General features: G+C 63.6%; 42 protein-coding genes (2 of these 42 only partly in view). 28 read left to right on the forward strand and 14 right to left on the reverse strand.

Annotated elements, in window-relative coordinates; all coding sequences use genetic code 11:
- Window positions 1–6,016 carry the 3' portion of a calcium-binding protein gene (locus ACP92_RS08985; RefSeq protein WP_013233810.1) on the forward strand. It extends 1,955 nt beyond the left edge of the window, so only the last 6,016 of its 7,971 coding nucleotides appear in the window; its start codon lies off the left edge, out of view; it ends in the stop codon at window positions 6,014–6,016.
- A 29-nt stretch (window positions 6,017–6,045) separates the two neighbouring features.
- Here the strand turns inward: ACP92_RS08985 and ACP92_RS08990 are convergent, their stop codons facing one another.
- The gene (locus ACP92_RS08990) at window positions 6,046–7,548 is read right to left on the reverse strand and encodes an aminotransferase-like domain-containing protein (protein ID WP_013233811.1); all 1,503 of its coding nucleotides are present in this window, start codon (window positions 7,546–7,548) and stop codon (window positions 6,046–6,048) included.
- 161 nt (window positions 7,549–7,709) lie between these two features.
- Here ACP92_RS08990 and ACP92_RS08995 point away from each other — a divergent pair, with 161 nt between their 5' ends.
- The 6 genes from ACP92_RS08995 (at window position 7,710) to ACP92_RS09020 (ending at window position 12,592) form a co-directional block, all read left to right on the forward strand.
- Entirely contained in the window at window positions 7,710–8,765 is a 1,056-nt protein-coding gene (locus tag ACP92_RS08995) for a threonine dehydratase (protein WP_013233812.1), read from the forward strand.
- Window positions 8,762–9,361 carry a LysE family translocator gene (locus tag ACP92_RS09000; RefSeq protein WP_013233813.1) on the forward strand — a complete coding sequence of 200 codons (600 nt, stop codon included), beginning with the start codon at window positions 8,762–8,764 and terminating at the stop codon, window positions 9,359–9,361. The genes ACP92_RS08995 and ACP92_RS09000 overlap by 4 nt, the downstream gene beginning before the upstream one ends.
- A 41-nt stretch (window positions 9,362–9,402) precedes the next feature.
- Window positions 9,403–10,323 (forward strand): DMT family transporter, encoded by a 921-nt coding sequence (locus ACP92_RS09005; RefSeq protein ID WP_013233814.1) that lies wholly within the window; start codon window positions 9,403–9,405, stop codon window positions 10,321–10,323.
- Window positions 10,324–10,495: 172 nt separating this feature from the next.
- Complete coding sequence (locus tag ACP92_RS09010) at window positions 10,496–10,954, forward strand: RidA family protein (RefSeq protein ID WP_013233815.1); 459 nt, start codon at window positions 10,496–10,498, stop codon at window positions 10,952–10,954.
- A 90-nt stretch (window positions 10,955–11,044) separates the two neighbouring features.
- Window positions 11,045–12,241: an aminotransferase-like domain-containing protein gene (locus tag ACP92_RS09015; RefSeq protein ID WP_013233816.1), complete on the forward strand. Its 1,197-nt coding sequence runs from the start codon at window positions 11,045–11,047 to the stop codon at window positions 12,239–12,241.
- Between the two features lie 21 nt (window positions 12,242–12,262).
- Window positions 12,263–12,592, forward strand: coding sequence for a DHCW motif cupin fold protein (locus tag ACP92_RS09020; protein ID WP_013233817.1), 330 nt, complete (start codon window positions 12,263–12,265; stop codon window positions 12,590–12,592).
- Window positions 12,593–12,708: 116 nt separating this feature from the next.
- Here the strand turns inward: ACP92_RS09020 and ACP92_RS09025 are convergent, their stop codons facing one another.
- The 4 genes from ACP92_RS09025 to ACP92_RS09040 form a co-directional block, all read right to left on the reverse strand.
- Entirely contained in the window at window positions 12,709–13,206 is a 498-nt protein-coding gene (locus ACP92_RS09025; RefSeq protein ID WP_013233818.1) for a GNAT family N-acetyltransferase, read from the reverse strand.
- Complete coding sequence (locus tag ACP92_RS09030) at window positions 13,157–13,477, reverse strand: type II toxin-antitoxin system TacA family antitoxin (protein WP_013233819.1); 321 nt, start codon at window positions 13,475–13,477, stop codon at window positions 13,157–13,159. Before ACP92_RS09030 ends, ACP92_RS09025 begins: the two co-directional genes overlap by 50 nt.
- A gap of 210 nt (window positions 13,478–13,687) precedes the next feature.
- On the reverse strand, window positions 13,688–14,752 hold the full coding sequence (locus ACP92_RS09035) for an MBL fold metallo-hydrolase (protein ID WP_013233820.1): 1,065 nt from the start codon (window positions 14,750–14,752) through the stop codon (window positions 13,688–13,690).
- 155 nt (window positions 14,753–14,907) lie between these two features.
- Window positions 14,908–15,291, reverse strand: coding sequence for a tautomerase family protein (locus ACP92_RS09040; protein ID WP_013233821.1), 384 nt, complete (start codon window positions 15,289–15,291; stop codon window positions 14,908–14,910).
- A gap of 157 nt (window positions 15,292–15,448) precedes the next feature.
- Between ACP92_RS09040 and ACP92_RS09045 the strand changes: the two genes are divergently transcribed.
- Window positions 15,449–16,294, forward strand: a complete 846-nt coding sequence (locus ACP92_RS09045) for a LysR family transcriptional regulator (protein WP_013233822.1) — start codon at window positions 15,449–15,451, stop codon at window positions 16,292–16,294.
- A 20-nt stretch (window positions 16,295–16,314) separates the two neighbouring features.
- Here ACP92_RS09045 and ACP92_RS09050 read toward each other — a convergent pair whose 3' ends face one another.
- Both ACP92_RS09050 and ACP92_RS09055 read right to left on the reverse strand, forming a co-directional pair.
- Window positions 16,315–16,836 carry a hypothetical protein gene (locus tag ACP92_RS09050; RefSeq protein WP_013233823.1) on the reverse strand — a complete coding sequence of 174 codons (522 nt, stop codon included), beginning with the start codon at window positions 16,834–16,836 and terminating at the stop codon, window positions 16,315–16,317.
- A 5-nt stretch (window positions 16,837–16,841) separates the two neighbouring features.
- Window positions 16,842–17,429, reverse strand: a complete 588-nt coding sequence (locus ACP92_RS09055; protein WP_081441896.1) for a hypothetical protein — start codon at window positions 17,427–17,429, stop codon at window positions 16,842–16,844.
- 953 nt (window positions 17,430–18,382) lie between these two features.
- Between ACP92_RS09055 and ACP92_RS09060 the strand changes: the two genes are divergently transcribed.
- The 10 genes from ACP92_RS09060 to ACP92_RS24550 all read left to right on the forward strand — a co-directional run bounded on the left by ACP92_RS09060 (window position 18,383) and on the right by ACP92_RS24550 (window position 36,374).
- On the forward strand, window positions 18,383–18,835 hold the full coding sequence (locus tag ACP92_RS09060; protein WP_013233827.1) for an Hsp20 family protein: 453 nt from the start codon (window positions 18,383–18,385) through the stop codon (window positions 18,833–18,835).
- A gap of 247 nt (window positions 18,836–19,082) precedes the next feature.
- Window positions 19,083–19,451: an Hpt domain-containing protein gene (locus ACP92_RS09065; RefSeq protein WP_013233828.1), complete on the forward strand. Its 369-nt coding sequence runs from the start codon at window positions 19,083–19,085 to the stop codon at window positions 19,449–19,451.
- Between the two features lie 587 nt (window positions 19,452–20,038).
- Window positions 20,039–28,750, forward strand: coding sequence for a hypothetical protein (locus ACP92_RS09070; protein WP_048348525.1), 8,712 nt, complete (start codon window positions 20,039–20,041; stop codon window positions 28,748–28,750).
- A 4-nt stretch (window positions 28,751–28,754) separates the two neighbouring features.
- Window positions 28,755–29,240: a toxin-activating lysine-acyltransferase gene (locus tag ACP92_RS09075; RefSeq protein ID WP_041310506.1), complete on the forward strand. Its 486-nt coding sequence runs from the start codon at window positions 28,755–28,757 to the stop codon at window positions 29,238–29,240.
- A gap of 1 nt (window position 29,241) precedes the next feature.
- The gene (locus tag ACP92_RS09080) at window positions 29,242–29,523 is read left to right on the forward strand and encodes a phosphopantetheine-binding protein (protein WP_041310508.1); all 282 of its coding nucleotides are present in this window, start codon (window positions 29,242–29,244) and stop codon (window positions 29,521–29,523) included.
- Between the two features lie 174 nt (window positions 29,524–29,697).
- The gene (locus ACP92_RS09085) at window positions 29,698–31,173 is read left to right on the forward strand and encodes an efflux transporter outer membrane subunit (RefSeq protein WP_013233832.1); all 1,476 of its coding nucleotides are present in this window, start codon (window positions 29,698–29,700) and stop codon (window positions 31,171–31,173) included.
- 2 nt (window positions 31,174–31,175) lie between these two features.
- Complete coding sequence (locus ACP92_RS09090; RefSeq protein WP_041310510.1) at window positions 31,176–32,252, forward strand: HlyD family secretion protein; 1,077 nt, start codon at window positions 31,176–31,178, stop codon at window positions 32,250–32,252.
- Window positions 32,249–35,020, forward strand: coding sequence for a ribosome-associated ATPase/putative transporter RbbA (gene rbbA, locus ACP92_RS09095; protein ID WP_013233834.1), 2,772 nt, complete (start codon window positions 32,249–32,251; stop codon window positions 35,018–35,020). The genes ACP92_RS09090 and rbbA overlap by 4 nt, the downstream gene beginning before the upstream one ends.
- 1 nt (window position 35,021) lies before the next feature.
- Window positions 35,022–36,149: an ABC transporter permease gene (locus ACP92_RS09100; protein WP_013233835.1), complete on the forward strand. Its 1,128-nt coding sequence runs from the start codon at window positions 35,022–35,024 to the stop codon at window positions 36,147–36,149.
- Between the two features lie 57 nt (window positions 36,150–36,206).
- Entirely contained in the window at window positions 36,207–36,374 is a 168-nt protein-coding gene (locus tag ACP92_RS24550) for a hypothetical protein (RefSeq protein WP_156181768.1), read from the forward strand.
- 72 nt (window positions 36,375–36,446) lie between these two features.
- Here ACP92_RS24550 and parC read toward each other — a convergent pair whose 3' ends face one another.
- From parC to ACP92_RS09135, 7 genes are all read right to left on the reverse strand, one after another.
- Complete coding sequence (gene parC / locus ACP92_RS09105; protein ID WP_013233836.1) at window positions 36,447–38,762, reverse strand: DNA topoisomerase IV subunit A; 2,316 nt, start codon at window positions 38,760–38,762, stop codon at window positions 36,447–36,449.
- A 35-nt stretch (window positions 38,763–38,797) separates the two neighbouring features.
- The gene (locus tag ACP92_RS09110; RefSeq protein ID WP_041310512.1) at window positions 38,798–39,682 is read right to left on the reverse strand and encodes a lytic transglycosylase domain-containing protein; all 885 of its coding nucleotides are present in this window, start codon (window positions 39,680–39,682) and stop codon (window positions 38,798–38,800) included.
- Between the two features lies 1 nt (window position 39,683).
- Window positions 39,684–41,672, reverse strand: a complete 1,989-nt coding sequence (locus ACP92_RS09115) for a DNA topoisomerase IV subunit B (RefSeq protein ID WP_013233838.1) — start codon at window positions 41,670–41,672, stop codon at window positions 39,684–39,686.
- A gap of 253 nt (window positions 41,673–41,925) precedes the next feature.
- Complete coding sequence (locus ACP92_RS09120; protein WP_013233839.1) at window positions 41,926–43,278, reverse strand: amidase; 1,353 nt, start codon at window positions 43,276–43,278, stop codon at window positions 41,926–41,928.
- A 118-nt stretch (window positions 43,279–43,396) separates the two neighbouring features.
- Window positions 43,397–44,074 (reverse strand): DUF2848 domain-containing protein, encoded by a 678-nt coding sequence (locus ACP92_RS09125; protein WP_013233840.1) that lies wholly within the window; start codon window positions 44,072–44,074, stop codon window positions 43,397–43,399.
- Window positions 44,075–44,270: 196 nt separating this feature from the next.
- Window positions 44,271–45,584, reverse strand: a complete 1,314-nt coding sequence (locus tag ACP92_RS09130; protein ID WP_013233841.1) for an MFS transporter — start codon at window positions 45,582–45,584, stop codon at window positions 44,271–44,273.
- 302 nt (window positions 45,585–45,886) lie between these two features.
- A complete protein-coding gene (locus ACP92_RS09135; protein ID WP_013233842.1) occupies window positions 45,887–46,822 on the reverse strand; it encodes a LysR family transcriptional regulator in 936 nt (311 codons plus the stop codon).
- Window positions 46,823–47,215: 393 nt separating this feature from the next.
- On the opposite strand from ACP92_RS09135, the gene ACP92_RS09140 reads away from it, so the two are divergent.
- From ACP92_RS09140 to ACP92_RS09185, 10 genes are all read left to right on the forward strand, one after another.
- On the forward strand, window positions 47,216–48,199 hold the full coding sequence (locus ACP92_RS09140; RefSeq protein WP_013233843.1) for a MurR/RpiR family transcriptional regulator: 984 nt from the start codon (window positions 47,216–47,218) through the stop codon (window positions 48,197–48,199).
- A complete protein-coding gene (locus ACP92_RS09145; protein WP_013233844.1) occupies window positions 48,196–49,182 on the forward strand; it encodes an isoaspartyl peptidase/L-asparaginase family protein in 987 nt (328 codons plus the stop codon). The genes ACP92_RS09140 and ACP92_RS09145 overlap by 4 nt, the downstream gene beginning before the upstream one ends.
- 25 nt (window positions 49,183–49,207) lie before the next feature.
- Window positions 49,208–51,061 (forward strand): dipeptide ABC transporter ATP-binding protein, encoded by a 1,854-nt coding sequence (locus ACP92_RS09150; RefSeq protein ID WP_013233845.1) that lies wholly within the window; start codon window positions 49,208–49,210, stop codon window positions 51,059–51,061.
- A 125-nt stretch (window positions 51,062–51,186) separates the two neighbouring features.
- On the forward strand, window positions 51,187–52,758 hold the full coding sequence (gene gsiB / locus ACP92_RS09155; protein WP_013233846.1) for a glutathione ABC transporter substrate-binding protein GsiB: 1,572 nt from the start codon (window positions 51,187–51,189) through the stop codon (window positions 52,756–52,758).
- 144 nt (window positions 52,759–52,902) lie between these two features.
- Complete coding sequence (gene gsiC / locus ACP92_RS09160; RefSeq protein WP_013233847.1) at window positions 52,903–53,823, forward strand: glutathione ABC transporter permease GsiC; 921 nt, start codon at window positions 52,903–52,905, stop codon at window positions 53,821–53,823.
- Window positions 53,824–53,831: 8 nt separating this feature from the next.
- Complete coding sequence (gene gsiD / locus ACP92_RS09165) at window positions 53,832–54,764, forward strand: glutathione ABC transporter permease GsiD (protein ID WP_013233848.1); 933 nt, start codon at window positions 53,832–53,834, stop codon at window positions 54,762–54,764.
- 4 nt (window positions 54,765–54,768) lie between these two features.
- Window positions 54,769–55,794 (forward strand): DmpA family aminopeptidase, encoded by a 1,026-nt coding sequence (locus ACP92_RS09170; protein WP_013233849.1) that lies wholly within the window; start codon window positions 54,769–54,771, stop codon window positions 55,792–55,794.
- Window positions 55,795–55,818: 24 nt separating this feature from the next.
- Window positions 55,819–56,661 carry a M55 family metallopeptidase gene (locus ACP92_RS09175; protein ID WP_013233850.1) on the forward strand — a complete coding sequence of 281 codons (843 nt, stop codon included), beginning with the start codon at window positions 55,819–55,821 and terminating at the stop codon, window positions 56,659–56,661.
- A 101-nt stretch (window positions 56,662–56,762) separates the two neighbouring features.
- Window positions 56,763–57,230, forward strand: a complete 468-nt coding sequence (gene parS / locus ACP92_RS09180; protein ID WP_013233851.1) for a type II RES/Xre toxin-antitoxin system antitoxin — start codon at window positions 56,763–56,765, stop codon at window positions 57,228–57,230.
- Window positions 57,227–57,671, forward strand: partial view of an RES family NAD+ phosphorylase gene (locus ACP92_RS09185; RefSeq protein ID WP_013233852.1) — the 5' portion only. It continues 26 nt past the right edge of the window; only the first 445 of its 471 coding nucleotides appear in the window; the start codon lies at window positions 57,227–57,229; its stop codon lies beyond the right edge, outside the window. The genes parS and ACP92_RS09185 overlap by 4 nt, the downstream gene beginning before the upstream one ends.

Genomic DNA, 57,671 nt, shown 5'->3' on the forward strand with positions numbered 1-57,671 from the left:
CGGCGGCAATGACACCGTCAGCTATGCCGGATCGGCGCAGGGCGTGTCGGTGAACTTCATCTCCGGTCGCGGCACCGGCGGCAATGCCGAGGGCGATACCTACAACCACATCCAGAACGCCATCGGTTCGGCCTTTGACGATGTCTTCTTTGCCGGCGTGGATAGCCGCCACTTCGATGGCGGCAGCGGGGGTTCCGATACCGTCAACTACGGCGGTTCCACTGGCGCGGTCACGGTGGACATGATCAACCTGGTCGGCAGCGGCGGTTACGCCCAGAACAACAGCTACACCCATATCCAGAACATCGTCGGCAGTTCCTATTCCGACACCTTCATCGCCAGCCTGGCCGCCAATAATTTCAACGGCGGCCTGGGGGGCTCGGATACCGTCAGCTACGCTTTCTCCAATGCCGCTGTCACGGTCGACCTGTTCCATGGCACCGGCAGCGGCGGCTACGCGCAGGGCGACGTGCTGGCGCATATCCAGAACGTCATCGGCAGCAACTATGACGACACCTTCATCGCCAGCGCCGACGTCAATAATTTCGATGGCCGCGGTGGCTCCAATACGGTCAGCTATTTCTATTCGACCGGTGGCGTGACGGTCGATCTCACCAATACCATCGGCACCGGTACCGGCGGCTACTATGCAGCCGGCGATTCGTTCAGCAATATCCAGAACCTGATCGGCAGCGTCTACGACGATACCTTCGTCGCCAGCGCCGACGCCAACAGCTTCGATGGCGGTACCGGCTCGCTGCACAATCGCGTCAGCTATGCGGCCTCTACCGCCGGCGTCACGGTGGACCTGAACTACAGCAATGGCACCGGCACGTCGGGGGGCTATGCGCAGGGTGACAAGCTTGCCAACATCCAGGACCTCACCGGCGGCGCCGGCAACGATACCTTCGTCGCCAGCCTGGCCGAAAACAACTTCGATGGCGGGGCCGGTTCCAACCGCGTGAGCTATGCCGCCTCGACCTCGGCGGTGACGGTGGACCTGGTGCTGGGCGTGGGTACGGGCGGCTATGCCAACAACGATACCTACGCCAACATCCAGAACGTCACCGGCAGCGGCTTCGACGATACCTTCATCGCCAGCCTGGCAGCCAATGCCTTTGACGGCGGCGCCGGCAACAACACGGTGAGCTATGCCAAGGCCGGCGATGGCAACGGCGTGACCGTGGACCTGTTCAATGGCCGGGGCAGCAACGGCTTTGCCGCCGGCGATACCTATGCCAACATCCAGAACGTGATCGGCTCGGCCTACGACGACACCTTCGTGGCCGACAACAACCACAACGTCTTCGATGGCCGCCAGGGTTCCAACACCGTCAGCTACGCCAACTCGACGGCAGCGGTGACGGTGAACCTGGTCACTGGCACCGGCACGGGCGGCTTTGCCGATGGCGATACCTTCACCAACATCCAGAACGTGGTGGGCTCCGCCCAGGACGACCTGATCATCGCCAGCAGCGACGCCAACACCATCGATGGTGGCCTCAGCGCGACCGGCGCGCACAACCGCGTGAGCTACGCCAATTCCGGCGCCGGCGTGACGGTGGACCTGACCTATACCGATGGCACCGGCACCTCCGGCGGCTATGCGACTGGCGACAAGCTATCCAACATCCAGGACCTCACCGGCAGCCAGTTCGACGATACCTTCGTGGCCAGCCTGGCCGCCAACAATTTCGACGGCGGCACCGGCAGCCTGCATAACCGCGTCAGCTACGCCCACTCCAGCGCCAGCGAAACCATCGACCTCTTCAATGGCAGTGGCACAGGCACCTACGCCCAGGGCGACCGCTACACCAACATCCAGGACGTCACCGGCGGTAGCGCCGATGACCTGATCATCGCCAATGCGGCGGCCAACAACATCGATGGCGGTGGCGGCTCGCTGCACAACCGGGTCAGTTACCAGAACTCCACCGTCTCGGAAACCGTCGACCTGTTCAACAATGTCGGCAGCGGCGGCGTGGGCAGCCTGGCCAATGGCGATACCTATGCCAATATCCAGGACGTCACCGGCGGCAGCGCCGATGACCTCTTCGTGGCCAGCGCTGCGGCCAATGCCTTCGATGGCGGCGGCGGCAGCCATAACCGGGTGAGCTACGCCAACTCCACCGTCGACGAAACCGTCAACCTGGTCAGCGGCCAGGGCAGTGGCGGCATCGGCAGCCTGGCCAATGGCGACACCTATGCCAACATCCAGGACGCCACCGGGGGCAGCGGCAACGACACCTTCTACGGCAACACGGCGGCCAACCGTTTCGATGGCGGCGGCGGCAGCCACAACCGGGTCAACTACAGCGGCTCCACCGTCGCCGAGACGGTGGACCTGTTCAACAACGTCGGCAGCGGTGGTGCAGGCAGCCTGGCCAATGGCGACACCTACGCCAACATCCAGGATGTCACCGGCGGCACGGCCGATGATGTCTTCATCGCCAGCGCAGCGGCCAATGCCTTCGATGGCGGCGGCGGCTCGCTGCACAATCGCGTGAGCTACGCCAATTCCAGCGCCGATGAGACCGTCAACCTGGTCACCGGCCAGGGCAGTGGCGGCACGGGCAGCCTGGCCAACGGCGACACCTACATCAACATCCAGGATGTGACCGGCGGCAGCGGCAACGACACCTTCTACGGCAACACCGCCGCCAACAATTTCGACGGCGGCGGCGGCACGCACAACCGGGTCAACTACAGCAGCTCCACCGTGGCCGAGACGATCGACTTGCTCAACGGCCAGGGCAGCGGCGGGGCGGGCAGCCTGGCCAATGGCGACCGTTACACCAATATCCAGGACGCCACCGGCGGCAGCGCCGACGATGTCTTCATCGCCAGCGCGGCAGCCAACCGCTTCGACGGTGGCGGCGGCTCGCTGCACAACCGCGTCAGCTATGCCAGCTCGACCGCCGATGAAACCATCGACCTGTACAACGGCACCGGTTCGGGCGGCCTGAACAGCCTGGCCAATGGCGACACCTATGCCAACATCCAGGATGTCACCGGCGGCGCCGGCAACGACACCTTCGTGGCGACCGTGGCCGCCAACACCTTCGATGGCGGCGGCGGCACCCACAACCGGGTCAGCTACGCCAATTCCACCGTGGCCGAGACGGTCGACCTGATCGCCGGCCTGGGCAGTGGCGGGGCGGGCAGCTTTGCTGCGGGCGACGTCTACACCAACATCCAGGACGTGACCGGCGGCAGTGCCAATGACACCTTCATCGCCAGCGCGGCGGCCAACCGCTTCGATGGCGGCGGCGGCAGCCATAACCGCGTGAGCTATGCCAGTTCCACCGTTTCCGAAACGGTCGACCTGTTCAACGGCAATGGCACTGGCGGCGCAGGCAGCCTGGCCAATGGCGATACCTACACCAACATCCAGGACGTCACCGGCGGCACCGCCGATGATGTCTTCATCGCCAGCGCAGCGGCCAATGCCTTCGATGGCGGCGGCGGCACCCACAACCGGGTGAGCTACGCCAACTCCAACGCGGCCGAGACGATCAACCTGGTCAGCGGGCAGGGCAGCGGCACCCTGGCCGCGGGCGACACCTATCTCAACATCCAGGACGTCACGGGCGGCGGCGGCAACGACACCTTCTACGGCAACACGGCGGCCAATACCTTCGATGGTGGTGGCGGCACCCACAACCGCGTCAGCTACGCCACCTCCACTGTGGCCGAGACGGTGGACCTGTTCCTCGGCCAGGGCAGCGGCGGCGCTGGCAGCCTGGCCAATGGCGATACCTACACCAACATCCAGGACGCCACCGGCGGCAGCGCCAACGACACGTTCGTGGCCAGCGCGGCAGCCAATGCCTTCGATGGCGGCGGCGGCAGCCACAACCGCGTCAGCTATGCCAACTCCACCGTCGACGAGACCATCAACCTGGTCAGCAACACCGGCACCGGCGGCGCGGGCAGCCTGGCCAATGGCGATACCTACGCCAACATCCAGGACGTTACCGGCGGCAGCGGCAACGACACCATCGTCGCCAGCGCCGCCGCCAACTTCCTCGATGGCGGCACGGGTTCCAATACGGTCAGCTATGCCGGCTCCACCAGCAGCAATGGCAGCACTGGCGTGACCGTGGACCTGTCGGCGGGGACCGGCAGCGGCAACTACGCCCAGGGCGATACCTATGCCAATATCCAGAATGTCATCGGCAGCGACTTCGCCGATACCCTGACCGGCTTTGCCACCGTCGGCGTGACCTCGGTGCTGACCGGCGGCAAGGGCGCCGACAAGCTCACCGCCATCGATGCCAACCGCGCCTACACCTACGCCTCCTACGCCGGCTCGGCCAATGGCGTGAGCATCAACCTGCAGACCGGCGTGGGCAGCAACGGCGACGCCCAGGGCGATACGCTCTTCAACATCGACAACCTGATCGGCAGCAGCCAGAACGACACCTTCTACGCCAGCGCCAATGCCAACAAGCTCGATGGCGGGGCCGGCTCGGATACGGTGAACTATTCGCTCTCCACCAGCAGCGATGGCGTCAATGGCGTCACGGTCGATCTCTCCGCCGGCAGCGGCAGCGGCAACTATGCCGATGGCGACACCTACACCAACATCGAAAATGCCGTGGGCAGCGCCTACCAGGACCGCCTCACCGGGTTTGCCACCGTGGGCGTGCGCTCGGTGCTGGAAGGCGGCGCCGGGGCTGACGTCATCACGGCCGTGGCGGCCAATCGCGCCAACACCTATGCGTCCTATGCCGGATCGTCCTCGGCCGTGACGGTGGATCTGAAGAACGCCACCGGCAGCGGCGGCGATGCCCAGGGCGATACCCTGGTCAACATCGACAATGTCATTGGCAGCGCCTATTCCGATACCTTCGTGGCCAGCACCCAGGCCAACAACTTCGACGGTGGCAGCGGCGGTTCCGATACGGTGAGCTACGCCAACGACACCGGCGGCGTGACGGTGGACCTGACCAACACCCTGGCGGCCAGCGGTGCGTATGCGGTGGGCGACAAGTTCACCAATATCGCCAACCTCATCGGCGGCTCCGGCAATGACACCTTCTATGCCAGCAGCGCGGCCAATGCCTTCGAGGGTGGGGCGGGCGTCAATACCGTCAACTATGCCCGTTCCGGATCGGCGGGCGTGGTGGTGGACCTGTTCCATGGCACCGGCAGCGCCCCCAGCGGTGTGGCCAACAGCTATGCCGCAGGCGACACCTACTCCCACATCCAGAATGTCGTGGGCAGCGCCGGCAATGACACTTTCTACGCCAGTGGCGACGCCAATGCCTTCACGGGGGGCGGCGGCAGCGATACGGTCAGCTACTACTACTCGACCAGCGGCGACATCACGGTGAGCCTGGCCACCGGGTCCGTCGGCAGTGGCGGCGACGCCAGCGGCGATACCTACTCCGGCATCGCCAACCTGGAGGGCAGCGCCAACGTCAACAGTTCACTGACCGGCAATGCCAGCGCCAACACACTCACCGCGCGCGGCGACAGCACCACCAACTCGCTCAGCGGCGGCGGGGCCAGTTCCGGCACGGACATCTACAACGTGGTCGAAGGCGGACACAACACGGTGACCGTGGGCAGCGGCAACAACCTGATCAATGTCAGCGCCGGTTCGCACAGCTCACTGGGCGCGCAGAGCGACATGGTGAACCAGAATACCGGTCAATCCAACATCAACTCCATTTCCGGCGGCGCCGGCGTGACCACCTTGCACTTCGCCGACCTGGGCAACTCGCTGAACCTGAGCAACTTCTCGAGCAAGGTCAGCGGCATCACCACGCTGGACGTCAGTGCAGGGGGCAGCACCAACATCCTCATCACGGCGCAGGACGTGATCCGCATGGGCATGCCCAGCGGCTCGACGTCCACCATCCTGACCGTGAAGATGAGCGCCGGTGAGAGCTTGCAGATCGCGGCCAATGGTTCGGATCATTACGTCTACTTCCCCGGCACCACCGACTATGCCTTCTACAACAGCAGCAACACGGAGGTGGCGCGCATCCACCTGGTGACCGCCTGAGTAGCGGATGCACCCGCAGGCGCCGGCGTTCAGCGCTCCATCGCCTGGGCGAGGAAGCGCCAGATGCCGGGGTCGGCCATGCTGGCCACGTTGATGCGCATGTAGGTGGAGGGCAGTTGGGCCGGGGAGAACAGGCTGCCCGGCGCGAGCAGGAAGCCTTCCTGCATGGCCGCTTCGGTCATCACATTGGTGTCGCGCCCGGTATCGACCCACAGGAACATGCCGCAGGGCGGCGCTTCCACCACGTCCATGCCGAGCCGTTCGAGCTGACGCATCACCTTGTCGCGCGCGCCGTTCAGGCGTGCGCGCACGCGCTCGGCATGCTTGCGGTAATGGCCCTCGGAGAGCACCTTGTAGGCCACCCGCTCGCCGATCTCGCCGGTAGTCAGGGTCGAGAGCAGCTTGCGATCGGCCAGGCTGCGCGCCAGTTCGGCCGAGGTGGCGATATAGCCCACCCGCAGGTTGGCTGACAGCGTCTTGGAAAAGCCGCCCAGATAGATCACCCGCTGCAACTGGTCCAGCGCCGCAATGCGGGTGGCCGGCTGCACGGCGGAACCGGGATGCATGTCGCAATAGATGTCGTCCTCGACGATGACGAAATCGTGCTCCTCGGCGATGCGCAGCACCTGGAAGGCCTTGGCCGCCGACAGCGACGTCGAGGTCGGGTTGTGCAGCACCGAGTTGATCACGTACAGCTTGGGCTTGTGCACCGCCGCCAGCTCGCGCAGGCGGGCGATGTCCGGGCCATCGCCCAGGCGCGGGATGCCCACCACCTTGGCGCCCAGCGCGGCGAAGGAGCCGAACATCAGGAACCAGGCCGGATCATCCACGAAGATCACGTCGCCGGGGCGCAGGAAGTGCCGCGCCACCGTATCCAGCCCTTGGGTGACCCCCGTGGTCAGCACGATCTGCTCGGGCGCGGCGGCAATCTCCAGCTCGGCCAGCTTCAACTGCAATTGCTGGCGCAGCGGCAGGAATCCCTGCGGCGTGCCATAACCCAGCAGCAGCTGCGGATTGTCGCGGCTGACCGCACGCAGGGCATTGGCGATCAGTTCGCCATCGAGCCAGTCCGGCGGCAGCAAGCCGCCCCCGGGCATCTTGGCCGGCGGCATCTGGCGGAACATGTTGCGCACCAGCCAGACCACATCCAGGCCGCGTCCCGGTTCGGTGTCCAGCTCGGCCTGGGCTGCGCCGTAGCTGCCGCCCAGCGGCGCGCGCTCCTTCACATAGAAGCCCGACCCCCGACGCGACTCCAGATAGCCCTGGGCCACCAGCCGGTCGTAAGCCTCCACCACCGTGAAGCGGGAAATCTGATTGGTATCGGCAAACTGACGGATCGAAGGCATGCGCATGCCGCTGCGCAAGAGCTTGTCATCGATACGGGCGCGGATACCCCGCACGATCTGTTCCACCAGGGAGTCGCCGCTTTCGCGCAGCAACAGCGGCCAGCCTGGCTGGCCGCTGTCGGGACCCGTACCACGGGGGTGGGGCTCGTTCTGTCTGGTGGGGTGCTGACTGGCTGTATTGGTCATATCGCCGTGACACTATGGAAATTATTCGGAAAACTGTACAGGTACTGTATCGGTATTGTCGGCTACGATGACTTTCATTACAAGCGCAGACACATTTTTGCCAGGCCCCCTAGAGGCCGCTTGCCGCCTGCCTGAACCATCATCGTCCGAGGAGATTCCCCATGTCGCACGCCGCCCGTACCCTGTTGCCCAGCCTGACCGACATCGAGCAGGCCGCCGGCATTGTCTACGCTGGCATGGCACCGACGGCGCAACTGTGCTGGCCGCTGCTGAACCAGGCCCTGGGCGCGGAAGTCTGGGTCAAGCACGAGAACCATGCACCCACTGGCGCCTTCAAGGTGCGCGGCGGCATGGTCTACCTGCATCACCTGGCGCGCCAGCAGCCGCAACTCTCCGGCGTCGTCTCGGCCACCCGCGGCAACCACGGCCAGTCCGTCGGCCTGGCGGCGCGGCGCCTGGGCATCTCTGCGACCATCGTGGTCCCGCAGGGCAACAGCCGGGAGAAGAATGCCGCCATGCGCGCCCTGGGTGTGGAATTGATCGAACATGGCAGCGAATTCCAGGAAAGCCGCGAGTACGCCCAGCAGCTCGCCGCCCAGCAGCAACTGCACATGATTCCCTCCTTGCACCGCGATCTGGTGGCCGGCGTGGCCAGCTACTGGATGGAACTGTTCGCGGCCCAGCCGGGGCTGGATGTGGTGCTGGTTCCCATCGGCCAGGGCTCGGGCATGTGCGGCGCAGTCGCTGCGCGCAATGCGCTGGGCCTGTCGACCCGCATCATCGGCGTGGTCTCGGCGCATGCGCTGGCCTACAAGCTGTCCTTCGAGGCGGGGCGCAAGATCGAATCGCCGGTCAGCACCTGCATCGCCGACGGCGTGGCCTGCCGGGTGCCGGACCAGGCTTCGCTGGAGGTGCTGTTCTCCGAGGTCGATGAGGTCGTGGCCGTGACTGATGACGAAGTGATGGACGCCATGAAGCTGGCCTACATCGCCACCCACAACGTGGCCGAAGGAGCGGGCGCCTGTGCGCTGGCGGCGGCCTGGCAATTGCGTGCGCGGCTGCGCGGCCTGAAGGTCGGCGTCACGCTCTCGGGCGGCAATGTCGATCACGATGTGCTGGCCCGGGTACTGGCGCGTGCGGCGGCGCCCGCTGACATGTTGCTGGCGCCGGCGCAGGTGTTGCCGCTGACTTCCTTGCCCCAGCGGAGGTCCGCATGATCGAGACCTTGCTGCCGCTGATGTCCTTTGCCTTCGTCTCTTCGATCACGCCCGGGCCCAACAACATCATGCTGACCTCTTCGGGCATCTGGTTCGGCTTTCGCCGCTCGCTGCCGCACATGCTGGGTATCACCTTCGGCTTTGGCGTACTGCTGGCCTTATGCGCCTTTGGTATAGGCGAGCTGGTCATCGCCGTGCCGCAACTGGTGTTGCTGCTCAAGGCCATGGGGTGCGCCTACCTGCTGTACCTGGCCTGGCAATTGCGCCGCATGGGCGTGGCCGGTGCGGGCGAGCGGGCGGCCCAGCCGATGTCCTTCGGTGCGGCGGCCCTGTTCCAGTTCGCCAATCCCAAGGCCTGGGTGATGGCCGTGACCGGCGCTTCGGCCTTCATGCCGATGCTGCATAAGCTGCCCGGCGCACTGGCAATCCTGGTCTACTGCCTGGTGTTCTGCGCCATCAACCTGCCTTGCGTATCCGTCTGGGCGGGCGCGGGGGCGGTGCTGCGCCGTTACCTGGAGCGCCCGCTGTGGCGCATGGCCTTTGCGGCGGTCATGGTGCTGCTGACGCTCTATTCGGCATTGGCCATCTGGTTCTGAGCTGGCTCAATTTGCATCGATTCGATCACAGGGGAGTTCTCATGCAGGCAAGCAGCAAACCAGTCGTCACTGCCACAGCCGAAGGCAATGTGGCGCGCAATGAAAGCCGGGGCATGTGGCTGGGGCTCATCGGCGTGGCCGTCTTCAGTCTCACCTTGCCCTTTACCCGCATCGCCGTGGCTGAACTCAGCCCCGCCTTCGTCGCCTTCGGCCGCGCCGTGGTGGCGGGCCTGTGCTCGCTGGCGCTGTTGGCATGGATGCGGGCGCCTCGTCCGAACGCGCAGCAATTGCGTGGCCTGGTCATCACCGCCCTCGGCGTGGTGGTGGGCTTTCCACTGTTTTCATCGATTGCCATGCGCTACGTGCCGGCGGCCCACGGCGCCGTGGTGGTCGGCCTGCTGCCGCTGGCCACCGCCTTGTTTGGCGCGCTGCGCTTCGGTGAACGTCCTTCTGCCGGTTTCTGGTTGTCCGCGCTGGCCGGCTCGGCCATCGTCATTGCCTTTGCATTGCGCGCGGGTGGGGGCAGTTTCCATGCGGCCGACTTCGCGCTCTTCGCCGCCGTCATCACGGCCGCCATGGGCTATGCCGAGGGCGGACGGCTGGCCCAGAGCATGGGCGGGCAGAACGTGATTGCCTGGGCGCTGGTGGTGGCCTTGCCGGTCATGCTGCCGGTCTCGCTGTGGCTGGGCTGGCAGGACGGACTGAGCGCTTCCGCGCCGGCCTGGCTGGCCTTTGGCTACGTGTCGCTGTTTTCCATGTTCATCGGCTTCTTCTTCTGGTACAAGGGCCTGGCCCTGGGCGGCATTGCCCGTGTTGGCCAGGTGCAATTGTTGCAACCTTTCATGAGCCTGCTGGGCGCGGCCGTCATCGCCGGCGAGGCGCTGGATGCGAGCAATATGCTCTTCGCCCTGGCCGTGATCGTGGTCGTGGCCATTGGCCGGCGCATGGCGGTACGCCGCTGATGCAGGCCCGGCGGGGCTGCTGACCCGGATCTGAACGGCATTGCGAGCCGAAATAGTTCGGCCGGAGCCGACCAAAAGTCCGGATATTTGAGATAATCGTCCACTTATTTTTCTTAACGCGCAGTGCCCGCGGCTGCCAGCCGCAGGGGCGCTGTCCAACAGGGAGTACCGCATGTCCGTCTATGAAAAGCTGAAAGCACTGAACATCGAACTGCCCGCCGTGGCCACCCCGGCAGCAGCCTATGTGATGTATGCGCAAACCGGCAATACCGTCTTCCTCTCCGGCCACCTGGCCAAGAAGGATGGCAAGGTATGGGTCGGTCAGCTGGGACGCGATATCGGCACCGACGACGCCAAGCTGGCCGCGCGCGCCGTGGCCGTGGACCTGATCGCCACCTTGCAGGCTGCCTGCGGCGGCGACCTCACCCGCGTCAAGCGCATCGTCAAGCTGATGAGCCTGGTCAACTCGACCGGCGAATTCACCGAGCACCACCTGGTCACCAACGGCGCCTCCGAGCTGATCGGCGAAGTCTTCGGCGAAGCCGGCAAGCACGCCCGTTCCGCCTTTGGCGTGGCGCAGCTGCCCATGGGCGCCTGCGTGGAAATCGAAATGATCGCCGAGATCGCCTGATCCATCGCCATATCGGCTGCTGCGGCCACAGAAGCCGCACGGCCACCTGCACCATCTCACACAGAACACAGAACAGATTGAACGACCCGTATGAAACTCGAAAATCCCGCACCGCTGCAGTGGCAGTTCTCCCAGCGCGCTGACGCCATGAAGAGCTCGGCCATCCGTGAAATCCTGAAGGTGACGATGCGTCCCGACATCACCTCCTTCGCCGGTGGCCTGCCTTCGCCGCTGACCTTCCCGGTCGAGCACATGAAGACCGCCTTCGACCGCGTGCTGAGCCAGCAAGGCAAGATGGCCCTGCAATACGGCCCCACCGATGGCTATCTGCCGCTGCGTGAATGGATCGCCGCATCGCTGTCGACCAATGGCGCGCAGATCAGCGCCGAACAGGTGCTGATGGTGTCCGGTTCCCAGCAGGGCCTGGACCTGCTGGGCAAGGTCCTGATCGATGAAGGCAGCAAGGTGCTGGTCGAGACCCCCAGCTACCTGGGCGCGCTGCAAGCCTTTGCGCTCTACGGCGCCAAGTTCGAATCGGTGCCCAGCGACGAATTCGGTCTGCAACCCGAGACCATCGAAGCCATCGCCGGTGGCGCGCGCATGCTGTATTCGCTGCCCAACTTCCAGAACCCGACCGGCCGCACCCTGCCCACCGAGCGCCGTTTCAAGCTGGTGGAAACCTGTGCCCGCCTGGGTCTGCCGCTGATCGAAGATGATCCGTACGGCGCCCTGAGCTACCAGAACGCGCCGCTGCCCAAGATGCTGTCGATGAATCCCTCGGGCGTGATCTACATGGGTTCCTTCTCCAAGGTGCTGACCCCGGGCATCCGCCTGGGTTACGTGGTCGCGCCGCGTCCGCTGATCCTGAAGATGGAACAGGCCAAGCAAGCCACCGACCTGCACACCGCCCAGTTGACCCAGATGGTGGTGTACGAGGCCATCAAGGACGGCTTCCTGGACCAGCACGTGCCGACCATCCGCAAGCTCTATGGCGACCAGTGCCAGGCCATGCTGGATGCGCTGCAACAGTACTTCCCGGCCAGCTGCAGCTGGAGCAAGCCGGAAGGCGGCATGTTCATCTGGGTGACCCTGCCCGAGCACATCGACGCTGGCGCGCTGTTGAACGAAGCCGTGGAGCAGGAAAAGGTCGCCTTCGTCCCCGGCGCCCCGTTCTATGCCAACGTGGCGCAGAAGAACACGCTGCGCCTGTCCTTCGTGACCGTGCCGCCGGAACAGATCCGCGCCGGCGTGGAACGCCTGGGCAAGCTGATCGCCTCCAAGCTGTAATCAGGCCGGATCGGTCCACGGATGAAGATCACCCATCTGCCCTTCGGCACCACCGACTGGAGCCAGGTCCCCGCCACCGAGCATCCCGGCGTGACCGGCACGGCCTGGTGGCGCACCTGCCAGTTTGGCGAGCTGCGCGTGCGCATGGTCGAATACACGCCCGGCTACCTGGCCGATTACTGGTGTGTGAAGGGCCATGTGCTGCTGTGCCTGGAAGGGGAGCTGCATACCGAGCTGGAGGATGGCCGCAGTTTCGTCCTCAAACCGGGCATGAGCTATCAGGTGGCCGATGGGGCTGAGCCGCACCGCTCGTCTACGGCGGTGGGGGCGAAGTTGTTTATCGTGGATTGAATGACCTGGGCGTGACGGACAAGCATGTTCCCACGTTCAATGAAACGTTCAATGAAGAGGCTGGCATCTGTGATAAAGATCCAGCCTCTTTTTTCATGGATCAGGAAAGCCGATCATCAAGTAATTTTTGACAGGGCGATGGCCAGCGTCAACGGTGATTCTGGCATCGGCTTGAATCCATATTGCGCATAGAAACTGGCAGCCTGAGCCTCCTTGGCATCGACGAAAAGCAGGGCTCCGCCGACCTGATTGCTGGCTTCCTTGGCGCGCCACAGGGCGTCGTAGAGGAGAAACTCGCCGAGTCCCCGTCCTTGCAAGGTCCGGCAAATGGCCAGTCGCGCCAGGGTCAGGGCGGGGACTTCACGCGGCAGACGCTTCGAAAATTCTATAGGCAGGGTGGCTGTGGCGATCATCTGGCGGATGGCCAATGCGTAGTAGCCGCGGATAACCTGGGGGGTATCGTCGCAGGCAAGCACGAAAGTACGGGAAATTCCCTTGTCCTGATGTTGGCCTGCCGTGTTGCGCAACCATTGGTTCAACGCTGGGGTAGCACAATCGAAGTGCTCAGTCTGATGCTGCGTCTTGTTCAGTGGTGCTACGAAGTACTCGTTCATGTCGGGCCCGATGATAACGCTCGCGCGCGCGCATCAGCTTGGCGTTGGCAGGCGATGGGTCGTCAAGCAGGTTCAACAAAAAGTCAGCATCCCTCGGCGTGACTGCGATGAAGCGTTCGCGGTCGATCACTTCATTGGCCTTTTCCAGCGCGGCTTGTACCAGGAACTGGTTCATCGTCGCGCCGACCAGGTCGGCAGCTTCCCTCAGCCTTGCTTCGACGGCTAGTGGTACGCGGGCCGTGATCCGGCCCCTTTCAACGATATCGGTCATGGTGATCTTCGCTTTCCTGCGGAGAGTATCCCGGGCAGTTTCCCTTACGTGAACGGGAATGTAAATCGACGCCGCTTTCTCGAAACAAAGCAGAAATCCGGGCGAACTGCATCATAGCACATGGTGCCAAAATGGCTCTCACTTGGTGTCAATTTGACGCCACGTTGCCCGTTGCTGAGGTGATGGTATCCGGACAGCAAGCGTCATCTCTTACCGATCCAGCTTGAGCGTCTCCCCATGCTTGAGCGTGACGAACTGCTCCTGCGGTAATCCAGCCGCTTGCATGGCCTTGGCCAGCTCCTTGGGAGGCTCGTCGAGCGCGTCATCAGCCAGTTCGAAGGTCCCCCAATGGATGGCGACCGAGCGCCGGGCGTGCACATCCTGGTGGATCAGCACCGCCTGCGCCGGATCGACATGCTGGTTCTGCATGAACCAGCGCGGCGCATAGGCCCCGATGGGGATGAGCGCCAGGTCGAAGTGGCCGAAGCGCTCGCCGATGTCGCGGAAATCCTGCGAGTAACCGGTGTCACCGGCGAAGTAGACCGAGAAGGGCGCCACCGGCGACTGCCGCGTCGTATCGGCCTTGCCCGGGCAGTCCATGGCTTGCAGCACCCAGCCGCCCCACAGCGTTTCGGAGCGGTCGAACAGGCCGCGCGCCGACCAGTGCGTGGCAGGGACGAAATGGATGTCGAGCTGGTCCAGCGAGGTCTTGTCCCACCAGTCCATCTCCTGGACGTTGGTGATGCCCAGCGCCTGGAACCAGTCGCGCAGTCCCAGCGGCACCAGGAACAGCGGCGGGCCGCCCGGCTGCAGGTTCAATTGCTCCACACTGGCGCGGTCCAGATGGTCGTAGTGGTTGTGCGAAATCACCACCACGTCGATGTGCGGCAGCTCGCTGATCTGCACCGGCAGCGGCACCTTGCGCGCGGGACCGATGAAAGAGAAGGGCGAGGCGCGCTGCGAGAACATGGGATCGGTCAGCACATTCTTGCCGCCCAGTTGCACCAGTGCCGTGGCATGGCCTATCCAGGTCACGCTGGGGTGGCGATCATTGTCCTTGAGCCAGGCCAGGTCCGGCTTGAGTACGGGGAACTGGTAATGGTTTTCCGGCGGCTTGGGCAGGCCCTGGGTCAGGCGCTCCCATTGCCACTTCCAGAAGGAGCCGCGCTCGGGTTGCGCATAGTTGTTGCGAAAACCGCTGTCGGTGCGATTCGATTTGCTGGGGTCGGCATACTTGCCGGACGAAGAGCAGGCGCCCAGGCTGGTCGCCAGCATCAGGACGCCAGCCGTGGCGAGAACACGCCGCAGTCGCGGCCAGGAACGGGATGTCGCAGGGGGCATGGCAAAGGCGCAGCCGGGCGCAGTCAATGGAATGAGCGACATCCTAGCAGGTGGTGGCAAGGCATGCAGGAGGCCGCCACCGGGCCGGCTCACATCACGTATTGCGCCAGTCCTTGTCCGAAGGACCAGTTACCCTTGTCGCCCTCGACCAGGCTGATCATGACGTCATCGGGCGCGATGCCAGGGTCCTGCTGCAGGCGCTCCACGATGCGCGCATAGAGGGCATTCTTCTGCGCCTGCGTGCGGGTATTGCTGACCGTCAGCTGGATCAGCACGAAGTCGTCCGTGCGCGCCATGCCCATGTAGCTGCGGCTGAAGATGAGCTCTTCCGGATCATGCTCGGTGATGACCATGAAGCGGTCATCCTCGGGCACGTTGAAACGCTCGCGCAGGGCCTGGTAGACGTTCTCGGCGATGGCGTTGCGGTAGGCGCGGGACTTGCCGCGCAACAGGGAAATGCGGACCAGGGGCATGTTGTTCTCCTTGTGAGGTGGAAGTGGAAAGGGGCAGGGCGCTAAGCCCATGCCCTGCATGCTATGCTGGCGCAATGATTTGAAAAACCACTGATTCATGATTTCAATGATTTGAATTCATCATCATTGGATAGCCCTCCCCAAGGGAGCCCAAGCCATGGAAAAACCTCTGGACCTGGACGCCGTCCAGGCCTTCGTCCTGGCGGCCGATCTGCACAGTTTCACGCGCGCGGCCGAAGCGCTCGAGAGCACGCAGTCGGCCGTCAGCCTCAAGCTCAAGAAGCTGGAGCAGCGCCTGGGCCGCCGCCTGCTGGAGCGCACGCCACGCCAGGTGCGGCTGTCGGCCGAGGGCCAGCAGTTCCTGCCGGCGGCGCGGGAATTGCTGGCCGCGCATGAGCGCGCGCTCGAGCAACTCGATCAGGGACCGGTCCGATTTTCGGTGGGCATCAGCGATCACGTCGCCGGCGCCAGCCTGCCGCGTGCACTGGCGCAGGTGCATGCGCTTGATCCCGGTGTGGTGGTGGAAGTGCGGGTCGCTTCCTCGCATGACCTCATGCCACTCTACGAGCGCGGTGAGCTCGATGCCGTGATCGTGCGCCGCGAGCCGCAGGATCGGGGCGGCAAGCTGGTCATGGAAGAACGCATCGGCTGGTTCGCCCATCCCGATGCCCAATGCTGGGCTGGCGGGGCCTTGCGCGTGGCGACGTTTTCCCAGGCCTGCCGCATCCGTGAGCTGTCACTGCGCCGCCTGGACGCGGCGGGCATTGCCTGGGTGGAAGTGTTCGTGGGCGGCGGCATCCTGGCCGTGGGCGCGGCCGTGAGCGCGGGACTGGCGGTGTCGGCGCTGCTGTACCGCAGCGCCCCGCCCGGCGCCGTGGACGTAGGAGAACGCCTGGGCCTGCCGCGCCTGCCGCTGGCGCAGGTGAGGCTGCATTCACGGCTCAAGGAAGCGCGCTTGCAGGGGGCGTTGCGGGGCTTGGTGGCGGCGTTGAAGGCAGCGTGAGTCACAACAGGCCGCCTCCGTTACAGGGGGCGCTTGTCGGAGGGGGATGCGCTATCGCAAGTCGGAGTGATGTCGTAGCCGAGGTAGAAATACAGGTTGCGCAGCTTGTGCGGCCCATCATACAGATCGAGGTTGATCCCTTCGGAACCTGTGCAAGTCGTGATCTTGTAGCGCCTGCGCTGGGCAAGCACCGAGAAGGCATTCGCTGTTTGCGTTACCTGTTGGGCGTTGATGATCGCTATGCCTTGTTCCGTTTTTGCATGAGGCAGGATGCGTTTGCTGATGCGGTAATGCCTCACTCTCTGCTCCGCCATCACGAAATCGACTTCTGCGGCTTGCGTGAAATCGTAAGGTTTCAGCGTGTGGCAAGCTGATTGGCCATCAGAGGGGTCGGTGCAGAACATCACCGTGTGAATCGTGTTCAACGGGGCCGTCGTGTACAGGCTCAGACCATTTCTTTCTTGCCGGTAGAAGCCGATATCGATTTGCGCTTGCGCGAGAGGAGCGAGGGGCGCCAAGCAGATGAGCAGTGCTAGTTTCATCGTTTTCAGGTTCCGTTATCGGACCAGTGGGGCGGATCGGAAATCAGCTTATGGCAACCGTAGGATGCGCCAATCCGATAGAGAACTGCATTGTCGGTGACTTCAACGGCCGCTGCAGATGCGTCAAGCATCGTCTTTCCAATGATCCCCGTGATCGTCATGTCGATGGCCGCACGCTCCGTATGTCGAGAAATCAAGGCGGGCGGATGAACGATGGTGTAGCTTCTGGCCATTTGCGCCGCTGCGTTTTTGGAGCTGCGATCGTCCCCATGATCCCACTCTATTTCCACTCCATTCATTGTTGGAACCCTATCGGGTGAAATCAGACCCTTCGCTACCTTGACGCAATAATGCATCAGGTAGGCGCGTTCACGTGGTCGATACGTTGCAGAAATTCGCACGTTCGCTCCCGCGGTTGTCAACGCCGAGATGAAGCTTTCAATTGCTTGACGAAAGCTACTGTTCAGATCGCTTATACGATTGCTCCCGGGAAATCGTGTCACCCATTGCGGGCCACTCAATTCCGGCAGCGTATTAACAACGACAGGCGTCTGATTCGACGCAGGCGTTAGTAGGGTGTGGGTTGTCGTCATAAAAAGGGACCTCAATCTTGACTTTTTGCGCAGTGTCGGATGACACGGTTTCGGTCAGGCCGTGTTCATCTGTCAGACCAATGCAGGTTTTTCCGTCCGCCAGCGTAATGCGGTACTTGACGTTTGCCATGGGCTTGCCGCTTCGAGCATGTCGAACCGCAAAGCGCTGATCGTAGAGAGGGGCGGGGGAAAGGTAATTTCGCTGAGTGTCTTGACGGGACGTGGGTGCGTGGCGATGCTCGTCCTCGAATCCCATCCGGACATCGCTATGCAAGGCTTTTAACTTGGGCGGTTTCGGGCATTTGCAAAGGCATAGGTCGCCATCGAGATTGACTTACCGTCCATCGGGGCCTCTATGGGGACGAAATGGTTGAATGCATTGGGTGATTCCCCAGCTCTTGCACGAATTGCAGTAGACAGGGTCACCTTCGAAGCAAGCCAACTTGCCGCTATATCGAACAAGGGGGCTTTGTGCGCGTGGCTGAACTAGGCCGCCGCCAGGAGTAACCGTGTCTCCTTCTCGGATGAAGGCGCGCCAGAACATGCTTAGGATCCTGATGCCGGCGTACCATCCAATGGCGCCGTTCGGGTTGCGATGGACAGCTGCGGTTCAAGTTGGCGTGCGACTTCTGCTGGCAGCATGCCTCCCGAAAACAGCTTTCGTTCTGATAATGTCGTGTAGCTCATCTGTTAGTCTCCTTGGGACATTTCATGAAGATGAAAGAGCAGCAAGCATGCCAAACAACTTGGCTGATAAAACGTTGTCCGCCCGAATAGGCGGAGAAGCCCAAAGATGCTCTGACTTTTCCTAGGAGAAAATCGAGATGGAAAAGCTTGTAATTTTTTCGAAAAAATCTCTTGAAAACCCAAAAACGCATCCCTAGATCGGTACCAGCAGATGCTTGATGTTGAGGTCTGCGACGAAAACATCGCTTAACTGAAAGGATATTTTTATGCGTACTTTTGATCTCTCCCCCCTGTACCGTACTGCGATCGGCTTCGATCGCCTGGCCCAGATGTTCGACAACGCCCAGCGTGCTGATCAGCCCAGCTACCCGCCGTACAACATCGAACTGGTGGCCGAGGACAAATACCGGATCACCATGGCCGTCGCCGGTTTCGCCCGCAGCGAGATCGACATCGAGACCGAGAATGAAACCCTGAAGATCACGGGCCGCAAGCAGAAGGAAGACAAGCAGGTCAACTTCCTGCATCGCGGCATCGCTGCCCGCGATTTCGAACAGCGCTTCCAGCTGGCCAACCATATCAAGGTGGTCGGCGCCAACCTGGAAAACGGCCTGCTCAACATCGAGCTGGTCCGTGAGATTCCGGAAGCGCTCAAGCCGCGCAAGATCGAGATCGGCAGCCAGGACGACAACGTCCAGCGCCTCGAACGCGCCGCCTGATCGTCACCGTCCTGTCCGGCAGGAACAAGCAGCCAACCGCCCGTCTCACCGGGCGGTTTTTTGCATGGACGGCGGCAGTATTGATTGACGGCGCTTACGTGCTTGGTTACGTTATGGTTCTACTTTGTGTTTCGGCTCACGAACCGGGGCAAGTTGATCAGACCGCCTCGGAAGCTGCTCAAGAAAAGTTGGCATAATTGCAATATTCTGCGTATATTGTGATTGTGTCTGCCAAAGGGAGAAAAGCGTGAACGACCACCACTATCAGCACATCAATCCTGAACCCTTGCTAGAGGCCATGGGCGGCGATGCCACTGCCTGCCGCCATATGTTTGGCACCTTCGCCAAGAGCGCACCGGCCAACTTCGCAAGGCTGGAAGCGGCCATCCTGGCCGACGATGCAGCCCAGGTCAAACGTGAAGCCCATAGCCTCAAGAGCATGACCGCCCTGGTCGGCGCGGGTGTGTTGACCGAACTGCTCAAGAGCATCGAAGTGCAGTCGCGCGCCGAGCCGGCGCAAAGCGCCCAGCCGCGTCTGGCCGAGTTGCAGTCGCTGTTTGCGGCGACGGCGGCGGAAGTCCAGCATTACGTGGATCAGGTGGGCGTGGCACATTGAAGATCATTTGAGGCTCACTCATCCTCCCTCGCTGTCCCCGCGTTCGCGAAAACTGATTGACTCGAAAAATTTCGAGATTCATCTCGGAATGTCAGCTTCCCTCCCTTAAGTGTGAAAGAAGAAGTACACGCTGCCTTGTCCGAGTGAATTTTTGCTCGTATGCCTGTCCTTTGGGGTAATTGTCCCTTCATTCGTCAAAACCAATACTCCTCCCCACAAACAAGCCAGAACAATAATTCACGATGGGGGGGATACAGCGATGGCCGCCACTGCTTCCAGTGCGACGACCTCAGTCACGGCGCTCGCCGTGCGTCGTATCCGTCTGGGCATCCTGCCCGCTTTTGATCGTCTCGATATCCCCCTCTGTGTGGAGCGCGGTCCTGGCCGCAGTCCGGCTTGCTTGTCGGGAGGCGGCCAGCGGCGCTGGTCTCTCCTGAGTACGTTCATCCACTAAAACAAGCAATTGCGCCTGCGCCGCAGACTGATCGTGTCCTGATCGATCTGCGGCGAGGGGGTGCAGACGGAGCGGTCGGCGTAAAGCGAATTACGTAACCACAAAAGCTCCGTCAATCACAGGGAGAAAAAACATGGGAAGTCGCCACGAATTCAGCGAAGATGTCGCCAATTTCCACTGGGGCACGGGTACCTGGACTGACCTCTTCTACCACGGTCATGGCACTATTTCGGTCGGCGCCAGCGCCTACCAATCCGAAGCCGTCAAGCTATGGTCCGATTACCGGGTCAGGTACATCGAGATGGGCTTCAGGGCCTGGGGCGTCTTCCTTTCGGGCTGCGCCGATTCGTCTTCCATCGATGTGTACGGTCTCGCATGGGTGGACCTGACTGTCACTGGCGGCAATCAGCACATTGACGCGGCTAGCCCGGGTACGGTCACAATACGTACAGCCGAGGGCGACGACACCATCGGCATTCATATGGGCGGGCGTCATACCGACTTAAAGGTCGGTGACGGCAGGGACGTCGTTCACCTCTCCTCTGGTTGGGACACCGACCTCACCAAAGGGGACGGCTACCTGTGGCTGGACGGATCACACGAGCGCGCGGGATGGACCGCCGTCAACGCTGGCTTGCTGCACCAGGGCGGCCATTTCGAGTCGCGCAGCACCGGCAATACCATCCTGGTGAAACGCGCTGACGGCGCGGTCTTCGTTGACATCTATGGCGTGGGAAGCAACTACTACGCGGTCGATGCGGGTACTGGCAATCACACCATACGGGTCGCCAGTCCGGGCACCAACAAAGTCTTCACTGCCGACGGTGATGATGACGTTACCGTGGTCATGGGCGGCCGCTTCAGTGCCGTCGGCACCGGCAATGGCCAGGACAAGGTCAAATTTGTGAATGGCTGGGATGCCGTCGTCAACAAGGAACGGGGTAGTCTGCAATATTCACAGATGTGTGACCTGGCTGGAAAACTGGAAGTCAACTCACACACGGCGAAGGTCTACGGCGATAGCACGTCCTATGGCTTTAGCTTGAGCATCGATAATCAGGACGATAGCGAGCCTTGGAAAGCAGGACGCTGGAAGGCCTATGCCGTGGGCTATGCCGACCTGACTGTCAATAGCCGCGCCTCGACCTGGTATGGCGATGTGTACGGCGGCTCCAATGCCAAGGCCGACCTGGCCGGCCAGAACTCGCTGCGCATCCATGCGCTCATCGGCACCACCATCAACGACAACGGCGGCAACAACTACCTGACCACTGGCGTACAGTACGGCGCCATCACCGTCTGGACCCTGGTGCAGCGCAATGCCTACGGCGCCACCACGATGGACCTGCTGGGCCAGAAGCTGGACGTGCACAACAACACCGGCGCGGGCAACCAGTTCCTGTTCAACAATGGCGGCGCGGTCACCAACCTCAGCTTCGGCCGCAGCGGCAATGGCGTCATCGATGGACAATACGGCAGCTCCTGGCTGCCATCCAATATCTCCATGGGCGAGAACTACAACTACGTCCTCAACGCCCGCGACAACGGCAGCAGCTACAACTTTGGTGGGGACGGCAACTTCGTACTCGACCTGGTCAACCAGGGCCGGTACCGGTTCTACGCCGGCAATAACAATGCAGCCTTGCTGACCCACGGCAACCTCAACGCCCTGGGCACCCGGGAGACAGTGGTGCACACCATGGCCTCGATGACCAAAGGCGCGGTGGCCTCGCTGGGGTACGGCTCGACGCTGGTGATCCACGTGCCGTTCGCGCTGCCGCACGACGCCCAGCTCTTGCTCTACAAGGACCAGGACATGGGCCGGCCCATGCTGGACCTCTACCTGGTCTATCAGGATGACAAGCACAAGACCGTGAGCCATCGCATCCAGACCTCGATCTTCAACGCTGCACTGCCCGAGACGGTGCAGATCGATCTGGGCGGGCAGGGCAACCTGATGCTCACCAACCTGGACAGCAATGTGGTGCGCCCCTTGCTGGGTACCGGCGCCAAGGCGGTCTTCAAGTTCATCACCAACCAGCACGGCAGCGGCACTGACGCCTTCGTCGCCGACGGCGAGCAGGCCTCGCTGCCATCGAGCCTGGTCCAGATGATGGGCGCCAAGAGCCTGCTGACGCTGCCGGGCCTGACCAACAACGGCGGGATCTCCAATGGCAACTTCAATCGCGGCCTGGTCGATTTCACCAGTGATTATCGCTTGAGCGACAATCCCACCGACTTCAATAGCGTGGGCTCAGCGACCTTGACCACGCTGGCCCCGGACTGGGGCTTCGCCACCCGCAACGGCCCCAATGGCGCCGGCAGCAAGTTCCTGCTGGTCGATGGTGCAAGCGACGCCAGCAAGGCCTTCTGGCGCAGCGATGTCGCCGGCCTGGTCGCCGGCGACACCTACACGCTCAACTTCAGCATGATCAATGGCAACGGGGCCGCGCCTGCGCGGGTGCAGCTCTACGTCAACGGCGTGGCGACTCAGGCTTTCGTCACCTCCAAGGGTAGCGAGGGTTGGGTCAATCGCAGCATTGCCTTCAAGGTGCCGCAGGGTAGCAACCCGGTCCGTCTCGAGCTCAAGGACCTGGAGACGGCCACCGGTTCCAATGACTTCGGCTTTGCCAATGTGGCGCTTACGCATCTCGATCATGCCGCGTTCTCCCCTAGCAAACACAATCTCGGTCTGGCCGATTTCTCCAGCGGTTACAGCCTTAGCAACGATCTGGCCACCTTCGGTGGCGGGGGGACGGCGATCGTGACCACGCTGGCCCCGGAATGGGGCTTCATTACCCGCAACGGCCCTGATGGCGCCGGCAGCAAGTTCATGGTGGTCGATGGTGCGACCGACGCTAGCAAGGCCTTCTGGCGCAGCGATGTCTCCGGCCTGGTGGCTGGAGAGAAGTGCACGCTCGATTTCAGCATCATCAATAGCGGCGACCCTGCTCCCGCACGCTTGCAGCTTTACGTCAATGGTGTGGCTACTGGGTCTTTTGTCACATCCTCGCGCAGCGAAGGTTGGGCCAATCGCAGTATTTCCTTCGTGGCGCCGCAGGGTAGCGGCCCGGTTCGCCTTGAGCTCAAGGACCTTGAGACGGTCGCTGCTTACAATGACTTCGGCTTTGCCAATGTGACGCTGACGTCGGCTACCAGCGTTTGGACAGATGCTGCGGTGACGGCGCCCACCATCACCGCGCCGATCGTGGTCAACGATTTCTCCACCGATTACCGCCTGACCAGCGATCCGACCAAATTCGACGGCGCCGGGTCGGTGACCCAGACCACGCTGGCGCCGGACTGGGGCTTTGCAACGCGTACCGGTCCTACTGGTCCGGGCAGCAAGTTCTTGCTGGTCGATGGGGACTCCCTCGCTAGCAAGGTCTTCTGGCGCAGCGATGTGAGCGGCCTGACGGCCGGCGACAACTACACCATCCACCTCAGCCTGCTCAATGGCAAAGGCAGCGCTCCGGCGCGCTTGCAGCTCTACGTCAATGGCGTGGCCCAGAGCGATGTCGTGAGCTCCAAGGGCAGTGAAGCCTGGGCTGATCGCAGCATTTCCTTCCAGGTCCCATGGGATAGCACCAAGGTCCGCCTGGAATTCAAGGACCTGGAGACGGCCAGCGACTCCAATGATTTTGGCTTTGGCAACGTCTATCTGACCCACGATGCGGCTTCTGCCTCCCGGTCCACACGCACGGTCACCGATTTCTCCACGGATTACCAGCGCGCTTCCGATGCCTCTCCGATTTCTGGGGCGGGCCAGATCTACGAAACCCGCAACATGCCTTCCTACTGGAAGATGACCAGCAGCGTCGGTCCTACCGGCCCCGGTAGCAAGTTCATTCAGGTCGATGGCGCCAGCGACCCCAGCAAGGCCTTCTGGCGTCACTATTTCGACGATCTGGCGCCCAACCAGCTCCACACCGTGCAGTTCAGCGTCATCAACGGCGGCAACGGTACCCTGGCGCGGGTGCAGTTGTATGTCAACGGCGTAGCCATGGGCGATCCGCTCGCGCCTGAGGCCAGCCAGGGCTGGGTCACTGGCAGCCTGACTTTCCGTACGCCGGCCAGCGGCCCGGTGCGCCTGGAATTCAAGGACCTGGAGACGGCGGGCGGGGCCAACGATTTCTGCTTCGGCAATGTGACCCTACAGAGCAATCCGGCTGTCTCGTCTGATGCCGCCAGCGCCGCACCCACGGCGCCGGTGCTGGCGTCTGCGCCAGCTTTCACCCGCAATGTCAGCGACTTTTCCACGGATTATCAGCGCGCCTCTGCTTCCTCTTCGATCACGCGGGTAGGCGAGGTCTACGAGATCACCAACATGCCCTCCTACTGGAAGATGGCCAGCCAGGAGGGGCCCGCCGGACCCGGCAGCAAGTTCCTCCAGATCGATGGCGGCGGTGACGCCAGCAAGGCCTTCTGGCGCCATTCCTTCAACGACCTGTCCCCGCATGAGATGCACACCGTGCAGTTCAGCGTGATCAATGGCGGCGATGGCGCGCTGGCGCGGGTTACGCTGTACGTCAATGGCGTGGCCACTGGCGATCCGGTCAGTCCTCAGGCCAGCCAGGGCTGGGTTACCGGCAGCGTGTCGTTCCGTACACCCGACAGTGGCCCGGTGACCTTGGAGTTCAAGGATCTGGAGACGGCCAGCGCAGCCAATGATTTCTGCTTCGGCAATGTGGTGCTCTCGCACGGTGTCACCTCCATCGAAGGCGCGCTGCCATTGAGGGAAACCCCTACCGTCCAGGGTGTCGCCCAGGACTGGGTGCGTGATGTGCGGGTCCTGTATGCACAGACGCTCGGTGAAGTCGGCGAGCTGCGCACCCTGACGACCTACCAGAATTACCTGTTGGCTAACAATGTCTACGGCGTGACCCTGCTCAAGGATATCGATCCCGCCGCCATCGCCAGCCTGGCCCCGGAATTCTTCCGCCATGTGTCGATGGCCTTGCTGGCCGAGTGGGGCAAGACGGGCCGCCTGGCCAGCCTGACGCCAGCGCAGATCAACGCCTTGCCGGTCAATACCGCACTGGAAATGCTGTACCGGGGCAATGACCAGCAACTGGCGCATGACGTGGCTGATGCTTTCTATGAACGCATCGCCCACCGCATCGATACCTTGCTGCAGAGTGTCAGCTTGTCAGCGACGACCATAGCGACGACCATAGCGACGACGGACCCCAAGGTGCTTGTTCAACTGGACGATAATCCGATCAAGCTCACCACGCTGATCGTGTGGCGCGACCAGGCTCGCGATTACGTGAACGCGGGCGTTGTAGCGCTCCGACGGGTTGTTGATCAGTACGATGCAGACATCGCCAGCCGCATTAAGGCCTTGCAGCAGAAACTCAACCCGCCGTCTGACTCGCCACTGACCGCGGAGATGCTTACCACCCAGGTGATCGCCCATCTGGACGAAGCCACCGTGCGCAGCCTCAGCAAGCTGTCTGTGTACAGTACGCTTTCCACGGACCAGCGCAATGCCATCACGGAGGCCGCGGCCCGCTTCGACAGCGCGCGCAAGGACAACGACCATCTGGCCGGCATATTCTCGCTGGCCAATGGCATGCCCGGCCTGAGCACGGATGTGCTGGCGCAGATCAGCCCGGACATCAGCGATGTGGACCTCAAGAACATCCTCGACCTGAAGGTGCCGGCGTGGAAGATGTGGCAGTTCGCTTATCCCTACAACACGCTTTCGGGCTCCCGTGGTTTCTTCGCCCAGTGGATTGCCGACATGAAAGCCCAGCTGCCGACCGGCAACTGGGAAGCCGGTATGACCCAGATTCGGGATGCCCTCGGTCATTTGAACCCCGGTTCGACCCAGCAGCAAAAGTTGCTGCAGTCCTTTGAGGACCTCAATACGGCCCATGAGACCCTGAAGAACCAGCTCCAGAAGACCGAGAGCGCCACTTCGCTCTACCAGGCCGTGCGTTTCTATGCCTCGGTGTTCCGTCTGGTCGGTGCTGCCGGTACCTTGGGCAGGGACATCGAACAGGCGAGCGACCAGGACGCCCTGGCGCAGACGGCAGTCAAGCTGACCTCCAACATCCTGTCCAGCCTGCAGGTGCCGGTCTCGTTCCTTGCACAGTCCATCGTCAACAAGAAGGTGGATGGGCGGTTCAATCAAGTCAGCTCGTGGGAGGAGTTCGCGCAGTTCTGGAAAGAGAAGGGGCTCACCGGCTCGCTGGCGGACATGTTCAAGCTGCGCGGCGAGATGAAGAATCCGTTCGGCACCCGTTCCATCGTCAACGACTATACCAAGGCGCTCCAGGCAGCCCAGGCCGAACCTGCACTGCTGGCCGAACAGCTTGGCGGAGCTCACGCGCTCTCTGCAGAGGCTCCATCGTTGCAGGCAGTGCTGGACGGCATGCTCAGCGACAGTACCCCCAAGCCGCCCAAGGTCGGCAGCACGACTCCCGAAGCCTTCCGGATCTGCATCTCCTCGGTGGTATGCCTGACGGCCGACCTGGCAAGTCTTGCGGCCTCGCTCTTTGCGGCGGTCTCGGCGGGCAAGGCGCTGACATCGGGCGCGGAACTGACAGTCCAGGAGCAGACCGCCAAATCGCTCACGGTCATCCAGCAGATTGTCAGTACCGTGTCGGGCTTCAGCTACCTGGCCGCTGATACGGTCGGCTGGTGGAACTCCATGGCGGGGATCGGCAAGCTTTCCCCGCTGGGCAACTTGGCCAAACTCGAGACCTTAGGCGTACAGATTGGCGCTGCGCTGGGGGTCGTTTCGTCCGGCATCGACATCATTGTGCAGGGCCTGGCCATTACTGCCCAGAATGTCCTGTCTCCGGTGCTGGCGATGATGCAGGACGCTCTCTTCATCACCATCAATATGATCGCACTGTCCAATCCGGAATTGGCGCCGATCCTATTGGCGATCGAAGCGATCTTGCCCAATTTCCAGGCTGCGGTCGCGGCCAGCGTCATGCATGACAGGATCCATCTGATCGATGACATCGCCCCTATGCTCGGCGGTGGTGAAATTCGCCTGCGTGACACGGCTCTGAATGAGGGTTACCTGGCTTCGTGCTCACCGTTCAAGGCACTACTCTTGATGCAGACTGCGCAGTATAAGCAGATGTTCGGGGCGTCCCTGCCGTTTGGGTTCATGTATGGCCCCATGGATGAGAAGTTGGCTACGACGATGTTGAACAACCAGCTTCAGTACGAACCTGATTTCAGCGATGCGCCCGGTAACTTCCTCAATGCCCAGTCCAATTTTGCCAAGGTGGTGGCAGCCGAGAGCATGATCTTCAATTTCCTGACTTCCGATGTACCTTACACGAGCGGCGGCAGCGGCTTGATCGATTGGGGCAAGTATAACGAGCAGAATGGAGGCAAGCAGTCCGTGGCCAACAAGATCGCGCTGCTGAGCAAGCTCTACCAGCAACAGTTCCACTACATGTTCAACGTCCTCTCGGGCAAGAGCATCACGATGCCCAATGGTGATCCGATCAGCGGCAAGAGCCATGCCATGCTCACCGATATCGGCATCTACACTGGCCTGACCAAGATCGCCGCACCTACGCACATGTACCACCAGTCCTGGATCATCGGTCAGGATGGTCCGGTGGACCTGTTCATGGCGGCCGCGCGCATGGCGGACATCGACAAGAACCTCAATCCCGATGTCATCAACGCCGTCAGTCTGGGGCTGGGTGGCGAAAGCGTGCATCTCAGCACTGCCGAGGGCAAGCGGGTCAATCTGTACTTCATCAGCGATGCCGGCAATGCCAAGGGCCTGGATGGGCATCTCTACCTGGAGAAGGGCAACTTCCTGATCAAGGTCACCAGCGTCGATGCGCAAAAGCACATGGTGCTGCATGCCGGCGAGGGCGCCAGCACCCTGGATGGGGCGCGCGAAATGGTAGGCAGCGACCTGTCGCCGACCATCTTCCTGGCCTCGGCCCAGACCAAGCTCATCACCGGCAGCGCCAAGCAAGCCGATACCCTGGGCTTTACCAACAGCCTGAACCTGACCAAGGTCAACCTCAAGGAAGGAGAAGTGTCCTATGACTACCTGGATGACAAGGACAGCAAGCATGGCAGCCTGCGCTACACCGACATCCAGAACTTCGCCGTCGCGAACCAGACTGATCGCATCGACTTCTCGCTGTACGGCGATCATCCGGCCTCCCTGCTGGTGACCAACACGTCCAAGGAGATCTCGATCAACAGCGGCAAGCAGCCGATCGTGATCCTGGCCGACCTGGCCGACAACAGCCGGGTCGATTTCTACACCCCCTCGGGTGAGTTCGCGGTCAACACCACCGGCAACAAGGTGGTGGTGCACCAGGCTGCGGCAAGCGGCAGCAGCGACTTCTACACCTTGTCGGCGCGTGCGGGCAACGAACTGGACGCCTATGACGCCGTGGCCGCCACGCGCTTCCAGATGCGTTCGGAAGGCAGCGCGCCGCGACCGGCTACTACCGAGTGGAAGGGCCTGGGTTCATGGCAGTCGGAGAACGATTTCTCCTTTGGTCTGAGCGACCTGCTGGGTGGCGCCAAGCACGCCCAGCTCTTCGTCAGCGGTGGCAAGGGGGGAGAGGACACCGTCATCGACCGCATCGACCTGAGCAATATCGCCGGCAGCCTCATGAAGATCTCGTCAGTGAATGCCGCCGATATCGGCTTCACGGTCAAGAACGACGGTGTGGGCAGCTACACCGTGGGCGACCACAAGGTCTCCACCAATGCCTCGTCGCTGATGGTCTCGGTGGCGGGCAAGGACGTGATGGAAGTGCGTTCGCTGCGTGACTTCACGGCGGCCAAGGTGGACTTCTATCTCGACAACGCATTGCTTTCCCATCAGGTGATCGGATAAGAACATGGTCAATCACGTCGATCTACAGCGCATCCTCGGTGGCGCCACCCTGCTGGCCGGGCGGTCTGCCCTGCATGGGCGCTATCCGGTGGGCTTCATGCTCTCACGCTGGCGCGAAGCGCTGGCCAACAACAACTTCAACTACCTGGAGGCCTTCCACAAGGAGACCGGGCAAGTCCGGCCCCTGCAGTTCGTGGCCTGGAAGTTCGTCAGCGAAAGCTGGGTCGAGCAACTGCGCGCCTCCCAGACCCGGCTGGACTACTCGGGGCAGGAAATCGAGGACGGGCCTTACCTGTTCGTCATCGACCTGCTCTCGGCCGACATCGATCCGGTCTTCACCTTGCGCAACCTGGTGCACCAGGTATTGCAGCAGCGTGAGGTCAAGGGCGTGGCCTTCATCCGCTACCGCAATGAAGAACCCTCCGTGTGCGTCATCGAAGTGCCCAAGGTGTTGCGCAACACCGATCATCAATCCCAGAAGGAGACATGAAATGGAATGGATCAACATCATCAATGAGGTCGTTCCCTACACCATGGGCGGGGCCCGCTACGGGGTCAAGCTCACCGGGGAAGAGGATAGCTTCTATGACGCTGGCCTGGACAGCCTGGATGTGGCGGCCCTGAGCGTGTACCTGTGCGAAGTGCTGGCCGTGCCGCCCTCGGTGCAACGAGACGGTGATCTGGGCAATATCGCCGACATGATCGCCTTCCTCGACCAGCATGCGGTCAGGCGCAACCTCACCGTGCCACAGATCAGGGCCTTGCTGGACTGATCGCCACCGCGCCGGGGCCAGCTACAGTGGCCCCGGCGCGGCGTGGATGGCCTGGTCGTCAATAACCAACCCATCAGTCAGTAACCTGACGCACATCAAGGGCCGCATCGGCGCGGATCTTCATAATGTGGACACAAAAGACGAACTTCGTCGCCACATTATCTGCCCACGCCGATGACCACCACGCGCCCGCTGCTGACGAGAACACGCCTGCTGCTGGCGGTCTTGCCCTTGTGCCTGACCGCTTGCCAGAGCCTGGCGCCGCATTACCAACGTCCCGCTGCACCGGTGGCGGCCGTCTATCCGGACGGGCCAGTCAATGAGGCGGCCCATCAAGTGGCCAATGAGGCGGCCAGCCCGCCGCTGCCATGGCGCGACTATTTCACCGATCCCCCTCTGCAAGCCCTCATCACCCAGGCGCTGGAAAACAGCCGCGACCTGCGCACAGCCGCCTTGCGGGTGCAGGAGGCGCAGGCCTTGTATGGCATCGGGCATGCCGACCTGTTTCCGACCATCGGCGCACAGGCCGGGCTGGATCGCTCGCGCACGCCCGCTGACCTCAACCTGACCCGTCGCCCTCTGGTGGGTAGCGCCTACCAGGCCGGGCTGGGCTTGAGCAGTTGGGAGATCGACCTGTGGGGCCGCCTGCGCAGTCTGGATGACGCCGCCCTCGAAAGCGCCCGCGCCAGTCAGGCCACGCGCAGCGCCGTGGCCCTGAGCCTGATGGCGCAAGTGGCCGATGCCTGGCTGGAACTGGCCGAACTGGATGAGCGCCTGGAGATCGCCAACCAGACCATCGCCAGCCGGCAAGAGAGTTTCCGCATCTTTTCCCGCCGGGTGGAAGTCGGGGCGACCTCGCGCCTGAACCTGACCCAGATCGAAACCTTGCTCACCCAGGCCCAGGCCCTGGGGGCGCAACTGCAGCAACAGCGCGCCCAGCGCCTCAATGCACTGACCCTGCTGGTGGGCAGCCCCGTGGTGCTGCCGGTCGGCCAGGCGCGCGCCGGGCTGGACGCCGTGTTTGCGCCGCTGCAACCGGGCTTGCCAGCGCTGTTGCTCACGCGCCGGCCCGACGTGGCTGCCGCCGAGCATCGCCTCATGGCGGCCAATGCCAATATCGGCGCGGCGCGCGCGGCCTTCTTCCCCAGTATTTCCTTGACCGGCAATGTCGGCACGGCCAGCGCTGAACTGAGCGGCCTGTTCCGCGACGGCAGCCATGCCTGGACCTTCTCGCCCAGCATCACGCTGCCCATCTTCACCGCAGGCCGCCTGCGCAACAACCTGGCGTTGAGCGAGGTACGCCGCGACCTGGCTGTGGCCGCTTACGAAAAGACCGTACAGACGGCCTTTCGCGAGGTTGCCGATGCCTTGGCGGCGCGCCAGTGGCTCACGCAGCAACTGGAGATCGCCCAGTCCGCCGTGCGCGTACAGCGCGAGCGGGCCAGGCTGTCAGCGCTGCGCTATGACAATGGCGCTGCGCCATTCCTCGACGTGCTCGACGCCCAGCGTGATCTCTTGAGCGCCCAGCAGCAACTGGTGCAGATCCGGCGCGCGCTGCTGTCTTCCTCGGTGGCGCTGTATGCGGCGCTGGGCGGGGAGGGCGTTGCCGCGGTCCCATCGCCACCTTCTCCCTCTCGTTCCGGGTCATGATCATGAAGCTTCCCCTCCTCAAGAAACCCCTGCTGGCCGCAGCCGCATTGCTGCTGTTGCTGGGTGCAGCCTTCTTAGCCTGGCAGCGCCTGCATCACAACGGCCCCGGTGAGGGCTTCACCAGCGGCAATGGCCGTATCGAGGCGACCGAAGTGGATGTGGCCACCAAGCTGGGCGGCAGGGTCGACGCCATCCTCGTCAACGAGGGCGATTTCGTCAGCGCTGGCCAGCCGCTGGCGCGCATGCAGGTGCTGTCGCTGCAGGCGCAGCGCGACGAAGCCCTGGCGCACCAACAGCAGTCACTGTCCGCCGTGGCCAGCGCCGAGGCCCAGGTGGCGGTGCGCCAGAGCGATTACCAGGCGGCCCTGGCCCAGACGGTCCAGCGCGAGAGCGAACTGGACGCCGCCCGTCGCCGCCTGGCGCGCTCTGAAGTGCTGGTGCGCGAAGGCGCGTCCTCAGTGCAGGAAGTCGATGATGATCGCGCCCGCGTGCGCAGCATGGAAGCGGCGGTCACCGCCTCCAAGGCCCAGGTGACGGCGGCCGAGGCTGCCGTGGTGGCGGCGCGCACCCAGGTCAGCGGGGCCAGGTCCACCGTGACGGCGGCGCAGGCGACGGTCCAGCGCATCAAGGTGGATATCGACGACAGTACCCTGGCCGCCCCGCGCGCGGGGCGGGTGCAGTATCGCATCGCCCAGCCGGGTGAAGTGCTGGGCGGTGGCGGCAAGGTGCTCAACCTGGTGGACCTCAGCGACGTCTACATGACCTTCTTCCTGCCCGAGGTGGTGGTCGGCAAGCTGGCGCTGGGCAGCGAGGCCCGCATCATCCTTGACGCCGCACCCCAGTATGTGATCCCGGCGCGCATCTCCTTCGTCGCCAGCACCGCGCAGTTCACGCCCAAGACAGTGGAAACGGCCAGCGAGCGCCAGAAGCTGATGTTTCGCGTCAAGGCCCAGATCGATCCGGCGCTGCTGCAACAGCACCTGACCTTGGTCAAGACCGGCCTGCCTGGCGTGGCCTGGGTCCGGACTGACCAGAACCAGCCCTGGCCGGCGCAACTGGCCGTGCAGGTTCCGCAATGAATACGCTCCCGGGCGGCGCTTGCGTGGCCCGCCTGCAGCGGGTCGCCCTGCGCTACGGCAAGACCGTGGCGCTGGATGCGGTGTCGCTGGACATTCCCGCCGGTTGCATGGTCGGCCTGATCGGCCCCGATGGCGTGGGCAAGTCCAGCCTGCTATCCCTGGTGGCCGGCGCACGCGCGCTGCAGCAGGGCGAACTGGCGGTGCTGGGCGGCGACATGCGCCAGCAGCGTCATCGCCAGCAGGCCTGCCCGCGCATCGCCTACATGCCGCAGGGCTTGGGCAAGAATCTCTATCCCACCTTGTCAGTGGAAGAAAACCTGCAATTCTTTGGCCGCCTGTTTGGCCAGGATGCCAGCGAACGCCGTCGCCGCATCGATGAACTGACCACCAGCACCGGACTGGACAAGTTCCTGGCGCGCCCGGCCGGCAAGCTTTCCGGCGGCATGAAGCAAAAGCTGGGCTTGTGCTGTTCGCTCATCCACGATCCCGACCTGCTGATCCTGGATGAGCCCACCACCGGCGTGGACCCGCTCTCGCGCGCCCAGTTCTGGGACCTCATCGCCCACATCCGCCAGCAGCGCGCCGGCATGAGCGTCATCGTGGCCACCGCCTACATGGAAGAGGCCGACCGCTTCGACTGGCTGGTGGCCATGGATGAGGGCAGGGTGCTGGCTACCGGCACACCGGTACAGTTGCATCAGCGTACCGGTACAGCTTCGCTGGAAGAAGCCTTCATCGCCCTGCTGCCGGAAGAAAAACGGCGCGGTCACCAGACCGTGCAGGTCACCCCGCTGGACGACACCATCGATAGCGGCGTGGCCATCGAGGCCAAGGGGCTGACCATGCGCTTTGGCGATTTCCTGGCGGTGGACCATGTGGACTTTCGCATCCGGCGCGGCGAGATCTTCGGCTTCCTCGGCTCCAATGGTTGCGGCAAGTCCACCACGATGAAGATGCTCACCGGCCTGTTGCCGGCCAGCGAAGGCCAGGCCTGGCTGTTCGGGCGCGAGATCGATCCGCGCGACATGGCCACGCGCGCGCGGGTGGGTTACATGTCGCAGGCCTTTTCGCTGTATGGCGAACTGAGCGTGCGCCAGAACCTGGTCTTGCATGCGCGCCTGTACCGCGTCCCCGCAGAGCAGATTGCCGCCCGCACCGACGAAATGGCGCGCCGCTTCGGCCTGCTGGACGTGATGGACAGCCTGCCGGAGAGCCTGCCACTGGGCATACGCCAGCGCCTGTCGCTGGCCGTGGCCATGGTCCACAAGCCGGAATTGCTGATCCTGGACGAACCGACCTCGGGCGTGGACCCGATTGCCCGCGACCTGTTCTGGCAATTGATGATCGGCCTGGCGCGACAGGACCAGGTGACCATTTTCATTTCCACCCACTTCATGAACGAGGCGCTGCGCTGCGACCGCATCTCCCTCATGCATGCAGGCCGGGTGCTGGTGAGCGCCACGCCGCAGGCGCTGATGCAGCAGCGCGGCGCGCAGACGCTGGAACAGGCCTTCATCGGTTATCTGGAAGAGGCGGCAGGCAAGGGCGGCAGCGCCGCCGCGACCCACAGCGCGGTGGCCGTCGCCGTGGCGCCGCCGGCCGCGTCTCCAGCCGCATCTCCAGCACCTCGCCTGAGCCGCTGGCGCACCAGCCTGGGCCGGGCGCTTAGCTACAGCCAGCGCGAGAGCCTGGAGCTGCGCCGCGATCCGGTGCGCGCCACGCTGGCCTTGCTGGGCACGGCCATCCTGATGTTCATCATCGGCTATGGCATCAACCTCGACGTGGAAAACCTCAGCTACGCCGTGCTCGATCGCGACCAGACCGGCCTGAGCCAGAACTATGCGCTGAACCTCTCAGGCTCGCGCTACTTCATCGAGAAGCCGCCCATCAGCGATTACCAGGAGCTGGACCGGCGCATGCGCAGCGGCGATATTTCCCTGGCCATCGAGATCCCACCCGGCTTTGCCCGCGACATCGCGCGCGGTCACACGGTGGAGGTGGGGGCCTGGGTCGATGGCGCCATGCCGACGCGCGCCGAGACCGTGCGCGGCTACGTCCAGGGCATGCATCAGTTATGGCTGGCTGACATGGCCACGCACCGGCTCGGGCAAAGCCTGGCCATGCCCGCCCGCATCGAGACGCGCTATCGCTACAACCCCGATGTGAAGAGCCTGCCGGCCATGGTGCCGGCCATCATCCCGCTCTTGCTGATGATGATCCCGGCCATGCTGACGGCCTTGTCGGTGGTGCGGGAGAAGGAGCTGGGCTCCATCCTCAACCTGTATGTCACCCCGGTGAGCCGCACCGAATTCCTGCTGGGCAAGCAGTTGCCTTACCTGCTGCTGGGCATGCTCAATTTCGCCATGCTCACGCTGCTGGCGGTGACTGTGTTCGGCGTGCCGGTCAAGGGCAGCCTGTTGACGCTGACGTTGGCCGCGCTGGTGTTTGTCATCTGTTCCACCGGCTTTGGCCTGTTGGCCTCGACCTTCACCAACAGCCAGATCGCGGCGCTCTTCGTGACCATGATCGGCACCATCATTCCCTGCGTGCAGTTCGCTGGCCTGTTGAATCCGGTCTCGTCGCTGGAGGGCATGGGCGCGCTGATCGGCCAGGTCTATCCGGCCACGCACTTCCTGACCATCAGCCGGGGCGTGTTCAGCAAGGCGCTCGCGCTGGATGACCTGGCCTCCTCGTTCTGGCCGCTGGTAGTGGCCGCGCCCGTGATCCTGGGCTTGTCGGTGCTGTTGCTCAAGAAGCAGGAGCGTTGAGATGCGCAACTCCTGGGCCAACATCTACCGTCTGGGCATCAAGGAGCTGTGGAGCCTCTTGCGTGATCCGGCCATGTTGGTGCTCATTGCCTACACCTTTTCGCTCTCGATCTACGTGGCCGCCACGGCCATGCCGGAGAGCCTGCACCACGCCGCCATTGCCATCGTGGACAATGACAGTTCGCCCTTGTCGGCGCGCATTGCGGCGTCCTTCTATCCGCCGCATTTCAAGGTAGCCAGGCTGGTCACGGCCCGGCAAGCCGACGCCGGGCTCGACGACGGCGACTACACCTTCGTCTTGGACATCCCCGCCGACTTCCAGCGCGACGTGCTGGCCGCACGCGCCCCGGCAGTGCAGCTGAATGTGGACGCCACCCGCATGAGCCAGGCCTTTACCGGCAACAGCTACATCCAGCAGATGGTCACCAACGAGGTCGCACAGTTCGTGCAGCGCCAGGAAGGTGGGGCCAGCGCGCCGGTCAACCTGGCCCTGCGCATGCGCTTCAATCCCAACCTGGAGCAGTCCTGGTTCGGTTCGCTGATGGAGATCATCAACAACGTCACCATGCTTTCCATCATCCTGACCGGCGCCGCGCTCATCCGCGAGCGCGAGCACGGCACCATCGAACACCTGCTGGTGATGCCGGTGACGCCGGCGGAGATCATGCTGGCCAAGGTCTGGTCCATGGGCGTGGTGGTGGCGCTGGCGGCGCTGGCGTCGCTGCTCTTGATCGTGCGGGGCGCCTTGCATGTGCCCATCGAAGGTTCGGTGGCGCTGTTCATGCTGGTCACTTGCCTGCATCTGTTTGCCACCACCTCGATGGGCATCTTCATGGCCACGCTGGCGCGCTCGATGCCGCAGTTCGGCATGTTGACAGTGCTGGTGCTGCTGCCGCTGCAATTGCTCTCGGGCGGCTCCACGCCACGCGAGAGCATGCCCGTACTGGTACAGGACATCATGCTGGCCGCCCCGACCACGCACTTCGTGGCGGCCGGGCAAGCCATCCTGTACCGCGGCGCCGGCCTGGAGGTGATCTGGCCGCAATTGCTGGCCATCTTTGGCATTGGCGCGGTGCTGTTCATGGCGGCGCTGGGCCGCTTCAGGAAGACCATCAGCCAGATGGCGTGATGGGGATATCGTCTGCCTGCCCGGCACAGGCGGGCGCAACTTGACCGGAGAACCACCATGCCCGACCTGACCAGTCCTTCCGCCCTGATCCCCGCGGCCAGCATCGGCCTGCTATTGCTCGGCTATGGCCTGCGCCGCTATCGCTGGGCGCCGTATTGCATGCTTGCCGGGGCGTTTGGCTTGCTGGGGGTGTTGTTGTATCGGGTGTCGGTGGCCATCGGCTGACGTGACATCATGAAAAAAAATCGCCCCCTCGCCAACAGGCACAGGGGGCGATTTCCGTGAGCAGAAAGCGCGTCAGACCTGCGCCCGCAATCCCGTCACCTTGATACGCGATTCCAGCGCCTTGCCCTTGCGGGCGCGCTTGCCGATATGCAGGGCCAGCGAGACGGCCGACAAGGCAATCTCCTTGGCCTTGCCCACATTGCCGGTGCCGTACACGACCACACCCTTCTGGCTGATGGCCTGGGCGGCGACCAGCTTCTCGTTCTTTTCCAGCTCCATCAGGTTCACCCCACGGCCACCGGAAGAGAGCGTCTTCATCTCGTCCAGGCCAAACACCAGCAGACGGCCATTGCCGGAGACGCAGGCAACGGCGCTGGCATCGGTCGGCACCGGGGTCGGGGCCAGCGGCAGGGCGCCTTCGTCCAGCGTGAAGAAGCTCTTGCCGCCCTTGACCCGGCCGAACATGTCGGAAGCCTTGGCGATGAAGCCCGCCGCCGCGTCCGAGGCCAGCAGCAGCGTGGTATCGGCGGGGCCAGCGAAGTAGTGCAGGATGCTGCTGCCGCTGGCCAGTTCCAGCAGCGTGGTCACAGGCACGCCGTCGCCGCGCGCATTGGGCAGGGCATTGACGGCAATGGTGTAGACCCGGCCGTTGGAGCCGAAGGCCAGCAGGTTGTCCACGGTGCGGCATTCAAACGCGCCATACAGGCTGTCGCCGGCCTTGAAGGTGAATTGCGTGGCATCGTGGCCATGGCCGGTGCGTGCGCGCACCCAGCCCTTCTGCGAAATGATCACCGTCACCGGTTCATCGATCACCTTCTGTTCGAAGGTGGCGCGCTCGGCTTCTTCGATGATGGTGCGGCGGGCGTCGCCATAGGTCTTGGCGTCGCCTTCGATTTCCTTGATGACCAGCTTCTTCATCGAGGACGGATTGTCCAGCAGGTCTTGCAGGGTGCTCTTCTCGTTGCGCAGCTCGGCCAGCTCCTGCTGGATCTTGATGGCTTCCAGGCGGGCCAATTGGCGCAGGCGGATTTCCAGGATGTCTTCGGCCTGGCGATCCGAGAGCCTGAAGGCCTCGATCAGGGCGGGCTTGGGTTCGTCCGATTCGCGGATGATCCTGATGACCTTGTCGATGTTGAGCAGCACCGCTTCCCGGCCTTCCAGGATGTGGATGCGGTCGTTGACCTTCTGCATGCGGAATTGCGTGCGGCGGGTCACGGTCTCGAAGCGGAAGCTGATCCACTCGCTGAGGATGTCGGTCAGGTTCTTCTGGCGCGGACGGCCATCGCCACCGATCATCACCAGGTTCAGCGAGGCGCTGGTTTCCAGCGAAGTCTGGGCCAGGAGCGTGTTCATGAACTCGGTCTGGTCCTGGTTCTTGGACTTGGGTTCGAACACCAGGCGCACTGGCGCATCGCGGCCGGATTCGTCGCGCACGGCGTCGAGCAGGCCGAGGATGGCGGCTTTCTGGGCCTGCTGTTCGGGCGTCAACGACTTCTTGCCCAGCTTGACCTTGGGGTTGGTCAGTTCTTCGATTTCTTCCAGCACCCGCTGCGAGGAAACGCCCGGCGGCAGTTCGGTAATGACCGCCTGCCACTGGCCGCGCGCCAGGTCTTCGATCTTCCAGCGTGCGCGCACTTTCAGGCTGCCACGGCCGCTCTGGTACATCTCGGCAATGGTGGCCTGCGGGGTGATGATCTGGCCGCCGCCGGGAAAGTCGGGACCGGGAATGAGCTCCATCAGTTCGGCGTGGCTGATCTTGGGGTTGCGGATCATCGCCACGGCGGCCTTGGCCACTTCGGTCAGATTGTGCGAAGGAATCTCGGTGGCCATACCCACCGCAATGCCGGAAGCGCCGTTCAACAGCAGGAAGGGCAGGCGCGCCGGCAGCAGGCGCGGTTCTTCGGTGGAGCCATCGTAGTTGGGCTGGAACTCCACCGTGCCCATGTCGATTTCATCGAGCAGCAGCTTGCTGATGGGTGTCAGGCGCGCTTCGGTGTAGCGCATTGCCGCCGCACCGTCGCCATCGCGCGAACCGAAGTTGCCGTGGCCGTCGATCAAGGGATAACGCAGCGAGAAATCCTGGGCCATGCGCACCAGCGCGTCATACACCGACTGGTCGCCGTGCGGGTGCAGCTTGCCCAGCACGTCGCCGACCACGGCGGCGGACTTGCGCGGCTTGGCCGCCGAGTTCAGCGACAGTTCATTCATCGCATAGAGGATGCGGCGCTGCACCGGCTTCTGGCCGTCGGCCACGTCGGGCAGGGCGCGGCCCTTGACCACCGAGATCGCGTAGTCGAGATAGGCGCGCTCGGCGAAGGTGGACAGCGTCAGCGATTCGCCATCGGGCGCGCTCGGGACTTGGTCGAACAGGGTCGGTTGATCGGTCATGGGGCGTGGTCTTCTTGTGTCACTGGGTTAATCGTTCAGTCATTGCCGCTGGCCGTAGCGGGCGCATGGGGCGGCAGGGTGACCTTGAGGCGGGCCGATCCGGCCGAGGCCAGGGTGGCGCCGCCATCGGGGCGATACAGCTGGTAGAACCGCGACACCAGCCGCACATACCCCTGCGTCTCGGGATAGGGAGGAATCTTGTTGCCATACTTCTGCACCGCGCCTTCACCGGCGTTGTAGGAGGCGATGGCCAGTTCCACATGCTGCGGGAACATCGCCATCAGGTCGCGCAGGTAGCGCGCCGCCAGGCGGATGTTGATCTTCGGATCGGTCAGCTTCTGGTGCAGGGTCTTGCGACGGTCGCCCTGCAGGCCGTAGCGCTCGGCGGTATCCGGCAGGATCTGCATCAGGCCCACCGCGCCCTTGCTGGATACCGCCTTGGCGTTGAAGCCGGATTCGGCCGTCATCACGGCCTTGAGCAGGGCCGCGTCCAGGCCGAATTCACTGGCGGCCTGGGTCAGCAGCGGGTCGTACTTGCGGGCGTCGCGATGCGACAGCATGGTGCGCACGAAGGGCGGGTCGGCGGGGGTGACCGCTTCCTTGCTCTCTGCGTGGTTCAACAGGGCAGCGCTGCTGGCCATGAGCTTGTCGGGGTCATCCAGCGTCTGGGCGTAGAAATGGACTGCGCCATCGGCGTCGGTGTACCGGTACACAATGCTCTGGGCCTTCTTGCTGCCGCTACCCTTGCTGCCACCATCGCTGCTGCTGTCAGCCGCTTCCACCCGCATGTGTTGCACGCCATCGGCATCGGTGTACCGGACCACTTGCTGCGACTGTACCGGTACAGCGCACAGCAGCGTCGCTCCGCCCAGCAGGGCGGTAGCGAGCAGATGGATAGGCGGCAATGCGGCGCGGGGCATGTCAGATGTCCGCTTCAGCCTCGTTGCCGTGCTCTTCGATCCAGGCGCGGCGGGAGGCGGCTTCGCCCTTGCCCATGAGCATGTTGAAACGCTCTTCCGAGGTCTGCACCCCGGGTTCGCCGAAGCTGATCGGCAAGAGGCGGCGGGTGTCCGGGTTCATGGTGGTTTCCCACAGCTGCTCGGCATTCATCTCGCCCAGGCCCTTGAAGCGGGAAATGCTCCAGGCGCCTTCCTTCAGGCCATCCTTGCGCAGCTTGTCTTCGATGGCTTCGAGTTCGCCATCGTCCAGCGCATAGAGCTTCTGCACCGGCTTCTTGCCGCGCGCCGGCGCATCGACGCGATACAGCGGGGGCCGCGCCACGCAGATGTTGCCGTTCTCGATCAGCTTGGGGAAGTGACGGAAGAACAGCGTCAGCAGCAGCACCTGGATGTGCGAGCCGTCCACGTCCGCGTCCGAGAGGATGCAGATCTTGCCGTAGCGCAGGCCGGACAGATCGGGCGTGTCATTGATGCCGTGCGGATCGACGCCGATGGCCACCGCGATGTCGTGGATCTCATTGTTGGCGAAGAGACGGTCGCGTTCGGTTTCCCAGGCATTCAGGACCTTGCCGCGCAGCGGCAGGATGGCCTGGAATTCCTTGTCGCGGCCCATCTTGGCCGAGCCGCCGGCGGAGTCGCCTTCGACCAGGAAGAGTTCATTGCGCGACACATCCGAGGATTCGCAATCGGTCAGCTTGCCGGGCAGCACGGCCACGCCGGAAGACTTCTTCTTCTCGACCTTCTGCGCCGAGCGCAGGCGGCTCTGGGCTTGCTTGATGACCAGTTCGGCCAGCTTCTTGCCGTAATCGACGTGCTGGTTCAGCCACAGTTCCAGCGCCGGGCGCGAGAAGCCGGCCACCAGTCGCACGGCGTCGCGCGAATTGAGGCGCTCCTTGATCTGGCCCTGGAATTGCGGGTCCAGCACCTTGGCCGAGAGCACGAAGGAAACCCGTGCAAAGACGTCCTCGGCCAGCAGCTTGACGCCCTTGGGCAGCAGCGAATGCATCTCGGCAAAGCTCTTCACGGCCGAGAACAGGCCTTCGCGCAGGCCCGATTCATGGGTGCCGCCGTTGGAGGTGGGGATCAGGTTGACGTAGGACTCGCGCACCACCGCGCCTTCCTCGGTCCAGGCCACCACCCAGGATGCGCCTTCGCCCTCGGCGAAGCCGTCGGCATCCTTGCCGGCGAACTGTTCGCCTTCGAACAGCGGGATCAGGGTCTCGCCGCTGCCGGTCTGGGCCAGTTGTTCCATCAGGTAGCCGCGCAGGCCCTGGTCGTATTGCCAGCTCTGGCTGTCGCCGGTCTTGCCATTGGTCAGCGTGACCTTTACGCCCGGCAGCAGCACGGCCTTGGAGCGCAGCAGGCGCTGCAGCTCGCCCATGGGAATGGTGGGGGAGTCGAAATATTTGGCGTCGGGCCAGACGGTGACGCGGGTGCCGGATTTCTTGTCGTCGCGGGTGGCGGGGCGCGACTTCAGTTTTTCGATGACGTCGCCGCCCGAGAAGGCCAGGGTGTGGACGCCGCCTTCGCGCCAGACCGTGATTTCCAGGCGCGTGGCCAGGGCGTTGGTGACCGATACGCCCACGCCGTGCAGGCCGCCCGAGAAGGCGTAGGCGCCGCCGGAACCCTTGTCGAACTTGCCGCCGGCGTGCAGGCGGGTGAAGACGATCTCGACGGTCGGGACCTTTTCTTCCGGATGCAGGCCCACGGGGATGCCGCGTCCATCGTCTTCCACGCTGACGCTGCCGTCGGCGTTCATGGTGACGATAATGCTCTTGCCATAGCCGCCCAACGCTTCGTCGGAGGCGTTGTCGATCACTTCCTGGAGGATGTGCAGCGGGTTTTCGGTGCGGGTGTACATGCCCGGGCGCTGCTTGACCGGCTCCAGTCCCTTGAGGACGCGGATCGATGATTCACTGTAGTCGGACGGGGAGGTTTTCTTGGTTGCCATGCAGATGAGTGGTCGTGGCTGATGCCGGAAGGGTTGTCGTGTCTCTGTTTGCCCAGCGCCGAGGCCCGCAGTCCGGGCTATCGTGCGCTGCAAAAGCGCATTCTAATGAAAATTCCAGGAATTCGGCGTCCGCGGCGAGGAAATGTTCCCTTCAGGGCAGGAGCTGTTGGTAACCGCTGGTAACTGCGGTTAATTACGCGCATAAAAAAGGCTTGTGCAAGCACAAGCCTTGTCAAAGTGGCAAATAAGCGACTCAGGCCGCCAGCAAGGCCTCCACTGCCAGGCCGATGGACAGCAGGCGTTTATCCTGGCCGCCGCAGGCCGCCAACGACAACCCGACCGGCGCACTGCCGGGAGCATGGCAGGGCAGGGACAGCGCGCAACCATCGAGGAAGTTGATCAGCGTGGGATTGCGCAGCATCTTGCCGTTGGCGCCATAGTAGGCGTCGTCGCTGGCTTGCAGCTCGGCAATACGCGGGGCGACGATGGGGACGGTGGGCATGACCAGTGCGTCGTAACCGGCCAGTTGCGCCTCTACCTGGGCGATCCAGCGCGGGCGGGCGTGCAGCACGTCCAGCAGGTCGGCGGCGCTCATGTCCTTGCCACGCAGGATGCGCGAGACCACGCGCTGGTCATAGCCGGCGGCGTTCTCGGCGATCAGCGCGCGGTGCCAGGCGTAGGCCTCGGCGGCGGTGAAGCCGCCCTTGGCATTGATGGCCGCCAGGGCGTTGAAGGCCGGCACTTCGGCCTCGACGATCATGGCGCCGGCGGCGGCCAGCTTGCCCAGCGCTGTGCGGTAGGCCTGGCCGACGGTGTCGTCCATGCCATCCAGCACCACATTGGTCGGCGCCAGCAGGCGCAGCCCGCGCAGCGGGTGCGCAAGGACGGCTACATAGTCTTCACCGGCCAGGACAGCGTCCATGATGGCGCAGCATTGCACCGATACAGCCAGCGGGCCAATCGAATCCAGATAGGCGGACAGTGGCAGTACACCTTGCATGGACACCCGTGCCGCCGTCGGCTTGAAGCCGGTCAGGCCATTGAGCGCCGAGGGGATGCGCACCGAGCCGCCGGTGTCCGAACCGACTGCCGCAAAGGCCATGCCATCGGTGACCGAAATGGCCGCGCCGGAGGAAGAGCCGCCAGGGATGCGGCCGCCCTCGATGTTGCGCTCCCAGGCGTTCTGCGGCGTGCCGTAGTGCGGGTTGATGCCTAGGCCGGAGTAGGCGAACTCGGTCATGTTGGTCTTGCCGATGAGGATGGCGCCGGCCTTGAGCAGGTTCTGCACCACGGCGGCATGTGCGCTGGCGACGGGCTTGCCGCGCAGGACCACGGAGCCGGCCAGGGTGGTTTCACCGGCCACGTCGAAGAGGTCCTTGACCGAGACCGGCACCCCTTCCAGCGGTGAGCGGCACAGTCTGGCTGCGCGCAGGGTATCGGAGGCGCGGGCCGCCGCGCGCGCCTGCTCGGCATAGACGCGGGTGAAGACACGCGCGCCTTCGCCAGCCGGGTCGGCGATGCGGGCCAGGGCTTGCTCGGTCAGTTGCAGGGAGGTGGTGTGGCCGGCGGCGAGGTCGGCGGCCAGTCGGGAAAGTGTGCTTGGCATGATGAGGAAGTCGTGGTTCTCAGTCAGGGACGTCCGCAGGCGATCAAAGCGTGCAGTATCGCACTGCTGCGGGCATCCCACAAAACGGCCGGCCTGGCCGGCCGCAGCGGGGGAGCGCTCAGGCCACTTCGGCCAGCGACTGCGCCACGTAGTGATGGCGCAGGGCGCGCTGGCGGCGCGGGTCGAACAATTCCATCGTGAAGGAGGCGGCCGGACGGATGCCGCCGATGGCGCCCACGGTGCCGCAGGTCATGCCGCAGCCTTCGGGCAGCTGCGCGCGGCCTTCGGTGAAGCGTTCGATCAGGTCGGCCGGGGTGCGCAGCGAGGCCAGCGGGCCCTCCTGGTAGAGCTTGCTCTGTCCGTCTTCCTCGATCCAGGAACGGATCACCAGTTCATCCCAGTACTCGGCCACATCCGCCAGCTTCCACGCGGTCGTGCCGACCGGCTTGACGCAGGCCTGCTTGGAGAAGGCCACGCTGTGCGCTTCGAGCTTGCGGTCGGTATGGTCCGAGGCGATGGAGACATAGAGCTCGCCACCGGCGTTGAAGACGAAGGTCTCCACTTCGCCGGAGGAGGCCTCGCCCAGCACCTGCACCTGGGCGGCTTGCGAGAGCTGGTTGGCCGAGACGCGGTAGAACAGCGGCACCGCGCTGGGGCGGGAGATGCCCAGGGCTTCCAGTTCTTCGATATGGTGCTCGATGGCGGCCATGTCGCGGCCAGCCCAGCCGGCGATGACCAGGGTATGGATCTCGGCCTGGAGGGAGGATTGGTCGGGGAGGGTAAAGGTCAGCTTCATGAGTGTCTATCCAACAGGGTGAATCAAGGGGAGTCGGTGCCAGGCGTAGCAGTCCCGCCATGCACATCTTTTTCCGTTCGGACTGGGTAGATCCGGAGGATCGTATCGAAGGCGCTGTGTCGGGTGCGCAAAAGCCGGAGGCCAGAGCGCCCCTTCGACGAGCTCAGGACAGACTTCGATACGCTGGGGTGCGGTATCAATGCTTCCTGATGAACACCACCACCAGGAAGCTGGCAACCAGTTCCAGCGCCGCCACGAAGTACAGACCCGAGGACAGCGACCCGGTGCTGGTCTTCAATGCGCCGATCATGTAGGGCGCAACGAAGCCGGCCAGGTTGCCGATGGAGTTGATCAGGGCAATGCCGCCTGCGGCTGCAGTGCCGGCCAGGAAGGCGCCGGGGATGGACCAGAACACCGGGAAGGCGGCCAGGATGCCGATGGCCGCCAACGTCAGCGAACACAGCGCCAGGGTGGCGTTGCCCAGCGTCATGCCGGTGGCGACCAGGCCGATACAGGCGATGAGGGTGGCGATGGCGCTGTGCAGGCGACGCTCGCCGGTCTTGTCGGAATGGAAGCCGTTCCAGATCATCGCCAGCGTGCCGGCTATGAAGGGGATGGCCGAGATCAGGCCGATCTGCAGATTGCCCTTCACGCCGATTTCCTTGATGATGGACGGTGCCCAGAAGGCGATGGTGGCGTTGCCGCTGACCACGCAGAAATACACGGCGGCACAGATCCAGACGCGATAGTTGGTGCAGGCATCCTTGAAGGAGAAATGCTTGCCCGGCGCACTGTTCTCGGCGGCCAGCACCTGGGTGACGGCGTTCTTTTCCGCCTCGCTGAGCCACTTGGCGTTGGCCGGTCTTTCCGGCAGCCAGGCCAGTACGGCAAAGCCGGCCAGGATGGAGGGAATGCCTTCGAGGATGAAGAGCCATTGCCAGTTGGCCAGATGCCCCACGCCTTCCATGCCGCTCATGATGAGACCGGCAATGGGACCGCCGACGGCACCGGCGATGGCGAACGACGTCATGAACAGGCCGTTGACACGGGCGCGGCGCTGGGCCGGGAACCAGTAGGTCAGGTACAGCACCACGCCGGGGAAGAAGCCGGCCTCGAAGATGCCCAGCAGGAAGCGCAGGATGTAGAAGCTGGTCGGCGTGGTGACGTAGGCCATGGCCATCGACGCCAGCCCCCAGAGGATGGTGATGCGGGCCAGGGTCTTGCGGGCGCCGATCTTTTCCAGCAGCAGGTTGCTGGGCACTTCGAAGATGAAATAGCCGATGAAGAAGATGCCTGCCCCCAAGCCATAGACCGCTTCCGAGAACTGCAGGTCCTGCAGCATCTGCAGCTTGGCAAAGCCGACGTTGACGCGGTCGATCCAGGCCAGCACGAACAGGAAGACCAGGAAGGGAATCAGACGCCAGGCGATCTTGCGGTAGGTGACTTCCAGCGGTGCTGCCGCGCTGGCATGGGCCGCCGGCGTGGCCGCCGCGGATGGGGAATAAGACATGAAAACCTCCTCAGGTAATGCCGGCGTCCGCTGCTGCGGCGTCGTGCTGTGGTCTGTGGGAAATGAAGATGTGGCCGGACCTGCACAGGCAATCCGGAATGCCGGGGTCATACGGTGCTGCCGTCTCGGTCTGAAATCAGTATGGGGATGCGGGGCAGGCGCTGTCCAACAAGAAAATCTGAGCAGGCTTGATTGAAAAATCTTATGAGCAAAAGCAGGGCAGGGTTTGCTTCAGGATGGTGCTGTGCGCGCAAGCCTGGCCTGCCGCGCCCGCCCGCCCCGGCGCGGGCGCGGCGCGCTCTTTAGTTCAGCGAGGCTGGCAGGCGGGCGATCTCATGGCCCCAATTGAGTGCGAAATCGGCAGCGGTTTCCTGGGCAATGCGCGCCACTGTTTCGGTCAGTGGATTCTCATGGTCCGAGCGGAACGAGGCGATCAGCACCAGCGCCGGGAATTCGGTATCCACCCTCAGCAGGTGCAGGCTTTCTTCATTGAGCTCGCGCTGGATGATGGCCGGCGGCACGGCGGTGATGCCAAAGCCATCGGTGGCCAGGCGGATCATGGTGGCCACCGAGGCGATGCAATTGATGTGCAGCGTGCGCTCGCTGCGCTGGCTGTCCGAGAACAGGCGCTCGATCACCGCGTGCGGCCCCGAGTTGCGGGCGAAGCTGATGATGGGGAAGGCCGCCAGGTCGGCCAGCGACAAGGTCTCGCTGCCGATGTCGAGCTTGGGGCTGCCGACCCAGCGCATGGGGAATTCGCACAGCGCCAGATTGCTGACCTGCGGGCCGATCACCGCTTCGGCCTGCAGCACCAGGTCGAGGTTGCCTTTGCTGAACTGTTCGTGCAGATGGATGGTGGTGTCGCTGACGATCTCGATCTGCAGGCGCGGGAAGGTCTTGTGCAAGCGTCCGAGGAAATCCGGGAACCAGCTGTGCACGATGGATTCGATCACGCCGATGCGGATGACGCCGGCGTAGACTTCGCGGTCAGACATGTCTTCCTTCATCTCGCGCATGAGCTTGACCATGCGTTCAGCGTGCACCAGCGCCTTGCTGCCATCGGCGGTGAGCGCCACCTCGCGCGCGCTGCGGTCGAACAGGCGCACGCCGAAGTCCTGTTCGAGCGAGGCGATGCGGCTGGAAACGGCGGCCTGGGTGGTGTGCAGGCGTTCGGCGGTGAGCCGGAAGTTGCGCAGCCTGGCCAGCCAGACGAAGGTTTCGAGAAAGCGGATGTTCATGCGTGCGTCATACCTGCTTCAGGCGGAAGGAAGGGCGTATTTTATCGCCATCAGGCGTACAGCCGGCGCGTCAGTTTTGGTGCGCTGCGCCATAAAACTGCTGGCTTCCTGTGTTGATCTGGTGCATTACGTCGTCTTATTTGTGTGCTTCTGGTGCGTTATATCGATATTCGAAATTTGAAAGTATTTTTTCTTTACTCTCGAAGAAAATGAAAATATATTTACATTTTTTCAGCGGGCAGGGACAGTTGATCACCTCTCGCTGCATGATAAACGCGGCCTGAAGACGGGTGCGTAAATGGGGTGGCGAGTCGCATGGAAATGATTTATATCATTTTCATATTATTTGCGGTGACTGCGCCATGAAGATCAAGAAAAACGGGGTGGCCGACGGTGACGCAACAGCAGAAGAACATCAGCTTGCAGGGCGCAGGCGCGGTCGCGCAGGCGGTGGGCAAGCTGTATGCGCAGTTGTCCAAGTCGCACCGCAAGACGGCCGACTATGTGCTGGGCAATCCGTTTCGCGCGGCCACCATGACCATCGATGAGCTCTCGGAAGCGGCCGGGATTTCGGTCGCCACCGCCAACCGTTTTGCCCATGCGCTGGGTTTTGACGGCTATGCGTCCTTTCGCGCCGCGCTGGTGTCGGACTTCGCCACCACCCTGGCGCCGGTCGAAAAGCTGCGCAATGAAGTCCAGCGCGCCGCCACCAGCGCCGAGATCATGGCGGCGGCCTTCGACAGCGACATCGCCAATATCGAAGCTACGCGGCGCATGCTCACCGCCTCCGATTGCGAAGCGGCGGTGGACATGATCCTGGCGGCCGAGCGCATCTTCATTACCGGCTTTGGCGCATCGGCCTATCTGGCCGGCCTGATGGCCCATGCGCTGGAACCTTATGTGCGCACCGTGTCTTCGGTGGCGCTGGCCGGCGGTCCTTCGCAGGCAGGCCGGCAATTCTTCAAGCTCGACAACCGCGACCTGGTCATCCCCATGGTATTTCCGCGCTATGCCGCCGATACGGTCTGGCTGACCCAGCGCGCGGTGGAGAAGGGCGCGAGGATACTGGCCATCACCGACAGCCCCGGTTCGCCGCTGGTGCCGCTGGCCGATGTCACCATCTATGCCCAGACCGACCGCAAGCTGTCACCCACCTCGGATGCGGCCGCGCTGATCCTGATCCAGGCGCTGTGCGACGCCGTGGCGCATCGCGCCCGGCGCTCGGTGCAGGCCGCCTCGCAGATGGCCGAATTCGTGCTGCCCTGGTTGTACCTGCCGCAGCAGCAACAACGCCCGGTCGTGAGCAAGGCCGCAGGGCGCGCCAAGACCGCCAAGACCGCCAAGGACGTTTCAACCCGACGAAAGACCAAAGCATGACCATTCCCGTAATCGCCATCCATGGCGGCGCCGGCACCATCACCCGCGCCTCGCTCACCGCCGAGGACGAAGCCCGCTACCACCAGGCCCTGGCCGACATCGTGGCCGCCGGCCAGGCCGTGCTCAATGCCGGCGGCTCGGCGCTGGAAGCCGTGACCGAAGCGGTGCGCCTGCTGGAAGACTGTCCGCTCTTCAATGCCGGCCATGGTGCGGTCTATACCAGCGAAGGCAAGCACGAGCTGGATGCCTGTGTCATGAATGGCACCGACCTGGCCTCGGGCGCGGTGGCCTGCGTGACCAATCTGCGTAATCCCGTCCTGGCGGCGCGCACGGTGATGGAGCACAGCGAGCACGTGCTCCTGGTCGGTCCCGCTGCCGAATCCTTTGCTGCCCGGCATGGCGCGGTCACGGTCGAGCCGGGCTATTTCCATACCGATGCCCGTCATGAGCAATGGCTGCGCGTGCGCGGCCAGTCGCGCGCCATGCTGGACCACGATGCGTCTTCCTTCGCCTTCGCGGAAAAAGCGGCTGCCCCCACCGAGCCCATCGATCCCGACCACAAGTTCGGCACCGTCGGCGCAGTGGCGCTGGACCAGTTCGGCAACCTGGCGGCCGCCACCTCCACCGGCGGCATCACCAACAAGCAGCCGGGCCGCGTGGGCGACTCGCCCATCATCGGCGCGGGCTGCTATGCCAACAACGCTACTGTCGCGGTCTCGGCCACCGGCACCGGCGAAGCCTTCATGCGCACTGCGGCCTGCTACGACATCGCCGCCCGCATGGCCTATGCCGGCCAGAGCCTGGAGGCGGCCAGCCACGCCGTGGTGTTCGAGACCTTGCCCAAGGTCGGCGGACGCGGCGGCGTCATCGCCATCGACGGCCAGGGCAACCTGGCCCTGCCTTTCAATACCGAGGGCATGTATCGCGCCTACGGACGCGGCGAGCTGGCCCCGGTCACGGCCATCTACGCAGCCCAGGCCTGACGCGGCCCAGCAGGAGAGAATCAAGATGCAACAGCCACAACGCGTGCTGGACGTGAATCACCTGAGCGTGCGATTTTCCACCTCCGAGCGGACCGTGGATGCGGTGCGCGACCTGTCCTTCCATGTCGACCAGGGCGAAACCCTGGCCATCGTCGGTGAATCGGGGTCGGGCAAGTCGGTGTCGTCGCTGGCCATCATGCGCCTGATCGAACATGGCGGCGGCAAGATCGCCAGCGGCAGCATGCAGTTCCTGCGCCGCAGCGGCCAGAGGCTGGACCTGGCCCAGGCTGACAACGCCACCATGCGCAGCATCCGCGGGGCGGAGATCGCCATGATCTTCCAGGAGCCGATGACCTCGCTGAACCCGGTCTTTACCGTCGGCGAGCAGATCGCCGAATCGATCCGCCTGCACCAGGGGCTGGGACGCGCCGCTGCCCAGGCCGAGGCCCTGCGCATGCTGGAGATGGTGCGCATCCCCGAAGCCAAACGGGTGCTGGGCCGCCATCCGCACCAGCTCTCCGGCGGCATGCGCCAGCGCGTGATGATCGCCATGGCGCTGTCCTGCAAGCCCTCGCTGCTGATCGCGGACGAACCGACCACGGCGCTGGATGTGACCATCCAGGCGCAGATCCTGCAACTGATCCGTTCGCTGCAGCAGGAGATGCAGATGGGCGTGATCTTCATCACCCACGACATGGGCGTGGTGGCCGAAGTGGCCGACCGCGTGGTGGTGATGTGCCGGGGCGAGAAGGTGGAAGAGAACGCCGTCAATCCGCTCTTCGCCGCACCGGCCCATCCCTACACCCAATCGCTGCTGGCCGCGGTGCCGCGCCTGGGTTCCATGCGCGGCACCGACAAGCCGCTGCGCTTTGGCATCGCGCCCCAGGCCGAGGCGCGTCCCGACCTGATCGCCAGTGAATTGCAGGCCCAGGCCGAGATCGCCGCGCAACGCCAGCCCATCCTCAAGGTGCGCGACCTGACCACCCGCTTCGATGTGAAGAGCGGGATCTTCGGTCGCGTCAGGCAGCGCGTGCATGCGGTGGAAAAGGTCAGCTTCGATCTGTATGCCGGCGAGACCCTGGCCATCGTCGGCGAATCCGGTTGCGGCAAGTCGACCACGGGCCGCTCGCTGCTGCGCCTGGTCGATATCGCCGGCGGCAAGGTCGAGTTCGGCGGGCGCGACCTGGCGCAGTTGCCGCGTTCGGAACTGCGCCAGCTGCGCCGCGACATCCAGTTCATCTTCCAGGACCCGTTCGCCTCGCTGGACCCGCGCATGACGGTCGGCTATTCCATCATGGAGCCCATGCTGGTGCATGGGATGAAGGAGGGCGCGCAGGAACGCGTGGATGCGCTGCTGACCCGCGTGGGCTTGACGCCCGAGCATGGCCAGCGCTATCCGCACGAATTCTCTGGCGGCCAGCGCCAGCGTATCTGCATTGCGCGCGCCTTGGCGCTGAACCCCAAGATCGTCATTGCCGATGAATCGGTGTCGGCGCTGGATGTGTCGATCCAGGCCCAGATCGTCAACCTGATGCTGGACCTGCAGGCCGAGCTGGGCATCTCCTTCATCTTCATTTCGCACGACATGGCGGTGGTGGAGCGCATCAGCCATCGGGTGGCGGTGATGTACCTGGGCCAGATCGTGGAAATCGGCCCGCGCCGGGCGATCTTCGAGAATCCGCAGCATCCCTATACGCGCAAGCTCATGGCGGCTGTGCCGGTGGCTGATCCGACCCTGCGCCAGCCGGGCAAGAAGCTGCTGACCGATGAAATCCCCAGCCCGATCCGGCGGGTGGGCGACGAGCCCAAGGTGGAACCCTTGCAGGAAGTGGCGCCTGGGCATTTCGTGGCCCAGCACCGTATTGCCGGCGCTTTCTGAGCGGCGGTGCGTTCCGGGTTTTTGATGTTGTACAAAAATGTAGTCCGCGCAGTAAAAATCAATTACGTCGTACCAACCTCGCTTTATTGTTTTCTGTTTTCTGTCTACTGATCAGGAGAGACCACATGTCTACCACAGCAACTCACAAGGGAGTGTCGGCTGCCAAATGGCTGGCTGTCGCCGCCCTGGGTACCACGCTGCAGTTCGCCGCAGCGCATGCCTTCGCGGCCAAGACCGTGACCCTGGCGGTCTATTCGACCTTCACCACGCTGGACCCGTATGACGCCAACGACACGCTCTCGCTGTCCATGGCCAAGTCCTTCTACCAGGGCCTGTTCGGCTTCGACAAGGACATGAAGCTCATCCCGGTGCTGGCCGAAGGCTACCTGGTCAGCAAGGATGGCCTGGAATACACCATCCGACTCAAGCAAGGCGTGAAGTTCCAGGATGGCACCGTCTTCAAGGCCGATGCCGTCAAGGCCGTGTTCGACCGCGTGACCAATCCGGACAACAAGTTGAAGCGCTACAACCTCTTCAACCGCATCGCCAAGACCGAGATCCTGAACGACTACACCGTCAAGGTGGTCCTGAAGGAACCGTTCTCGGCCTTCATCAACGTGCTGGCGCACCCGTCTGCGGTGATGATCTCGCCGACCGCGCTCAAGCAGTACGGCAACAAGGACATCGCCTTCCACCCGGTGGGCACCGGTCCCTTCAAGTTCGTGGAATGGAAGCAGACCGACTACGTCAAGGTGGCCAAGTTCGACGGCTACTGGAAGCCGGGCTATCCCAAGGTCGATGAGATCATCTGGAAGCCGGTGGTGGACAACAACGCCCGCTCGGCCATGATGCAGACCGGCGAGGCGCAGTTCACCTATCCGCTGCCCTATGAGCAGGCCGACCTGTTGAAGAGCAAGTCCAACCTGGATGTGGTGGCCGCGCCCTCGATCATCCAGCGCTACATGTCGATGAACACCAAGCAGAAGCCCTTCGACAACCCCAAGGTGCGCGAAGCCATCAACTACGCCATCAACAAGCAGGCGCTGGTCAAGGTGGCCTTCAATGGCTACGCCGTGCCGATGGACGGTGTGGTGCCGCAGGGCGTGGACTATGCCTACAAGACTGGTCCCTGGCCCTATGACGTGAAGAAGGCCAAGGCGCTGCTGGCCGAGGCGGGCTATCCGAATGGCTTCGAGACCGAACTGTGGTCGGCCTATACCCATAGCACGGCGGTGAAGATCGTCCAGTTCCTGCAGCAGCAGCTGGCGCAGGTGGGCATCAAGGCCAAGATCCAGGCCCTGGAAGCCGGCCAGCGCGTGGAACGCGTCGAAAGCTGGCAAGACCCGGCCACCGCACCGGTGCGCCTGCTCTACATCGGCTGGTCGTCCTCCACCGGTGAAGCCGACTGGGCGTTGCGTCCGCTGCTGGCCTCGGAATCCTTCCCGCCGCGTCTGTACAACACCGCCTACTACAAGAATGACAAGGTCGATGCCGACATCGCCAAGGCGCTGACCCTGACCGAGCGCAAGGACAAGGAAGCCCTGTACAAGGACGCCCAGCAGGAAATCTGGAAGGACGCACCCTGGGCCTTCCTGGTCACCGAAAAACTGCTCTATGCGCGCAACAAGAACCTCAAGGGCGTCTATGTGATGCCTGACCAGGCCATCGAGTTCGAGAACATCGAGCTGGTCAAGTAAGCAGGCGGTAGTACCGCAGTAGTCAGGCAGTACCCCTCCGGCGGCGTCGCAGGCGCCGCCGGCAGTATTCTTGCGATGGGCGGCGGCCCGTCGCGGCAACCAGCGCGGGTGGGTTTCCCCGGCGAGGCCATCTTAGAGAGCATCATGTTTTCCTTTGTCATCAAACGCCTGTTAGGCCTCATTCCCACGCTACTGCTGGTAGCGGTGCTGGTGTTCCTGTTCGTGCACCTGCTGCCGGGCGATCCGGCGCGGCTGGCCGCCGGTCCCGAGGCCGACGACAAGACCGTCGCGCTGGTGCGCGCCGACCTCGGCCTGGACAAGCCCTTGCCGGAGCAGTTCGTCAATTTCTTCCTCAATGCCGCGCGCGGCGACTTCGGCCATTCCATCCGCACCAAGCGTCCGGTATCCGAAGAGATCAGCGCGCGCTTCTGGCCCACGCTGTGGTTGACCGTGGTGGCCATGGTCTGGGCCGTGCTGTTTGGCCTCATCATCGGTATTTCCTCGGCGGTGTGGCGCAACCAGTGGCCGGACCGGCTGGGCATGACCCTGGCGGTGTCGGGCATTTCCTTCCCGGCCTTTTCGCTGGGCATCCTGCTGGTGCAGGTGTTCTCGGTCAAGCTGGGCTGGCTGCCTACGGTCGGCGACGATACCTGGCTTCACTACATCCTGCCCTCCATCACGCTGGGTGCGGCGGTGGCGGCGGTGATGGCGCGCTTTACCCGTTCTTCCTTCATCGAGATCCTGCAAGAGGACTTCGTGCGCACCGCGCGCGCCAAGGGCCTGACCGAGACCGTGGTGGTCATCAAGCATTGCCTGCGCAATGCCTTGATTCCGGTGGTGACGATGATGGGCTTGCAGTTCGGCTTCCTGCTGGGCGGCTCCATCCTGGTCGAGGTGGTGTTCAACTGGCCGGGCATGGGCCGCCTGCTGGTGGACGCCGTCGAGATGCGTGACTACCCCGTCATCCAGGCCGAGATCCTGCTGTTCTCGCTGGAATTCATTTTCATCAACCTGGTGGTGGACGTGCTCTATGCCGTGATCAACCCCAGCATCCGCTTCAAGTGAGGGGAATCATGTCGCTCTCCAACGCACCCATCTCCGATACCGGCGCCCCCTTGCCGCCGCCCGGTCCTGCTGTGGCCGCCAGCGGCCAGAAGATCCGCACGCCCTGGCGCGAATTCTGGCGCAAGTTCAAGAAGCAGCACCTGGCCGTGTATGCGGGGGTGTTCATCCTGTTCCTGGTCGCCGTGGCCATCCTGGCGCCCTGGATCGTTCCCTTCGATCCGGAAAACTTCTTCGACTACGACGCCCTCAATTCGCCGCCCACCTGGGTGCATTGGTTTGGCGTGGATTCGCTGGGGCGCGACATCTTCAGCCGCATCGTCATGGGGACCCGCATCTCGCTGGCGGCGGGCTTCTTCTCGGTGGCCATCGGCGCGGTGATCGGCACCGTCTTCGGTTTGCTCGCCGGTTACTACGAAGGCTGGTGGGACCGCATCACCATGCGCATCTGCGATGTGCTGTTCGCCTTCCCCGGCATCCTGCTGGCCATCGGCATCGTCGCCATCCTGGGCGGCGGCATGATCAACGTCATCATCTCGGTGTCAGTCTTCAGTATCCCGGCCTTTGCCCGCCTGGTGCGCGGCAATACGCTGCAGTTGAAGAACCTGACCTATATCGAAGCCACCCGCAGCATCGGCGCCTCCGACATGACCATCATGTGGAAGCACATCTTCCCCGGCACCATCTCGGCCATCGTGGTGTATTTCACCATGCGCATCGGCACCTCCATCATCACGGCCGCGGGCCTGTCCTTCCTCGGCCTGGGCGCGCAATCGCCAACGCCGGAGTGGGGCCTGATGTTGAACGAAGCCCGCGCCGACATGGTCACTTCGCCGCACGTCGCGCTGGTGCCCAGCATCGCCATCTTCCTCACCGTGCTGGCCTTCAACCTGCTGGGCGATGGCTTGCGCGATGCGCTCGATCCCAAGATCGATCAGCGTTGATGCAATGAGTCTGCCGGTACCGCATATAGGCCGCTTGCCCGCCGGGCCGCGCAACAGCATCACCGATGTGGCGGGCGTGCGCGTAGGGCATTGCACACTCGACGACGGCGCGGTGCAGACCGGCGTGACCGTGATCGCGCCGCACCCAGGCAATCTCTTCACCCACAAGCTGCCGGCGGCGGTCGCCGTCATCAATGGCTTTGGCAAGAGCGCCGGGCTGGTGCAGCTGGAAGAGCTGGGTACGCTGGAGACGCCCATTGCGCTGTCCAACACCTTTGCCGTGGGCGCGCTGCTGGAGGCCCAGATCCGCCACACCCTGCGCGCCAATCCCGAATGCGGCCGCAGCCTGCCCACGGTCAATCCGCTGGTGCTGGAATGCAATGACGGCTACCTCAACGACCTGCAGCGCATGGCGGTGCAAGCGGCGCATTTCGAGGCGGCGTTGCAGGCGTTGTCCGAAGAGGTCGTCCAGGGCGCGGTAGGAGCGGGGCGGGGCATGTCCAGCTTCGAACTCAAGGGCGGAATTGGCACGGCCTCGCGCTGTGTGGTGCTGGGCAAGGCGGCGCAGGGTTTTACGGTGGGCGCGCTGGTGCTCTCCAATTTTGGCCGCCTGCCTGAGCTGATCCTTGCCGGCGAGCCACTGGGCGCGCAGCTGGCGGGCCAGGGCGGCAGCGACAGCGCGCCCGAGAAGGGGTCCATCATCATGATCCTGGCCACCGATGCGCCGCTGGATGCACGCCAACTGAAGCGCCTGGCCACCCGTGCCGGCGCGGGCCTGGCGCGGACCGGCTCGGCCTATGGCCATGGCAGCGGTGATATCGCGCTGGCCTTTTCCACGGCGCAGCAGATCGAGTCCGAGGCCGACTGCGTGCAGATGGCGCTGCTGGCCGATCACCTGCTGGACCCCTTGTTCCATGCCGCTGCCGACAGTGTCGAGCAGGCCATCGTCCATGCGCTCTTGGCCGCCCAGACCGTGCGCGGGCGCGACGGCCATGTACGCATGAGCCTGCGCGAGCGGCTGGCTTCCTGAATCGCATTCCTGAAAGAACCTCCCATGAGCAAGCGCGCCAACATCCTGGTTTCCGTCGATATCGAGGGCGTGGCCGGGGTCTTCCATCCCGAGCAGACCCGTGCCGGCAACGGCGAATACGAACGCGCCCGGCGCTGGATGACCGAGGAGGCCAACGCCGTCATCCGGGGCGCGCTGGCCGCGGGCGCCACGGCCATCAAGGTCAATGATTCGCACGGCGGTTTCCGCAACCTCTTGCCCGACCTGCTGCACCCGCAGGCGCGCATGGTGCTGGGCAAGCCGCGCGTGCTGGGGATGATGGGCGGCGTGGATCACGACATCGATGCGGTCATGCTGGTGGGTTACCACTCGCGAGCGCAGGGGCGCGGCATCCTGGCGCACACCACCAACAGCTTCGCCTTTGCCCGCGTCTGGCTGGATGGGCAGGAAATGGGGGAGGCCGGCCTGTATGGCGCGCTGGCCGCCGAACATGGGGCGCCGGTGATCTTTGGCAGTGGCGACGACGCCTTCATCGAAGAAAACCAGCCCCTGTTCGCCCACGCGGTCTTTGCCGAGACCAAGAAGGCCTATGGCGCCAACAGCGGCGACTCGCTCACGCCCCAGCAATCCTGCACCTTGCTGGAAGCGCGCGCGCAACAGGCCGTGGCGACCTGGCTGGCCGATCCGCAGACCATGCCTGCGCGGCCCCTGCGCGGGCCCTTGCGCTGCCGCCTGCAGGCGCAGACGGTGGCGCTGGCGGATCTGTTCAGCCAGTTGCCGATCCTGGAACGTTGCGACAATGTCAGCGTGGAGTTCGATGCGCCCACGGCGGAATATGCGGTGCGGGTACTCAACAGCCTTTCGGCCATGTCGGCGATGTTGCGCTGAGCGGCTGCGTTTTGCTTCTTTTCTCGTTTGGTGGTTTGTTGACTCTCATTTGAGAAGGTTCTAGGATGAGAGGGTAGCAATTCCCAGATGAGAGGCAGGCCATGACAACCCGATCCAGCAGCATCCGCGTAGTGAGCAAAGGCAGCCAGGGACTGGGCGCCCGGCCCAATGACTTCCAGCGCTTTGCCAACATGGATCCGATCAGCCAGGGTCGCACCATTCGCGATGGCATGGACGCCATCATCGCCGAGCGGGTGGCCAGGGAGCTGCTGCAGATTCCCTTGCAGACACTGCTGGCCGGCCTGGGATTGCCCAGCTCCACTATCTTGCGCAAGATTTCCCGCAAGGAACGACTCTCCGGTTCCGAATCCGACCGCATCGCCCGCGTGCTCTACATTCGCGAGCAGGCGGCGGACGTGTTCGAGGATGAGGAGCTGGCCGCCGAATGGATGCGCCGCGCCAATGCAGCGCTGGGCGGCATGACCCCGCTGGAAGTGCTCGATACCCAACCCGGCTATGACCGGGTGCGCGATATTCTCTCCCGCATTGCCTTTGGAGTGGCGGCGTGAAACTGTACCGCCTGGCCAAGGACAAGCCAGGACACTACGCCGCAGAAGACCTCTCGGGCAATGGCGCAGCCTTGAGTGGCGGACGCTGGAATCCGCGTGGCTTGCGGGTGCTCTACACCTGCTGCAGCGCTTCGACGGCCTTGCTCGAATCCCTGGTCCACATGGCGGGGCTCATGCCCCGCGCCCGCTACTATCTGATCGTGCTGGAGGCGCCCGATGCCGAACTGCGCAAGGCTTACGTGCCGAGCCTGCCGCCGGACTGGGCCGATATCACGCGCGACCCGGCCAGCACGGCGGCCATCGGGCAGCACTGGATAGAAGAGGGAAAGCACCTGATGATGAAAGTGCCTTCGGTCGTCAGTCCGACCGATTTCAATGTCTTGCTCAATCCGCTGCATCCGCAGATGCCTGGCATCAAGGTAGTGGAAAAGAAGTTGTTCC

The sequence above is a fragment of the Herbaspirillum seropedicae genome, from assembly GCF_001040945.1.
GTDB lineage: Bacteria > Pseudomonadota > Gammaproteobacteria > Burkholderiales > Burkholderiaceae_D > Herbaspirillum > Herbaspirillum seropedicae.

Excerpts from the sequence above, each read along its gene's own strand:
- ACP92_RS09025 (WP_013233818.1), bottom strand. The coding sequence starts at position 13,206 with ATGAACGAGTACTTCGTAGCACCACTGAACAAGACGCAGCATCAGACT.
- ACP92_RS09070 (WP_048348525.1), top strand. The coding sequence starts at position 20,039 with ATGGGAAGTCGCCACGAATTCAGCGAAGATGTCGCCAATTTCCACTGG.
- ACP92_RS09170 (WP_013233849.1), top strand. The coding sequence starts at position 54,769 with ATGAGTCTGCCGGTACCGCATATAGGCCGCTTGCCCGCCGGGCCGCGC.
- ACP92_RS09050 (WP_013233823.1), bottom strand. The coding sequence starts at position 16,836 with ATGAAACTAGCACTGCTCATCTGCTTGGCGCCCCTCGCTCCTCTCGCG.
- ACP92_RS09135 (WP_013233842.1), bottom strand. The coding sequence starts at position 46,822 with ATGAACATCCGCTTTCTCGAAACCTTCGTCTGGCTGGCCAGGCTGCGC.
- ACP92_RS09015 (WP_013233816.1), top strand. The coding sequence starts at position 11,045 with ATGAAACTCGAAAATCCCGCACCGCTGCAGTGGCAGTTCTCCCAGCGC.
- ACP92_RS09100 (WP_013233835.1), top strand. The coding sequence starts at position 35,022 with ATGCGCAACTCCTGGGCCAACATCTACCGTCTGGGCATCAAGGAGCTG.
- ACP92_RS09145 (WP_013233844.1), top strand. The coding sequence starts at position 48,196 with ATGACCATTCCCGTAATCGCCATCCATGGCGGCGCCGGCACCATCACC.
- gsiD (WP_013233848.1), top strand. The coding sequence starts at position 53,832 with ATGTCGCTCTCCAACGCACCCATCTCCGATACCGGCGCCCCCTTGCCG.
- ACP92_RS09005 (WP_013233814.1), top strand. The coding sequence starts at position 9,403 with ATGCAGGCAAGCAGCAAACCAGTCGTCACTGCCACAGCCGAAGGCAAT.
- rbbA (WP_013233834.1), top strand. The coding sequence starts at position 32,249 with ATGAATACGCTCCCGGGCGGCGCTTGCGTGGCCCGCCTGCAGCGGGTC.
- ACP92_RS09175 (WP_013233850.1), top strand. The coding sequence starts at position 55,819 with ATGAGCAAGCGCGCCAACATCCTGGTTTCCGTCGATATCGAGGGCGTG.
- ACP92_RS09010 (WP_013233815.1), top strand. The coding sequence starts at position 10,496 with ATGTCCGTCTATGAAAAGCTGAAAGCACTGAACATCGAACTGCCCGCC.
- ACP92_RS09020 (WP_013233817.1), top strand. The coding sequence starts at position 12,263 with ATGAAGATCACCCATCTGCCCTTCGGCACCACCGACTGGAGCCAGGTC.
- ACP92_RS09120 (WP_013233839.1), bottom strand. The coding sequence starts at position 43,278 with ATGCCAAGCACACTTTCCCGACTGGCCGCCGACCTCGCCGCCGGCCAC.
- ACP92_RS09060 (WP_013233827.1), top strand. The coding sequence starts at position 18,383 with ATGCGTACTTTTGATCTCTCCCCCCTGTACCGTACTGCGATCGGCTTC.
- ACP92_RS09030 (WP_013233819.1), bottom strand. The coding sequence starts at position 13,477 with ATGACCGATATCGTTGAAAGGGGCCGGATCACGGCCCGCGTACCACTA.
- ACP92_RS09080 (WP_041310508.1), top strand. The coding sequence starts at position 29,242 with ATGGAATGGATCAACATCATCAATGAGGTCGTTCCCTACACCATGGGC.
- ACP92_RS08990 (WP_013233811.1), bottom strand. The coding sequence starts at position 7,548 with ATGACCAATACAGCCAGTCAGCACCCCACCAGACAGAACGAGCCCCAC.
- ACP92_RS09125 (WP_013233840.1), bottom strand. The coding sequence starts at position 44,074 with ATGAAGCTGACCTTTACCCTCCCCGACCAATCCTCCCTCCAGGCCGAG.
- ACP92_RS09085 (WP_013233832.1), top strand. The coding sequence starts at position 29,698 with ATGACCACCACGCGCCCGCTGCTGACGAGAACACGCCTGCTGCTGGCG.
- ACP92_RS09110 (WP_041310512.1), bottom strand. The coding sequence starts at position 39,682 with ATGCCCCGCGCCGCATTGCCGCCTATCCATCTGCTCGCTACCGCCCTG.
- parS (WP_013233851.1), top strand. The coding sequence starts at position 56,763 with ATGACAACCCGATCCAGCAGCATCCGCGTAGTGAGCAAAGGCAGCCAG.
- ACP92_RS24550 (WP_156181768.1), top strand. The coding sequence starts at position 36,207 with ATGCCCGACCTGACCAGTCCTTCCGCCCTGATCCCCGCGGCCAGCATC.
- ACP92_RS09115 (WP_013233838.1), bottom strand. The coding sequence starts at position 41,672 with ATGGCAACCAAGAAAACCTCCCCGTCCGACTACAGTGAATCATCGATC.
- ACP92_RS09000 (WP_013233813.1), top strand. The coding sequence starts at position 8,762 with ATGATCGAGACCTTGCTGCCGCTGATGTCCTTTGCCTTCGTCTCTTCG.
- ACP92_RS09055 (WP_081441896.1), bottom strand. The coding sequence starts at position 17,429 with ATGACGACAACCCACACCCTACTAACGCCTGCGTCGAATCAGACGCCT.
- gsiB (WP_013233846.1), top strand. The coding sequence starts at position 51,187 with ATGTCTACCACAGCAACTCACAAGGGAGTGTCGGCTGCCAAATGGCTG.
- ACP92_RS09075 (WP_041310506.1), top strand. The coding sequence starts at position 28,755 with ATGGTCAATCACGTCGATCTACAGCGCATCCTCGGTGGCGCCACCCTG.
- ACP92_RS09040 (WP_013233821.1), bottom strand. The coding sequence starts at position 15,291 with ATGCCCCTGGTCCGCATTTCCCTGTTGCGCGGCAAGTCCCGCGCCTAC.
- ACP92_RS08995 (WP_013233812.1), top strand. The coding sequence starts at position 7,710 with ATGTCGCACGCCGCCCGTACCCTGTTGCCCAGCCTGACCGACATCGAG.
- gsiC (WP_013233847.1), top strand. The coding sequence starts at position 52,903 with ATGTTTTCCTTTGTCATCAAACGCCTGTTAGGCCTCATTCCCACGCTA.
- ACP92_RS09130 (WP_013233841.1), bottom strand. The coding sequence starts at position 45,584 with ATGTCTTATTCCCCATCCGCGGCGGCCACGCCGGCGGCCCATGCCAGC.
- ACP92_RS09035 (WP_013233820.1), bottom strand. The coding sequence starts at position 14,752 with ATGCTGGCGACCAGCCTGGGCGCCTGCTCTTCGTCCGGCAAGTATGCC.
- ACP92_RS09150 (WP_013233845.1), top strand. The coding sequence starts at position 49,208 with ATGCAACAGCCACAACGCGTGCTGGACGTGAATCACCTGAGCGTGCGA.
- parC (WP_013233836.1), bottom strand. The coding sequence starts at position 38,762 with ATGACCGATCAACCGACCCTGTTCGACCAAGTCCCGAGCGCGCCCGAT.
- ACP92_RS09045 (WP_013233822.1), top strand. The coding sequence starts at position 15,449 with ATGGAAAAACCTCTGGACCTGGACGCCGTCCAGGCCTTCGTCCTGGCG.
- ACP92_RS09090 (WP_041310510.1), top strand. The coding sequence starts at position 31,176 with ATGAAGCTTCCCCTCCTCAAGAAACCCCTGCTGGCCGCAGCCGCATTG.